The following is a 57,671-nucleotide window of genomic DNA, read 5'->3' as shown; positions in this document are numbered from 1 at the left end:
GGCCATCCGCGGCTTCCCGGTATTGGTAACTGCCATCATCGCGTTCGGCATCAACTCCGGCGCCTATGTGTCGGAGAACATCCGCGCCGGCATCCTGTCGGTGGACGTGGGCCAGACCGAGGCCGGCCGTTCCCTAGGCCTGTCTTCCGGGGCCACCATGTGGTACATCGTCATCCCCCAGGCTATCAAGAACGTAATTCCTTCCATCGGCAATGAACTGATTGCCCTGATCAAGGAAACCTCCATTGTCAGCATGATTGGTATGTACGACCTGACTGCCGCCGCCAAAAATGTGGGCAGCGGACAAAATTTGGCCAATTACCTGGCTCCCATGACGGTAGCGGCCCTGTTCTATCTGGCCATTGTATATCTTCTCACCTTTATCATCAAAAAAATTGAGAGGAGGCTGCGCCAAAGTGATCGACGTTAAAAACCTTACCAAGTCCTTTGGAAGCCACTTGGTGCTGGACAACATCTCCGAGCACATTTCCCCCGGAGAAAAGGTCGTTATCATTGGCCCCTCCGGCTCTGGTAAGTCCACCTTCCTGCGTTGTCTGAACCTGCTGGAGACCCCCTCTTCCGGTTCTATTACCTTTGAGGGCACGGAAATTACCTCTCCCAAGGTTGATATTGACTCCGTCCGCCGCCAGATGGGCATGGTGTTCCAGCACTTCAACCTCTTCCCCAATATGACCATCCGCAAAAACATCACCCTGGCCCCTGTACTGACCAAGCGCATGAGCCAGGAAGAGGCGGATGAGACCGCCATCACTCTGCTTAAGCGGGTAGGCCTTGCAGACAAGGCGGATTCCTACCCCGCCCAGCTCTCCGGCGGTCAGAAACAGCGGATCGCCATTGTCCGCGCCCTGGCCATGAAGCCCAAGGTCATGCTCTTTGACGAGCCCACCTCCGCCCTGGACCCCGAGATGGTGGGTGAGGTTCTGGAAGTTATGAAGCAGCTGGCCGAGGAGGGCATGACCATGGTGGTGGTCACCCACGAGATGGGCTTTGCCCGGGAGGTGGGCAGCCGGGTCCTGTTTATGGACGGCGGCCACATTCTGGAGCAGAATGAGCCCCATGCCTTCTTTTCCAATCCCAAAGAGGCCCGCACCAAGGAGTTCTTGTCCAAGGTGCTGTGATTCCCTGAACAAACAGTTGTCCCCCGGACCGCCAACGTCCGGGGGCTTTGTTTTTCTCTCATTCCACAATCGTTCGCTTCGCATGAAAAAGGACCGGCCCCAGAAGGGCCGGTCCTCTCTTCTCCTGCAAATACTTCAGCCGGAGCGCCGGAACATCAATAGTTCTCAGCCTTAAGCTGGAAGTAGTCTCTGGGGTGGGCGCACACAGGGCACACCTCGGGGGCCTGCTTGCCTACATGGATGTGGCCGCAGTTGCTGCACTGCCAAATCATGTCGCCGTCCCGGGAGAACACAATGCCGCCCTCCACATTGGCCAGCAGCTTGCGATAGCGCTCCTCGTGCTCCTTCTCGATCTTGGCCACTTCCTCGAACAGGAAAGCGATGTGGTCAAAGCCCTCCTCCTTGGCCTCCTTGGCCATGGTGGAGTACATATCGGTCCACTCGTAGTTCTCACCCTCGGCAGCGGCCTTCAGGTTTTCAGCAGTGGTGCCGATGCCGTTCAGAAGCTTGAACCAAATCTCAGCGTGCTCCTTCTCGTTGGCGGCAGTCTCCTCAAAAATCTTGGAGATCTGAACATAGCCGTCCTTCTTGGCCTTGGAGGCAAAGTAGGTGTACTTGTTGCGGGCCTGGGACTCGCCGGCAAACGCGGTCCACAGATTGGCTTCCGTCTTGCTTCCCTTCAACTCAGGCATAATCAATTTCCTCCTCATGTAAATAAATAGGAATTATTATTATTATTATTAACTGTGCCTAAAGAATAACATAGCTTACCGACTTTGTCAATCATTTTTTCCTCTCTAACAGGAAATTTTTTTGCTATCATACGGCGCTGTGCTTTTCATTTATCGCACTTCTTCCACCTCTGCGGCCGACTTTCGCCAATGTTTTTTCTTCACGGCGCCGAGCTCAAGCACACCTTAATTTCAAATCCGCCTGTCCCGGATCGTTCCAGGACCTTTGCTCTGGTCTCCAAATCGTTGAAATGCCACCACTCCGAGGCCAAGGGAGTCAGCCCTGCTCCGGCGCAGTAGCGCTGCAAGCCCAAAGCTGGTTCGTTCATCCCTTCCGCCAGCTGGGCGGATTTCCAGGCTGTGGCCGAGTTAACTGCCACCGGTGCGGTAAAGGTAGCCGCTGCCATGCTCAGCTCGTGCATCTGGGTGGGCATTTCATAAAGGGAGTAGTCTGTTATTCTCAGATAGGAATAGCTCCCGCACTGCTGTACCTCCGTGTCCCACACCTTGCCCAGACTTACGTCGATGGCAAATCCCTTCTGATGGTTGGAGTAGCCATTGGAAATAAACCAGGTCTGGCTCCAGGGCGGGTCACTTACCCCCTCCTTCACCACAGGGTCCCGCTCCGCCATCTTGCTCACCGCATCCCGCACCGCTTTCTGGGTGCTGTACGGCCGGTAGCCCTCATAGAGCACCAGTGTATTGCCCTCCTCCAGAGCGGCCCGCTGGGCCTGAGCGATTTTCAGCGCCATGGAGTAGAGCACCGGCATCATGTACTCCTCCCGTCCCAGCCGCTCATTGTAGCGCTTCCCGGTATAGAAGGCATTGCCAGTAATACCGGAAATGCTTTTACCGCTGGTGCGATAGAGCGAGCTGAAGCTGTTGGTGGCATGGTACACCATGGAGGGAATGACATCGGGCAGATTGATCATACAGTAGCGGTGCTCCACCCAGCCCGTTCCCTGCTCACATCGAACCCGCCACCAGTCCTTCTGCTCCTCCAGAATGGTGAAGGGCGTGCCCGGCTTCAGCACCGCCATGGCCCCCGCAAAGGGATCCGGTTCGGGTTCGGGTTCCGGCTCTGGCTGAACGGGCTCCGGCTGTTCTCCCCCGGCCTGGTCCACAGCATCCGGTGCATCCGAGGGCTCCTGATCTGCTGTTTCGCTTTCCGACGAGCCCTGTTCTGTTTGATCCTCTGTGGATCCCGTCTCCTCCCGGGCAGGAGACTGCTCTGCCGGTTCCCCGCCGTTGGAGTGATCCTGCTCCGTTTGGCCTGTACCACCTTCCGCCGGCTGTGCGGTATCTTCGCCCTTCTCTTCTTTCACAGCAGCCGGCTCCGGCTCCGGTTTTGGCATCTGATCCGGCCGGATCTCCCATAGTCCCAGTTCTACGGAAGTATATCCCGTGGCTCCCCGTACCGGCAGCTCCAGTCCGCCGTGATTCTCCGGACGAAACTCAGTTTCCAGCCTGTGATCGTTCTCCCACTCCAGCGTGTGGGCCGGAACCTGTGGTTCTTCCGGCTCCAGCGGGAGCTCATCCTCCCCGGGAACGTCGGGCATGGGCTCCGGCGGAACCAAACTGCTGGCCGATGCATGGCTGGAAGATACCTCCTCCCCTTGGCCGCCTGGTCCACAGGCGCTCAGGGAACACAACAGGGCTCCTGCCAGAAGCAGGGCCGTCAGATTTCGCATCATTGGTCTACCTCCGTTTCTCAGCAGCGGTGGACACTCCTCTATTGCCCTTCATTATATCCTGCCCCATTTTTTTCGGCAAGCAATTTCTTTCCCGCTTAAGCCCTTGACTTTTGGGGCTAATTGCGCTTTCATTAAAGCAGTAAAGTTTTTGTAAAGGAGATGGATCTTGTGAAATCCGCTTCCACTAAACGCAGGTTCGCATCGGTTCTTTTGGCTTTGCTGCTCCTCCTGAGCCTTGTCCCCGTCTCCGCCTCCCAACCGGACAAGCCGGAGATCTACGCAGAAAGCGCCATTGTCATCGACTATGACACCGGCGAAACCATTTATGCCAAGGATACCGACTCCCTCCGTGTTCCAGCCTCTATGACCAAAATCATGACCGCCTACATCATTTTTGAGGAGCTGGAAGCGGGCACCTTTACTCTGGACACCATGGTGCCCATCAGCGCGGAAAATGCCCGCAAGTCCCGTGACTCCAGCTACCCGGCCATGGTGCCCCTCCCCTCCGGAGGCGAGGTCAGCGTGGAAACCCTGCTCAAGCTCATCCTGATCCCCTCCGCCAGCGCCAGCTGTATTGTGATGGCGGAGTTTATCTCCGGCAGCGAAGAGGCCTTTGTGGCCCGGATGAACCAGACCGCTCAGCGTCTGGGCATGGTAGGTGAGTACGAAAACTGTCACGGAGCATTCCCCCACTATCTCACTGCCCGCTCGGTGGCCATCCTGATCCGGGAGTTCATTGACCGGTTCCCCCAGATTCTGGAGTACACCTCCCTCCCCTCTGTGGAGTTTAACGGCAAGACTTACCCCAACACCAACAAGCTGCTCACCGATCACTATTATGAGGGCTGCGACGGCTTCAAAACCGGCACCATCCCGGAGGCCGGCTACTGCCTGTCCGCCACCGCGGTCCGGGACGGCCGCCGGATCATTGCAGTGGTCATGAAGTCCAACAACGACACTCACCGCCACACGGATACCGCCACCATTCTGGACTACGGCTTCCAGTGGCTGGATGAGAACTCCTTCTATTTTGATGATATTGCGGACCACTGGGCCCGCGCCAACATTGAACGGCTGGCCGAAACCGGCATTGCCCTTCACACGCGGGGTGGAAAATTCCGGCCCTACGAGCCCATCACCCGCGGTGAATTTACCGCCATGCTGGTCTCCGCTCTGGGGCCCCGGGGCGCTCTGGACGCCCTGCCCGAGGGGACAACGCCCCAATTCACCGACCTGGATGACTACTGGGCTCAGGCCGAAATCCTCCGGGCCGCCTCCCCGGGGCTGGTGGCCGGCACAGGATACGGTGCCTTCTCCCCCGACTCCGCCATCAGCCGGGAACAGGCCATGGTGATTCTCAACAACGCTCTCCGTCCCCCTCAGGCACAGGGTCCCACCTTCCCGGACAGTGCAAGTGTCTCCCCCTGGGCACAGCAAGGGGTCAATAACATCACCGCCCTGGGGCTCTTCTCCGGCGGCAGCGACGGTCTCCTCCATCCCGGCGGACAGCTCACCCGCGGGGAAGCGGCCACGGTTTTCTGTCAGATTCTGGATCGTCTGTAAGTGATAAAATACAAAACGAGGCGTCTCCCATGGGAGACGCCTCGTTTTTTGTTTCTTCTTATGGCAGGTATATTTACTTTACACACGCTTCCACACCGCGCCGCCGGGCACGTCGGTCACCTCAATGCCCTGCTGCTTCAGCTCGTCACGGATGCGGTCGGCCTCAGCAAAGTTCTTGGCCTTCTTGGCCTCGCCTCTGGCCAGCACCAGGGCGTCGATGGCGGCATCGCCCTCGCCGGTGACGGTGTAGCCACCGGCGGACTGAGCGGTCTTGGCCTTGGCCTGCTCCTCACGGAGCTTGTCCGCCTTGTCCAGCAGGGACAGGGACAGGACCTGGTCAAAGCTGTCCAGAATGGCCAGCTTGGTGGCCCCGTTGGTCTTGGCCTTCAGGGCATCATAGAGAGCGGTGACGCCCATGGAGGTGTTCAGGTCGTTGCCCACCTGCTGGGTGAACTTGGCCTTGTACTCCTCCAGCACGGCCTGGTCCACCTCCCCGTCCTGGGGATTCAGCGCGGCGATCTTGGCGATCAGCTTCTGATAGGCGCCCGCAGCGTTGTCCAGGTTCTCCCAGGAGAAGACCAGACCCTTGCGGTAGTGGCTCTGCAGGCAGAAAAAGCGGTAGGCCAGAGGATCGTAGCCCTTCTCCTCCAGCAGGGAGACGGTGAGGAACTCGCCCTTGGACTTGGACATCTTGCCGGAGGTGGTGTTCAGGTGATGGACATGGAACCACTGCTTGCACCAGGGGTGGCCCAGGAAGGACTCCGACTGGGCAATCTCATTGGTGTGGTGGGGGAAGGCATTGTCAATGCCGCCGCAGTGGAGGTCCAGGTACTCGCCGTTGTACTTCAGGGAGATGCCGGAGCACTCGATGTGCCAGCCGGGATAGCCCACGCCCCAGGGGGAATCCCACTTCAGGGCCTGGTCCTCAAACTTGGACTTGGTGAACCAGAGGACGAAGTCGTTCTTGTTGCGCTTGTTGGTGTCCTCCTCCACGCCCTCCCGGACGCCCACGGCCAGATCCTCCTCGTCGTGGTCATTGAAGACATAGTACCGGTCCAGCTTGGAGGAGTCGAAGTACACGTTTCCTCCGGCCACATAGGCGTAGCCCTTGTCCAGCAGGCCAGTGACGATCTTGATATACTCGTCGATGCAGCCGGTGGCGGGCTGGACGGTATCGGGACGGCGGATGTTCAGCTTGCGGCAGTCGGCAAAAAAGGCGTCGGTATAGAACTGGGCGATCTCCATCACCGTCTTGTGCTCCCGCTTGGCGCCCTTGAGCATCTTATCCTCGCCGGTGTCCGCGTCGGAAGCCAGGTGGCCCACGTCGGTGATGTTCATGACCCGGTTGACGTCATAGCCATCGTAGCGCAGGAACTTCTCCAGCACGTCCTCCATGATGTAAGAGCGGAGGTTGCCGATGTGGGCAAAGTGGTACACCGTGGGGCCGCAGGTGTACATCTCCACATGGCCGGGGGTGTGGGTCTGGAACTCTTCTTTTTTATGGGTTGCGGAATTATAAAGCAGCATAGTGTTCTTCTCCCTTATTTGAACATGTTATTCTTCGGTTTGTACAGGACGCTCTGAGGCGGACAGCCCTTTTCCGGCCATAAACTGCTCATCCAGCAGGCGCTCCACCAGCTCCAGCCGGGCAGACAGGGCGGAAAGCTTTTCCAAAGTGGGGTTCTCCACACTGGTCTGGTCCACGTCGTCGGCGTAGTGGGTGGTGCGGCCGGCAATGCGGACAATCTGGGCGGGAATTCCTACGGCGGTGGCATCGGGGGGCACCCCGGTGAGCACCACAGCGTTGGCGGCAATGCGGGCGTTGTCCCCCACCTTAAAGGGGCCCAGCACCTTGGCCCCGCAGCTCAGCAGCACGTTGTTCCCAATGGTGGGGTGACGCTTGCCGTGGTCCTTGCCCGTGCCGCCCAGGGTGACGCCGTGATAGATGAGGCAGTCATCCCCCACCTCGGCGGTCTCGCCGATGACGATGCCCATGCCATGGTCAATGACCAGGCGGCGGCCGATCTTGGCTCCGGGGTGAATTTCAATTCCCGTCCAAAAGCGGCTCCATTGGGAGACGAAACGGGCCAGAAACTTGCAGTGGTGACAGTATAGCCAGTGGGCCAGCCGGTGATACAGCACGGCGTGGACACCCTGGTACAGCAAAAAGATTTCCAGCTTGGAGCGGGCCGCCGGATCCCGGCGCTGGTAGGCCCCCAAAAGCTCGCTGAGTGATTTGAACATGGCTCCTCCTTTTTCCGGTCAGACTGGGTTGACAAGGCCCTGCACCGGTCCAAAGGGTACAAAAAAGCCTCCCATGCCCGGCACAGGCATAAGAGGCGACAAAATCGCGGTTCCACTCTCATTTTTCACTCATCCGGCCAATATCGGGGCCGAACCGGGCGGCATTACCCGCCGCGCTCCCGGACGCACTTCACATCCCGCCGCCGCAGGCCCCCTTTCAGCCGGTGAAGGGCCCTCTCTGTTCTTTGCCGTGGATGCTACTCTTCCGTTCCTCGCGCTTACAGGACATTATATTATCATCCCCCGGCCCGGGTGTCAAGACCAAGCCCTCTTTTCCCCTCTTTTTGCCCGAATCCGCCCTTGTCAACCTGAGGTTGACAAACTTCCAGCTTCTTTTTCTTGTGTTTGGGCCCTATCTTTGGTATCTTGGAGACAGAAAAAGGAAGCTGACATGCTTGATTGAGGAGGCTGCCCATGGAATTATATGAGCGTATTTCTCTGGCCCGGAAGAAGGCCGGACTGTCCCAGGAGCAACTGGGTGAAAAGCTGGGCGTATCCCGCCAGGCGGTGAGCAAATGGGAGAGCGGCCAGACCAACCCGGATGTGGCCTACATCACCGAGATGTGCCGGTTGTTCGGCGTCTCCGCCGACTGGCTGCTGCTGGGGGAGGAACACGCCGACGAGCGGCCCCCGGCCCTGTGCCCCAGCTGCGGTGGGATCATCACCCCTATGGATAAATTCTGTCCTGGCTGCGGATTTCATTTACTTGGGGCATCGGAATGCGGCTACACCCTTCTACTCACCCCCTGCGAGTGGGTCCGTCCCGTGGACGAACTGAAGAAGCTCTCCCGCACCGGCTACTTTGATGAGGATTCTCCCCTGGCACACCCCCTCAACACCTGGGAGGCAGAGGCTTTGACGGACGAGGCCCCCATCATCCTGGGCCAAGGGCTCTCGCCCCACCAGGTGGACAAAATTCTGGAGGCGATCGCCGGCCCCTATGAAGGCTACTTCTTCTTCTATCCTGACGTGGCAGGGGACACACCGGAGGAACTGTTGCGGCAGACCTCCCTCTCCCACCGCCAGCTGAAGCTGACCTCGGACCGAAAGCCCCTCTCCTTCTGGGGCATGGTGGGGGCCGTGGTGGTGGGAATCATCCTTACGGTCCTGCTGTTATCCATCCTATGAGGCGGCGGATCCTGTGTGCGGACCTGCTGCTGTGTACAGGAGCCGCCGGCTTTTACATGGTGAACCGCTTCTGGCTGCGCCATGTGACCGCCGGTTTTGTCCGGTGGTTTCTGGTGTGCTACGCCAACGACCTCTTTGCCGGACTTTTCCTGGCCGCCTGGGCGGATGCTCTGCTGCGGCTGGGCCGTCTGCCCGCCATTCGCTCCTGGAAGCAAACGGTCCCCCTGCTGTTGGCCTGCGGCTTTGTGTGGGAGGTTCTGGCTCCCCTGTGGAAGGCAGGAGCTGTCTTTGACCCCTTCGATTTTTTGGCCTATCAGGTGGGCGCGCTGGGCTATCTGCTGGCCCGCCGGTGCTTCTCCAGAACATAAAAAAGCCTCTCTTCCCTACGGAAGAGAGGCTCTTTATGTATGCAGCCTTAAGCCGCTTTCTTGGGCCGATAGCAGAACCAAAGCACAGCACCCAGCGCCGCACCGCCCAGAATATTTCCGATGGTGACGGGCACAAGGTTCTTCACCACAAAGTTGCCCCAGGTGAGAGCAGACAGGTCTACCCCCATCTCGGCGGCCAGCTGAGCATAAGCGGGCACCGTCTTGGCCAGCAGGCCGGCGGGGATATAGTACATGTTGGCCACACAGTGCTCAAAGCCGCAGATCACAAAGTAGCACACCGGCAGGAACGCGCCCAGAATCCGGCTGGCATTGTCCTTGCCCGACATGGCCAGTATAACGCCCAGACACACCAAGAGGTTACAGAAGAAGCCCAGCACCAAAGCATTCTGGAAGGGCAGGGCACATTTGCCTGCGGCCAGCTTCATGGTAAAGACCGCCAGCTGTCCGCCAGAGTAGTTCATCTGACCAAAGAAGGCACAGCCCGCAGCCACCAGCAGAGAGCCCACGAAGTTGGCCAGGTAGACAATCACCCAGTTGCGCAGCATGCCCATGACAGAACAGCGCCGGTCCAGAACCGAGATGGTAATGAGGCTGTTGCCGGTAAAGAGCTCAGTTCCGGTCATAACGATCATGCCCAGGCCAAAGGGGAACAGAAGTCCGCAGATGGTGCGGGCCGTCCAGGTATCGGCAATGCCATAGATAGCGGTGTTGGTAGCGGCGCTGCCCAGCGCGATAATAGCGCCGGCCAGAATACCCAGCAGAATCAGCACGATCGCGGGCTTTTTGGTCTTGTCCGCCCCTGCCGCAGCATACATGGAGGTTACCTCAACGGGGGAATAATAATTGTTCTGATTCATACGATCCTTCCTCTTTCTTCCACACGATTGTTCCGCTCAGACGTCCCAGTCCTTGCGGTCAAAGCGGCTATAGTATTCCTTGGTCAAGTCAATGAAGGTACGGGCAGCCGGGGACAGGAATCCATTCTTTTTATAAACCACCGCCATGGGACAGGTGAGCGGCGGGTCACCAATGGTAAAGCAGGCCAGGCGATCCAGATAAGGCGTACGGGAAATGCCGCTCTCCTGCAGGAAGGCAAAGCCCATATTTTCGGCCACCAGATTGATGGCTGTGGTGTTATTGGTGGTAATGAGAATGTTCTGAGGCTCCACATTGTGGACGGAAAAGGTATTGCGCAGCAGCTTGCTCAGCCGCCAGTCCGGCGGCAGCATGATGATTCGCTCATGCTCCAAAAGCCGCAGGTCCGGGAAGGGCTGGGGGTCCTCATAGCTGCTTTGACTGTCCCGCACCAGGGGGTGCAGCCGGCTTCCGATCAAAAACACATGCTCCCGCATCACCAGCTCATAGGTCAGATCCTGCAGATCCCCGGGGATGTGCATGATGCAGAAGTCGGTGATGCTGCCCGCCGCCAGATCCGCCAGATCGGGCACCGGAGCCTCGTGGAGCACCACCTGCACATCCGGATATTCCTTGGTAAACCGGGGCAGCACATCAGGGAGCAGCGTAGACCCCCGCCAGGGGGACACACCAATGTGGAGCATGGGCCGCTTCTTATTCTGAAGGTCCCGCAGGTCGCTGACCAGCTGCCGGTCCAGATAGTCCTGCCGCTCCAGATAGGCGTAAAACAGCTCCCCCGCCGGGGTGAGGCGCAAAGGCGTATGGGAGCGGTCCAGCAGTACCACACCCAGATTGGACTCCAGCTTGGCCAGGTACTGGCTGAGGTAGGGCTGGGAGAGATAGAGGTGCTCTGCTGCCCGGGAAATGCTTCTTTCCTTGACAATGGTAAGGAAATATTCCGGGTTCTTCACAAACATGGCCAGCACCTCCATAACCAATTGCTTATAATGATTATATCATAGTTCTCTGGCTAAAAACAGTGTCTCGTTGCCGTCCTCCCCCACTTTTTCTTTACAAAACAAACTGTTTCTTCTGATTTTTGGAACATTCGGCAAGCCGTCTCTCTCCCATTTCCCCATTCTTTTTTCTTCCTCGCCAAAATTCGACAAATTCTGCGCGTGTGCTGTGCTATGCTTGGTGGAAAGGGGGCGTGATCAGCATGGGTGCCACAGAAAATCTGGCCAGAAATCTGCGTACACTTCGGGCCATGCAGGGCTGCTCGCTGGTCCACTTCGCCAAGCGGCTCAACATTTCCAAATCCACCCTACAGGAAATTGAGCACGGCCATCCGCCCCATCTGGACACCGTGGAGTGCATTGCCCGCAATCTGGATATTCCCGTCTCGGTGCTGCTCTCCGACACGTTCTCTCCGGAGCAGAGTCATCAGACGTTTCAGCTGCTGTTGAAGCTGGACTGGTATTCCTCCTGGGCGCCCCAGGACCGGGAGGAGCTGCTCTCCCTTTGCAGTGAAATTGTCCGTCTGCTGAACAAATACCCCTCGGAGCACTCCCCGCTTCCTACCTTTATCCCTTAAATCCAACGCATTCCTATTGCCATTAAAAACGGAGCACCCGCGTGATGCGGATGCTCCGTTTTTCTCTGTATGTCAGCCCAAATAGGCTTTCTTGACCTGCTCATTCGCCAGCAGTTCCCGTCCGGTACCGGAGAGCGTCAGCTTTCCGGTTTCCAGCACATAGGCCACATCGGCAATGCGCAGAGCCATATTGGCGTTCTGCTCAATAAGCAGAACGGTCACACCCTGGCGATTGATCTCCCGGATGATGTCGAAGATGCCCTTCACCACCAGAGGAGCCAGACCCAACGAGGGCTCATCCATCATGATGATCTTGGGTCGGGACATCAGCGCACGGCCTACGGCCAGCATCTGCTGCTCGCCGCCGGACAGTGTGCCGGCTGCCTGCCAGGAGCGCTCCTTCAGGCGGGGAAACAGCTCATAGACCCAGTTCAGGTCGTCCTCAATGCTGTCCCGGCGGAGGTATGCGCCGATTTTCAGGTTTTCCAGCACCGTCAGATCGGGAAATACCCGACGTCCCTCCGGCACCAGCGTAATGCCCTTGGACACGATCCGGTCCGGGGAAAGCCCGGTAATGTCCTCCCCCTGCAGGTGAATCCGGCCGTGGGCAGGCTTCACCAAACCGGCAATGGTGCGCAGGGTGGTAGACTTGCCCGCACCGTTGGCTCCAATCAGGGTGACAATCTTTCGCTCGGGCACCTCAAAGGTAATTCCCTTTACGGCCTCGATGCCGCCGTAGCTGACTTTTAAATCATCAATCTTCAGCATCGTCTGCCACCCCCAAATACGCCTCGATTACCCGAGGATTGTTCTGCACTTCCTCCGGCGTGCCCTGTGCAATGAGCTTGCCGAAATCCAGCACATAGATGCGCTCCGAAATCTGCATGACCAGATCCATATGGTGCTCGATCATCAAAATGGTCAGATCAAATTCATCCCGGATGCGCTTGATGAAGTCGGTCAGTTCCTGGGTCTCCTGAGGGTTCATGCCCGCCGCAGGCTCATCCAGCAGGAGGAGCTTGGGGTGGGTGGCCAGGGCACGGGCAATCTCCAGATGCCGCTGCAGGCCATAGGGCAGGGAGCCGGCCACCTCGTCCTTCAGGTGGAGCAGGTTCTGCTCCTCCAGCAGGGCCAGGGCCTCCTCCCGCATCCGCTTCTCTTCGGCGCGGTTGAGCCGGAAGGTGGCGGAAAACACGTTCTGCTTGGCCCGCATGTGCTTGGCAATGAGCACGTTGTCCAGCACCGACAGCCGGGAAAAGAGCCGGATGTTCTGGAAGGTACGGGCAATGCCCAGATGGGTGATCTTATCCGGCGTGGGATTGAGCACCTTGTCGGTGAAGGCATAGGGATCCCGGTCACGGGCCGCCTGCTTCCGCTGCTCCGCCCCGGCCTCATACTCCTTCCGCATGGCTGCCTGACGCGCCTGGTCCTGCTCGGCCTCAATGGCGCTCAGCGCCTCCGGGTCATCGGCGGTATAGCTGCCGCAGTACATGCTCCCGTTTTCGCCGGCGTAGGACTTGAGCATCTTGCCCTTGGGGTGGTTGCGGATCATGGGCCGGCCCATGAAATCCACCAGACCGTTGGTGGGCTCATACACGCCTGTGATACAGTTGAACGCCGTTGTCTTGCCGGCGCCGTTGGGGCCGATGAGGGCCACGATCTCCCCCTCATTGACCTCCAAGGAAAGGTTATTGACAGCTACCACGCCGCCAAACTGCATGGTTACATTCTCCAGGCGGAGGACATTTTCCTTGCTGCTCATTGTTTTGCCTCCTTCCTGATCTTCCCGGTCACTTTTCCAATCCAGCGGCGCAGGGTGCCGTAGATGCCGTTCCAGGAGAATTCGCTGGTGCCCATCAGGCCCCGGTTATAGAACAGCACAATCACCATCAGCAGGATGGAGAAGATGACCATACGCAGTCCGGACCGGAAAATGGGAATTTCCACACCGCCGATGGTCAGGGGGTTGTCGCACCAGCGCAGCCACTCCTTACCTGCGGTATAGACAAAGGCACCCAGCACTGTGCCGGTAATGGAGCCCAGACCGCCCAGAACCACGATCAGCAGCAGCTCGTAGGTAAGGGCAATCTTAAACTGGTTGGGGTCGATGGCAGTGAGGTGGGCCGCCAGCAGGCCGCCGCCAATGGCGGCAAAAAAGGCGCCGATGGCAAAGGACATCTGCTTATGGTGGGCCAGGTTGATACCCATAGCCTCCGCAGCCACCTCGTTTTCCCGAATGGCCTTAAAGGCCCGGCCATAGGAGGAGTTGATGAGCAGAACCACAATGGCAATGCACAGGGCCACAATACCCAGGCAGAGCCACAGGCCGTTTCCAGGCAGCCCCAGATCCTTCCACATGGAGCTGAAGGAGGGGACATTCTTCAGACCCAGGGAGCCGTTGGTAAAGGGCGCCAGCTCATTGTTGGACAGCACCACCCGGATGATCTCGGAAAAGCCCAGGGTGGCGATGGCCAGATAGTCGCTCTTCAGCCGCAGGATGGGGGCACCGATGAGATAGGCCAGACCCGCTGCCACCAGTCCGCCCAGAATGAGGGCTACCGGGAAGGGGATCTGAATCTGCTCCAGCACGGGGTTGATGGGCACGACATAGTAGATACCCGCCCGGCCTGCAGGATCCGTGGTGAGCATAGCCACCACATAGGCACCAATGGCCATAAAGCCCGCCTGGCCCAAGGAGAACAGGCCGGTAAAGCCATTGACCAGGTTCATGGACACGCCCACCAGCGCATAAATTGCGCTGAGTTTGATAATATTTGTAACGTAGGTGCTGCCAATTATCTTGAGATCCAGCAGGGTGATGACCACCGCGGCAACGGCCACCAGCGCGACAGTCAGGCCTACGTTTGTTTTCTTGCTTAATTTCATAAACGTATCACACCTTATCTGTCATTTTTTCACCCAGCAGGCCGGTGGGCCGCACCAGGAGCATGAGGATGAGCAGCACAAACGTAAAGGCATCGCTGTAACCACTGAGGGTGGGGAACATGGCTACCAGGAAAGTCTCCACAGCACCGATGATAAATCCGCCGATGCAGGCACCGGGGATGGAGCCGATGCCGCCCAGAACGGCAGCCACGAAGCACTTCAGGCCCGGCATCATGCCGCTGTACGGATAGACCATGGGGCGGGGAGAGAAGTACAAAATCGCACCCACCGCCGCCAGGACGGAGCCTACCGCAAAGGTAAAGGAGATCACGCGGTTAATCTTAATGCCCATCAGCTGCGCGGTCTCAAAATCCTTGGCAGCTGCCCGCATGGCCATACCGATCTTGGTCTTATTGACCAGGGTCATCAGGGCAACCACCAGCACGATGGTAACAATGGGGGTGATAATGCTCACCGACTGCAGCTTCACTGACCCCCACTCCATGGGGATCTGGAGAAATCCGATGCCGGGGAAGGATTTGGGCAGACCGGTAAAGAGGTAGGTTGCAAAGTTTTCCAGGAAGAAGGACACACCGATGGCCGAAATCATGATGGACATGCGGGGCGCCGAACGCAGAGGCTTATAAGCAATGCGCTCAATGACCACACCCAGCAGGGCGGTCATGGCCAGCACCAAGGGGATGGCCACATACCAGGGTAACATGAAATTCGACATGGCGAAGATGGTGAAGTAGCCCGCCATCATAAAAATATCGCCGTGAGCAAAATTGATAAGACGCAAGATGCCGTACACCATCGTATATCCAATGGCAATGAGGGCATAGGCGCTGCCGATGGACACACTGGTAACACAGCTTTGAAAGAATGTTGTCAGATCCATAAAGGGACCAGCCTCCCATATCGAGTATCTGGTGCTTGTAACACAGCGGCGAGCAGGAGACTTTTACGCCCCCTGCCCGCCAGTTATGCTCAGGATAAAGGGTGGATTACTGAACGTCAGTCACAGTCACAGTATCAGCGTAGACCAGCTTACCGCCGCTGGCAGTCTTCAGCACGGCGGAATCCTTGGCCACGTCGCCGTTCTGGTCAAAGGCGATGGGTCCGGTGACGCCGGTAAAGCTCACGCCAGTGAGAGCATCCCGGATGGCGTTGCCGTCGGTGGAGCCAGCGGCCTCGATGGCCTGGATGGCAGCCATATAGGCGTCATAGCCCAGAGCGGTAACCACGTTGACAGTGTCAGTCTCGAAGGCCTCCTTGTAGCCGTTGACGAAGTCGGCCACGTCATCGCCGCTGTCGTCAAAGAAGGTGGAGCAGATGAGACCTTCGGTGCAGCCGGCAGCGCCGCCCTCAGCGGTGTTGATCATGTCCGCGTTGTCCCAGGTGTCGGGGCCCATGAACACGGCCTCCAGGCCCAGGCTCTGGGCCTGCTGGAGAATCACGGGAGCCGCGGTGATGGAGGAAGGAGCGAAGACGCACTGGGCGCCGGAGGACTTCACGTTCTGAAGCAGAGCGCTGTAGTCAGAGTTGTTAGCAGGGAAGCTCTGGCTGGAGACGATCTCACCGCCGAACTCCACAAAGTACTCCTGGAAGAACTGGCCCAGGCCGATGGAGTAGTCGTCACCCACCTGGGTAAGGACAGCGGCCTTGGTGTAGCCCTGCTCAATGGCGTAGTAGGCAAGCACCTTGGCCTGGAAGGAATCCAGGAAGCAGACGCGGAAGTAGTAGTCATTGCCCAGGGTGACCTGAGGATTGGTGCAGGAGCAGCCAATGGCAGGAATCTCAGCTTCCTTAAAGACGGAACCGGCAGCAATGGACACCGCGGAACCATAGGAACCCAGAACAATGGAGCAGCCCTCATTCACCAGATAGCTGGCGGCGTTGGCAGCCTCAGACTTGTCGGACTTGTTATCAGAGATAACCAGCTCAACTTTGTACTCCTCATCCCCGATTTTGACGGTGGGCTTGATCTGGTTGGCATACTTGATGCCGTTCACTTCCAGCTGGCCGCCGCCGCCGTTCTCACCGGTGGTACACTCGAACACGCCGACCTTGATGACCTTCTCGCCATCGGAGCCGCCTTCGCCGGAACTGTTGCCGTTCCCACAGCCGGCCAAAATACCCAGGACCAACACGCAGGACATAGCAAGTGCAAGGATTCGTCTCATTCTTGTTTCCTCCCATGATTCTCTCGGTTTAACCGGAGTTTGTTCTCACTTTACACACATATGTCTGTGTGACAAGTTCATGGCCTATTATAGCAAAAGGTTTTCTTAAATGCAAGGCAAACATAACAGAAATGCATTTTCGCACTTTATCCTTTTTTAAAGGGGAATATCCCTGCAAATTTCGGGATTTCTTTCATTGACATCATCTCCCAGTTCCTGTATTTTTATTATTAAATGTAGTATTTTCCTCGTTTGGCTGGTATGGATGCCGTATCAAGCCATTTTGTGCCAAATATGTTGGTGGATTTTCCGCAAAATCAGGGAGGTTTTTAATTATGAGTCAAGCCAACAACAGCGGTACTTCCGTTCCCCAGAGCGAAGTTACCCGGGTCAAAGGGCTGGGATTTCTGTGGGACAAGCGTACCCCTGATAAGTTCAACGGCCGCGTCATCACCCGCAACGGCAAGATCACGGCCCAGGAATGCGCCGCCATTGCTCAGGCTGCTGAGCGATTTGGCAGCGGTGAGGTCACTCTGACCACCCGCATGACCGTGGAGATTCAGGGTGTTCCCTTTGAAAACATTGAGCCGATGCGGGAGTTTCTCCGTCAGGAGGCCGGTCTGGAGACCGGCGGAACCGGCGCCAAAGTCCGTCCTGTGGTCTCCTGTAAAGGTACTACCTGCCAGTACGGCCTCATTGACACCTACGCGCTCTCCCAAAAGATCCACGATCGATTCTATGTGGGCTACCACGATGTAAAGCTGCCCCATAAGTTTAAAATTGCCGTGGGCGGCTGCCCCAACAACTGCGTCAAGCCTGACCTGAACGACGTGGGCATCGTGGGACAGCGGTTCCCCCTGATTCGCGAGGACCTGTGCAAAGGCTGCCAGATCTGCGTGAAGGAGTGCCCCATTCACGTCATCTCCATGCAGGGTGACAAGGCCGTCATTGACAACACTCAGTGCAACCACTGCGGCCGCTGCATCAAGAAGTGCCCCTTCCAGGCCATTGAAGACCAATGCACCGGTTATCAAATTTATTTGGGAGGCCGCTGGGGCAAGCGCACTGCCATGGGGCGCCCCCTGGACACCATCGTGACCAGCGAGGAGGATGCTCTCTCCCTCATTGAAAAGTGCCTGCTCCTGTTTAAAGCCTACGGACAGCCTAAGGAGCGCTTCGCGGACACCATTACTCGACTGGGTTTTGAGAAGGTTCAGGCCATGCTCATGTCGAACGAGCTGCTCCAGCGCAAGGAGGAAGTCCTCGCAGAGGATTGATATTTCTTCATTATCCGTCCCGTTCTTTTTGCCGGAAATTATAGGTGTTTTCCTATGGTTTCCGGCATTTTTATTCTTCGAAACCGGTTACTTGCAATTGCATTTTTTCAGTCATTTTGTTTTTATTTTTTCTGTTTTAAAGGGTTCTTTTTGTCATTTTACGCTTTTTCACTCTATTCCGCTAATTCAATGTATCAATACTGCATAAATATTACTTATTTTTTCGGGATTTTTGATTGAAATTAACCAATAATCGTGCTATGATGACAGTACAAGAAAAAACCGATCGTCGGTGCAATAATAAAAGGAGATGTGAATATGAAAAATCCCAAGAATATCACCCATGTTGTTGTGGACGGTCATAGCCTCACCCTGGAGGATTTTGTGGCTGTCGCTCGTTATCATGCCACTGTTGAAATTGCTCCCAGCGCCATCGAGGCCATGAAGGAGTCCCGCGCCCTGGCTGAGAAGATCGCCAACGAGGGCCGCGTCGCTTACGGCATCACCACTGGTTTCGGCGACTTCCAGAAGGTCGCTGTGCCCGAGGAGATGAGCAACCAGCTGTCCACCAACCTGATCCTCAGCCACTGCACCGGTACCGGTGAGCCCTATGCTGACGAGGTTGTCCGCGGCATGCTGCTGCTCCGCGCCAATGCTCTGTGCGTGGGCGTGTCCGGTGTCCGTCCCATCCTGGTGGAGATGATGGCTGAGATGCTGAATAAGGGCGTCACCCCCGTCGTTCCCCAGAAGGGCTCCCTGGGCTCCTCCGGTGACCTGGCTCCTCTGGCTCACATGTCTCTGCCCCTGCTGGGCAAGGGCCTGGCCCGCTATCAGGGCGTGGAGATGTCCGGCGGTGAGGCTATGGCCAAGGCCGGCATCAAGACCCTGGAGACTCTGGTCAGCAAGGAAGGCCTGGGCCTGACCAACGGCACCTGCGCCATGACCTCCGTGGGCTCCCTGGCTCTGTACGACACCATGTGCGCTGCTCAGCTGGCCGACATCATCGGCTCCATGACCTTTGAGGGCCTCACCGGCCTGCGCAACGCCTTCGACCCCCGTATCCACGAGGTTCGTGGCCAGAAGGGCCAGATGCTGGTTGCCCGCAACATGGCCAAGCTGCTGGAGGGCTCCGAGATTCTGGACAACTGCCAGAAGGACCGCGTGCAGGACGCTTACGCTCTGCGCTGCATCCCCCAGCTCCACGGCGCCGTCCGCGACGCTCTGGACTATGTGAGCTCCATCGTGGCCAACGAGCTCAATGCCGTGACCGATAACCCCCTCATGTTCCTGGAGGACGAGGCTGTTATCTCCGGCGGTAACTTCCACGGCGAGCCCATGGCGATCCCCTTCGACACTCTGGGCATTGCCTGCTCTGAGATCGCCAACGCTTCCGAGCGCCGCACCGAGCGTATGGTCAACGCCGCTCTGTCCAACGGCCTGACCCCCTTCCTCACCACCAAGCCCGGCGTCAACTCCGGCTTCATGATCGTTCAGTATGCCGCCGCCTCCATGGTGTCCGAGAACAAGGTGCTGGCTCACCCCGCTTCCGTGGACTCCATCCCCTCCTCCGCCAACCAGGAGGATATCGTCTCCATGGGCACCACCGCCGCCCGCAAGGCCGGCTGGATTGTCCAGAACACTCTGTCCGTGCTGGCTGACGAGCTGCTCACCGCCTGCCAGGCCATCGACATCCGTCGTCAGCTGAACACCCACGGCCAGGGCATCACCCCCCTGCACGAGGCTCTCTACAAGCACGTGCGTGAGAAGGTCGCCTTCTTCGAGATCGACCGTGAGATTTGGCCCGACATCAAGGCCGTTGAGGCCATGGTGCGCAGCGGCGAGCTGCTGGAGATCGCTCACGAGATTCTGCCCGATCTGGAGTAATCTTCATCGTCTTTTCCCCTCCCCGAATTGTGCCCCGGCGGATCTTCGGATCCGTCGGGGCATAAAAAATTCCCGCTCTTAAGAGCGGGAATTTTTTATGCCTGAAAATGAGAGCGAATCGTCAAATCTGGGAGTGGCATTGCATCTCCTGTGCCTGCTGAACCACCTGTTCCAGGGTGACGCTGTCCAGATACTCATCAATCCTTCGGTTCAGCTCCGTCCACACAGGGAGCGCGGGACAGTACTCCCGCCGCGGGCAGGGCTTGGCGTCTCCCTCCACACAGGCCACAGGAGCCACAGAGCCTTCCGCTGCCCGCAGAATACCGCCCACCGTACACTGGGCAGCCGGAGAGGCTAGGCGGTATCCGCCGCCCTTGCCCCGCAGTCCGGCGACCAGCCCCGCCTTCACCAGATTTTTCACTATGGACTCCAGATACTTCTCGGAAATCTCCTGACTTTGGGCAATCTCTTTCAAGGAAATCAGCTCTCCCCCTTCTCCGGAGGCCAGTTCAATCATGACACGAAGGGCATAGCGCCCCTTTGTGGAAATCATCATGGTTTTCATCCCCTGTTCGTCTGCCCGGGTCCCCCGGACGTATTCTGCACTTGATCGAGTAACCAAAGGTGCGGACACATTCAGCCCACCTGCTCCAACGCCGCCTTCAACACTTTGGAGGCCACCGTACCGGCCACATCCGCGCCGCTGCCTCCGTTTTCCACCAGGACTACAAAGGCGTAGGGTGCCTCTTCATTCTTCAAAAAGCCGGTAAACCAGGCGTGGGGCTTTTCCTCCGGTCCCACCTCTGCCGTACCGGACTTGGCGCCCAGCTCCATGTTGGGAAAGCGCTTGGTTCCATAAGCCGTCTGCACGTTGTTCATCATCATCTCCGCCACAGTCTCCGCTGTATCCGAGGAGATGAGCGTCTTTGTCTTCCGGGTAAACTGGGGCAGAGAAGGCAGCCCCTGGCTCTCCACCTTTTGAATGAGACAGGGCACCGCCGCCTTGCCGCCGTTGGCAATGGCCCCCATGTAGATCATCAGGGCGCAGGGATTGACGCTGTCGTGGTATTGCCCCACTCCGGCCCAGGCCAGATCGGTGGTAGACACGTCATCCCCAAAGGAAAAGCTCCCCTTGGCGGTGGATATTCCGTTGATGGAGTAGGAACTGGTCAGCCCCGCCTTTTCGGCGTAGCGCTCCAGGGTGTCGCCCCCCAGCTCCACCGCCAGCTGGCCAAACACTCCGTTGCAGGAGTTGGCCAGTGCCTCCCGGATGTCCTGTTCTCCGTGGGCGGAGATACAGGTGACCACACCCTCTCCAATCTGGGTGGAGCCCTCGCAGGTCCAGGTGCGGCTCTCCAGATCCGGGATCTCCTCCAGGGCCGCCGCCAGGGTCACCGTCTTGAACACAGAGCCCGGGGTAAAGGTGGAGGACAGGAAGCGGTTTAAATAGGCTCCCTCATACTTCTCATTTTCCTCCAGATCGGAGGGAATGTTCATGGGGTCATAAGCGGGGGCGGAGACCAGGCAGAGGATCTCTCCCGTCTTATAGTTATAGACGGCTACGGTCCCCTTCTTTCCGCCCAGCGCCTGATAGGCCACCTCGTTCAGGTGGGCGTCTATGGTGAGATAGAGGTTGTTGCCTCCCTGCTCTGCCCCAAAGGCGCCAAAAATCAAATTATAGCCCGTCAGCTTCTGGGCAAAGGCACTGAGTGCTCCGGTGCTGATATTTCCATAGGGATCTCCCACCACATGGAGAGTAGAGGTCCGCCTGGCTTTGTCTCCCACATAGACCCGGTTTCCGTCCTCGTCCACGGTGGTGAGTATCTCGCCGTTTCGGTCCAGCACGGTGCCGCTCATCAAAATGCCCTGTTTGTTGTAGAGGTGACGATTAAAAGCGGAGGAGGCCCAGTGTTCCCCCCGCACAGCCCACAATCCTACAAACAGCACCAGGCCCGCCAGCAGGCAGCCCGCCAGCACCAGGCACAAAAGGGCCCGACGTTCCAGTTTTTTCATGTCCGGGCACCTCCTTTTCCCTTTCGCAAGCCGCCCTCAATGGCAAAGCTGGCCCTCTCCCTGGTGTCCGCTGCCTTCAAAAAGGCCAACAGCCCCCAGGATGCGATCATGGCGGAGCCTCCGTTGGACACAAAGGGGAAGGTAACTCCCGTGAGGGGCAGCAGGTCCATGGCGCCGAAAACGTTAAGCATCGTCTGGACCACAAACAGAGATCCCGCCGCGCAGGCCGCAATGGTGGGGAAGGCGCACCGCCCCATACGGCAGGCCCAGGTGGCAAACAGCGCCAGCACCAGGATGGACAGAACCGCCAGCAGGGCGATGATGAGGCCCCACTCCTCGCACAGCACGCCAAACACCAGATCGGTGTCCGCCGCCGCGATGTTTTTCAGCCAGCCCTCCCCCGGCCCCATGCCAACAAGGCCGCCGGAGGCCGCCGCCGACATGGCACGGGTCTGCTGATAGCCGGTGGAGGAGGCCGCCTCCCAGGCGTGCCCCCAGGAGGCAAAGCGGCGGAAAATGTAGGGTTTGAATTGAAGAATGAGCACCCCGGCAAACACCGCTCCGCCGCAGATCAGGGACAGCGTGGCAAAATCTCCTGAGCGCAGATAGGCAATGACCAGGAAGGTGGCAAAGAAAATACTCGCCGTGCCGAAGTCGCTCATTTTGGCCAGACACAGCAGGCAGGCCCCGGTCATCACCATGAAGAGCCACAGATTTCGCCGCCGGAACAGCCGCTCCAGCCCCGCCGCACCGGCAAAAATGTAAAAGATCTTGGCAATCTCCGAGGGCTGGAAGGAAAAGGGGCCCAGGATAATCCAGTTGGACGCCCCGTATTTGGTCTGGCCCAGTACCACCGTAGCCAGCAGAAGGCCGATAGCCAGTCCGGCCATGAGCCAGCGCAGCTTCTGGATCCGGGCGGTATCCCGCAGCCAGATGCCCAGGACAACCAGAAAGATCAGCCCCAGCACCAGCGCCACCAGCTGTTTTACCACCGACGCCGGCGCGGAGGACAACGTCACCGCCAAAGACAAGGTGGACAGGAAAAAGGCGATGGTCTCCAGTTCAAAGCCCCGGCTGCCCAATCCACGCATAATCAGCACATAGAGCCACATCACGGCGGTCAGCGCCAGCATCACCAGGGGATAAAGCCCCCGCTCTTCCAGATTGCCGATGAGCAGCTGCACCGCAGCCAGAATCTGAAACAGCGTCAGAAGCAGCAGCGAGGGCCACATGGACACCGGCCCCTCTGACCGGCGCCGACTGAGGAGTTTCTTCTCCTCCTCCTGGGACAGGGGCAAAAAGAGCAGCTCAATGCCGCCTACCGACAGGGTGTCTCCCATCTGTAAGGGAGCGCTTCCCTCCACGGCGGCTCCATTGACCAAGGTCCCGCCCTTGGAACCCAGGTCTGTCACCTTCCATGCCCCCGACTCCTCCCGCACCAGCACCGCGTGCTGCCGGGACACCGTGGGAAAGTCCAGGCGAATGTCGGCCAGAGGCGCCCGCCCCAGGATATTCTCCCAGTGGCAGATGGGAATGGACCCGCCGCCAGGCAGAGCCAGCTGCCCCCAGCACTCCGGGGTACGGCGCAGGCGAAGCAGCCCCCGGAATGCCCGCAGCAAAATCAGAAGGGCCAAAATCGGGAACACAAACCGGACCAGCGCCGTGTACCACCACAGGGCGGTCTGGTTCTGCTCCAAAACCTCCTCCAGCGCTGCCAGCAGCGGCTGGGGAAAAAACAGGGAATCCAGCAAGAGTGTCCTCCTTTCTCGGACAAAGGGACAGGCGGCCCCGCCGCCTTTTAGGGATATGGGTAATTTTATCACAAGTTTTTTCCCTTGGAAAGTGCCATTGGGTTTGCGCAGGCAGGAAATGGAAAAATCCGCTGCAGCCTTGAATGGCACACGGCAGATTTCTCTCCATTTCGTAACCTTGCCCAAAGGAGGACCAACCGCTCCGCTTAGGCGTACTCCAGCGCCACGAAATCATTCAAATGGGTCTGCCAAAGTTTGCGGAACACACCCAGGAATTTGCCTACACCCAGAGCCGCCAGCACAGTCCCCTCCCGGATTCCGTTGAGCTGATGGAAAAACACCAGACTCAACACCACCGCAATGGCTGTTACTGTGACATCAAAGCCAATTTTTGACCAGTGCAGGGGGATGTGGTATTTCTCAGAAATCACCTGCATCACTCCTTCTCCCGGCAGCATGGGCATCCCAGGTGTGATGTAGAAGAAAATTCCAATGGCCACACAGACAATTCCCATGGCCAGAAAACACAGCTGAATGAAATAATTTCCCGGCTCCGGCAGCACAGAGGATAAAATCCAGTTGGTGCAGTCCACAAACCAGCCAAACAGGACCGTTCCCACGATCTGAAGCAGACGGATCAGCCGAAAGGCCCTTCCCAGCAGGATGGCCTGAAGCAGAATATAGCCGCAGAAGAGTGCGCTGGTAAAGGTTCCCATGCTGACCGTGGGCACAATCTGGCTGAGCACATAGGGAATGGCACTCATGGGAGAAACTCCCAGATCGGACCAGACCGAACAGGAAACGCCCAGGGCCATAATAAACAGTCCCAAACAGTAAACCAACACACGCTTCATGAAAACCATTGTTTATCCTCCTATGTTCTCTATCTTTCCCCCTCCCTGTGTTCCGACCGTGTATTTCTCATGTTCCATCGCAGAACAGCAGCCGCCATTTTCCCAACATAAAAAATCGGAGCAGGCTCTTGCAGTGCCTGCTCCGGGAACGAATATAACTGGCTGCGTCCGCTCTGTGGCTGACGTCAAGTCTTGACGTTCTCAGCTCCATCCCAGGTTGAGACAGCGCTGCTGCAAAACAAGAGAGTGGTAATCTGAAAAAAACTCGTCGCAAGCGATTTCTCGCTTGCGACGAGTTGTCTATGGTTGCCGAAAAAGATACATCTGTCTACGTTAATTTGATGTTTTACAGTTTTATTCTGCGAAATATCATGTCGGCTATGTATACAATTGCAGAAATCCGTTGTCTATGCTATACTTTTAATATCCTGTTACCATGCATTTAGGCCATCTATTAAGGGAAGAAAGGAACATTTCATGGAGGAAAAAGTGATTCAGACGCTGAGCAAGCAGAGGGACTCTGGAACAATTGTAGAGCTGGTAGAAAATGAAGCAGGGTTTCGCTTTGTGGTAAAGCGAGTCCAGAATCTGGAAGCCCCTATCTACCGAGCCATTTTTCAGAAGGAAACACAGGCCCTGACGCGGCTGAAGGCCTGCGAGAATATTGTCCGTATCTTCCGCTCAGATATCCAGGCCGCTCCGGATGGCCGAAGTGAAGGCATCATTTCCATGGAGTATGTTCAGGGACGTCCCCTGTCCCAGATGCTAGACGTGATCCCGAATGCCTCCACCCGGTACAACCTGGTAAAGCAGCTGACCAACGCCATCCAACACGCCCATCGAAACTCCGTGATTCACCGGGATATCAATCCCTCCAACATCCTCATTACCGACTCGTTTGAGCTGAAACTGATTGATTTCGGAATCGCAAAAATCCGCGGGATGTTCCAGGACGGAACCACATATCAGTTCGCTACCCAGAATTATTCCGCGCCGGAAGTAACCGTCCACAGTGAAAATGCAACAGAGCGCAGCGATATCTATTCGCTGGGTGCTGTCATTTATTTTCTTTTCACCGGTGAAGTCCCAGTGACGGCTGCTGAAATGCCCACGGCTATCCAATCCGCTGGCGGCATCGATGTAAAGTTAAAGGAAGTCCTTTTGAAGATGTGTGCCCCTGCCCCGGCGGACCGATATGAAAACATTGATGACTGCGAACTGGCCCTGGCTCCGCTCTACCAGCGGTATTGCGGTAGCGACGAGCGGTACTTCTTCGCCGTCCCCACCAATGCGCTCGACGATCTGAAAAGACGTAACCTGGTACGGCGGGATATGCCCTATTTAGAGTTGCTGGACAGCTTCCTTCCCGCCCAGTTTGCGGGCGGCTTGATCCGTCTTCGTGCCGAGGGTCAGACCTCCATCTATTGCTTTGACGGCATCAGCATCTCAATGGAATGCGTTTTGTCGGACGATTTTTTCCAGGTGGTCTCTTTCCGCCGGCTGGATGCCTTCAAGCGGGAGCAGCACAAGCGCTTTTCCATGGAGGTTCCTGGGCATTTCCAATTTCTGTTTTCGCACAGAATCGCAAACACCCCTCTTCCCAACAATTGCAGCCAGATCCTAAGCAACCGGATTGCTGATTTCCAAGCGGATATCCACTCGCAGAAAAATATCGACCGGGAATACGACACACAGTACGGTATCTGGCGGGAATTCATCCAAGCTATGATCGCAGACGCGTCTAAGAATACTGTCCGGTTGTACTACACAAGTGTCCGCTACGAAGACGGGATGTTCCTGTTCCGGCTGGATCCGGACAGCGTGCCGGATGAGACGTTCAGCCAGGATACCCTGTTTATTTTTGAGCAGCGTGGGCGTTTCAAAAAGAAGCCAATTCTGGCAGAGGTCGGCACCTTCTGGGAATACCGGGAGGACGGCGCTGTGATGGCTATCAAGGCCGCACCCAGGAAGCCCCGGATGCCGAACAATGGTTCTATCTGTTTGGATTACCGCAAAGAGATCCAGCAGTACCGCCGCCAGGAGGCAGCACTGGAGGAATTCCGCCGATCTGAGACCGCCAACGGCGGAAATCTGAAGAGCATTTTTGTGGGTGCCGAGCAGCCCGGGTATTTCCAGCTCAAGGTTATGCCCTGCTTCTATAATGAACAGCTGGATTTTACCCAGAAGCGCGCGGTCCGGAAAGCGCTGGAGGCGGAGGATATTGCTTTGATCCAGGGGCCTCCAGGCACCGGCAAAACCAATGTCCTGGTGGAAGTAATCCGGCAGATTCTGGGGGAAAACCAACGGAATCCTGCACTGGATCAGAAAATTTTGATTGTGTCCCAATCTCATGCCGCTGTGGATAAACTGCTGGAAGACCTTGCAGCCTATCTGGAACATACGACCATCCGTATTGGTCACGAGGAAAATATTGACCCCAAGATCAATGAACGGTTCGGATTGGACCACTGCCAGACCCTATGGGTGAAGGAAAGCGTTGAGAACTGTAAAGCGTGGCTGGCCCAACGTTTATTGGAACAGCACATCCCCATGGAGCCATTCTGTAAATACGCACAAGTGTTGGAAGAGCTGAAACTTGCAAATCTGGAAGAAACAGAGCGCATACGTCTGGAACGGGTTGCCACAGACTTTGAAAACACTTACGGGAAAAGCCGCACCAATCCTTACGTACAGAGCTGCCTGATTTCCGAACAATGGATCCGACGCATCAGTGAGAGCAATGAGCTGGGAGAGTTTTATATCAAAAACGCTTCCATTATCGTAGGTACTTGCATTGGCGTCATTTCGGATCCCCGCGTCCGTGACTCGACCTTCGACTATGTGATTGTAGACGAAGCAGCAAAGGCAACTCTGCCGGAAATCATGGTTCCCTTGGTTCGGGCACGAAAGGCAATTCTAGTGGGCGACCACAAGCAACTGCCACCGGTCTTTGATCGGAATGCCCTCAAAGCCAGCTTCCAGTCTTCCCAGATCGATGAGCTTCAAAACACCGGGTTCGGGAAACTGTTTGACATCCTGCCTGACAGCTGTAAAGAGACGCTTTCCACCCAGTACCGGATGCACCCGGCGATCGGCGATCTCATCAGCTTTCTTTTTTACGATAGCAAAGTGCAAAATGGCGTTAAGGCATCTGAGCGAACTACGAACCTTCCCATGCTCAATAACTGCGCCATCACCTGGCTAACCACCTCCAATGCCGGTTCCGTCCGCTTTGAACAATCCGTCGGGCACCAACGCGGATACATCAACCATCTGGAAGTCACTGTGATCCAAAGCTGCTTGCAAAGGCTGAACCAAGAAATCTCCGCTCAAGGGGAGAAGTATTCCATCGGCATCATCACGCCATACCGGGCGCAGCTGGAGCTAATCCGGAACCGCCTCAAGCAAATCCCATTGAGCCACATTGAAGTCGATATCAACACCGTGGATGCATTCCAGGGCAGTCAGCGTGACATCATCATCTACTCCACCGTCCGAAGCAGCAATCAGCGGCGTATCGGATTCTTGAAAGAGGAAGCACGGCTGAATGTTGCCTTCTCCCGCGCGAAACGGGCCTTGATCATTGTCGGTGACGGAAAGTTTCTCCGCAATCCCCGTATCCCCGGCAACCGCTTTCCCTATGTGATCAGCTATATGCAGGAGCATCCCGAGTTTTGTCAGGAAATCGATATAAAGGAGTTTACAAATGCTATCTGAATGGCAAAAAAATGTTGATAAATACATTCCTCCGCAGCTTTCCGGCTATGATTTCATCTGTCGGGTTCCAGTCTATATTCCTGTCCAGGAAATCGGCTTGACTGTCTGGGAACGGCGTGTCCAGGTGCTCTCCTTTGTTCAAGAATGTGTCCTCACCGCCATCCGCATCGGTGCCAAATCCCTCCCCGATCTTGCCGATCAGTTTGGTCTGCCAGAAAGTATTATGCTACAAATCGTATCACAGCTGGACAGTGAGCAGCTCGCCGCTGTTTCCTGTGGCGACATTGTCCTGACTGATTTGGGGAAAAAGGTGCTGGAGAGCCAGAAGAAGGTCAAGACTTTGCGCAGCCAGCTCAGCCGCATATCGGTAAACCAGATCACCGGTGAGGTCTCGGATACGCCCCTCTTGGGCACCTACCGGGAGCCGCCGCGGGGGCAGGCATACCTTCTGGAGAAGTATCCACTCAATATGGAATTCCTGCGCAGTCAGTTCGATACGCTAGCAGTAATTTACCGAGAGAGCCGTCTGGCCAATGTGGTATTCCAGAGTACTGCTGAGAGCGCTGAGCTGTATCGGATTCTTGATATCTCCTATCACACACTGTCCTATCAGCGCGAGTTCTGCTTCGTATATCTAAATCAGGCGGATCGCTCCCTGGCCTTTCACTTCCAGTCTGGAATCCAAGCCTATGCAGATGTGCTGGCGGAACAGCTCAACTGCCGACACTTGGGCGCCTGGAACCTCTTCTCTCCGCCCAACCGTCCTTGCGCCGCCTCCCCGGAGGAGGAACAACTGCCCCACGACTTGATTGCGGCGTTCAAACTCCGTGGAGTGCAGAGTGACTGGGCAGATTTACTGGAAGCGGCCTATTACGCCGACCGCCCGCTGCTGGATGGAGAACTTCAGGATATTCTGTACCATTGCGCCGCTTTTAAGGCACCGCGCATCTTTATCCAGGCACCGTTTTTGGCAGAATTGCTCAACGATGACATCCTCCGCGCGATTTTTTCTGCGCATACAAAGGAGGTTATCGTCCGCTATAACCGGAATGATTATCAGGCCGCTTTCATATTGGGCAGGATGGGAAAACTGCGAAAAGACTGTGTACTGACCACAGTCCCTTCTGAGGACATCTCTTCCGTGAAGTTCTGCTTCGGTACCGCCTGTTTTATCCAGGGTCAATACGCGGCCAAGGAGACCGTTTACAAGCGCCGCCTTTACAAGCTGTGCGCTGAAATAACATTTAATTCTGCTCAGATTGACTCACTCTGGAATGATCTTTTAGAAATTGGGTAGAAGCTCCAAGCAAATTGTAATCTGAACAGGATGAAAGGAAGTCTGTACGTTGGGCGCGGTTTTCTTTACCGACATAACTGACAAAGCCAACTGCAAATAGATACGAAGGAATGGCAGTGCATCAGCACAGCCATTCCTTCGTACTTTTATTCTAGCGCGCGGTCTGTTCAATCTCCAAATCGCCGTATCGGAACTTGACCCGTATTGTTTCCGCATCGACTACAGTGATACGTTCAATCATCTTGCGAACGACCTCGTCGTCATAGTGAGGGAATCCATTGAGATGTTCCTCCAGATAAGTTGCGTACTCTGTCATACGTGAGTCCTCATTGATTCTGTTGGCTGCCTCCTTCTTCGCCGCATCGATCCGCGCCTGCAGGTGCTGTTTTTCTTCCAGCAGGGTCTTGAGTTGCTCCGTTATCGTTAGGTCATCCATATTGGCCAGAGCCTGATCCAACAGGGCGTTCTGTCGTGCGGTCAGGGCTTCCAGTTCATGCTCCAATTCCAACAGGTTGTTACCGTCCCCTTCCGGGGTACATACCATTCGGAGCGTCTCTGCCAGTTCATCCTGTAGGCCATCGCTTGCTTCGACTACCCGGTTAAGCACCGTGAGAATTGCGGTATGCAGCTTGTCCTCCGCCATGGAAGGCGAGTTATGGCAGTATTTTTTCCCGAATTCCAACCGGGAGACGCACCGCCAGACGATCCGTTTGACGCCGTTCCTGGCCCAGGTACACCGCTTATAGAGGGAACCACACTCCCCACAGACCAGCCGCTCACTGAGCGCATATTTGGCGGAATACTTGCCCTGTTCTGTTTTTCCGCTTTTCTGCAGAATCTTTCGCTTGCTGGTCCGCCGTGCCATCTCCTCCTGCACCCGCTGGTAGATGTCCCGCGGGATGATAGCAGGGTGGTTGTCCTTGATGTAATACTGCGGCAACTCGCCGGTATTCTTCTTGACCTTCTTGCTGATGCAGTCTGTGGTGAAGGTCTTTTGCAGCAAGGCGTCTCCCGCATACTTTTCATTGGTGAGGATGTTATGCACAATCTGATGGGACCATGCCTTGACACCCTTTGCGGTGGCGATCCCTTCCTGGGTAAGTTCTCTCTGGATCTGGCCCTCACTACAGCCCTCCAGGTACCGGCGGTAGATTCGCCGCACCACCTTGGCCTCCTCCGGTACGATCTCCGGCTTACCGTCCGCTCCTCTTTGGTAGCCCAGCATGGATCTGTAGTGGAAGTTGACCTTTCCTTCTTTCATTGCCATCCGGATGCCCAGCTGGATATTGACGCTGAGTGATTCACTCTCGGCCTGGGCAAATCCGCTGAACAGAGTGATGAGGAACTCGCTGGACTCTGTCAGCGTATTGATATTTTCCTTTTCGAAGATGACCCCGATCCCCCTGGCCTTCAGCATCCGCACCGTCTCCAGGCAGTCTACGGTGTTCCGGGCGAACCGGGAGAGAGACTTTGTGAGGATGAGGTCGATCCCGCCCCGCTTGCAGGCGGTGATCATCCGGTTGAACTCTTTTCGCTTTTTCATGCTGGTTCCGGTGATCCCCTCGTCCGCGAAGATCCCGGCCAGTTCCCAATCCGGGGACTCCTCAATTTTCTGGGTGTAGTAGGCTTTCTGGGCGGTGTAGCTGTTGATCTGCTCCTCGCTGTCGGTGCTGACCCGGCAGTAAGCCGCCACCCGCTGCCTGCCATGGGGTCTCGTCTTGTTGCCTGCTACATTGGACCGTAATGCCGGAATATGGTGGATGGTGCGTTCCAGTGATGATTGTTCCATTTTGCTGTCCTTTCTGTTCCTAATCAAAAGTGTACGGTGATTGCGTTATCTGTTCCGATTATGATATGGGAGACCATTCGTTCGAAGCGCTCCCAGTCGATTTGGTCGGGCTGCGTTTGGCTTACAGCCGTATCCACGCCATCATCACAGCAGGCATACCAGGCAGCTGCCCCTTGCAGGATGTGGGAGAGAGCCTCCTTACCGTCTCCTGGCTGTTCCAACGCCCGGTTAATGGCGTTGGCCAGGCGAACGGCCTCCGCAGAGGGCGCGTATGGCTTACATACGGGCGTTTCATGTGCCGCAAGCTGCCGTGCCGTCTGCGCAAGCAGTTCCTCCTTCCCGACAACAAATGCGTTTCTGCAGGCAGAACATTTCAGATGGACGTTTCCAGTATGCCCGATTGGCCCTCCGGTTCGGAGCAGGCGAGTCTGACAGCATCCGCTTCGCAGCTTTTGCCATAAGCCATCCGATTCCGTCCGGCGTGGAAGCTTCCCACTAGCCTTTTCCGCGATCTTATTCTGCACTTGCTGGAAGGTATCTTGGTCAATGATGGATGGGTATCCATTTTCTCCGGCATAACGAGAGTTTTCCAGCATTCGCTTGATTTTGTGCTTGTTCCACAGCGGCGATTCCTGAGAGAACGGGATGTTGTCCGCATTCATCCGGTCTGCCAGTGCCTGATAAGATAACCCGGCCAGATACGTGGTAAATACATTTTGAACCGTGAGGCGTTCCTCCTCCTGGATGACCAGATCGCCATGTATGATCTGGTAGCCATACAATATTTTCCGATTTGCCATTGCCTACGCCTCCAGTGTTTCTTGGAATTCAAACCCGCCATATAGTTGAAAGCGGATGGTACTCTTGGTATCTACAACGATTAGTTCCACCAGCTTGGTAAACAGGGCTTCGTTAAAGCTGGACAGAGTCTCTGGACCATTTCGGATGGTATTGATCGTTAGGCGAAGTGCATCCACCTGTTCATCAATATCCTCATTGCAAAGCAGCTTTCGCCTCTCCCGGCGCAGTTCTGTCAGCTTGGCGTTGAGTTCCGCCTGCTTTGTGGATAAGGCAGCCTTGTCCAGGAGACCTGCCGTGTGCAGCTTTGTGAGGTGGTAACTCTGCTCGGATGCCGTGGCGATGGCTGTGTTGACCGCCAGCATGGCCGGGTTGCCGCGATGCAGGGCATCTGACAAAGTCTCCATTTGCCTCAGCACAGGTGCCAGCACGATGCCGTCATGGGTGCGGAGCTTGCGATACATCCGGAGGAATGCCGCATGGATGCTGTCCTCGCTGATCCGTCCGTTGGGGCAGTCGGCAGCCTTTCTGTCATGCTTGCGGCACACCCAGGTAACATATCCAGCTTTTGAGATCCGCCGGACTAATGTACTGCCACAGAGCCCACAGGTCATCTTTTTTGAAAGCGGGGTACGTTCCCGCTGCAGGTCTATCCGCTGCCCCTTGCGCTGTAGAAGCGCTTGGGCTTTTTCAAATATATCCTTTGAAATGATAGCTGGATGGCTATGCTCTACATAATATTGATCCCGTTCTCCACGGTTCACTTGCTTGGTAAAGGGAAATGCGTTTGCGAATGTCTTTTGGCAGAGGGAATCACCTATATATTTCTCATTCGTCAGCATATAAGCGATGGTGGAGCTATACCATTGATGTCCTCCATCCGAAGTTAAAAGTCCTGTATTTGTCATCTGTTCTGCGATCCATTCCATGCTGGCCCCGCTAAGGTACATATCAAAAATCCACTTGACATAATGGGCTTCTTCCGGGATGATCTCCAATTCCTTGCTGTTGACGATCTTATAGCCAAAAGGAGCTTTGCAGGTGATAAATTCCCCACGCTCCATGCGGCGCTGATAGCTCATACGTTGATTTTTGGAGATGGAGATGGATTCCTCCTGGGCCAGAGAAGCGGAAACGCTCACCATCAGTTCTGAGGTGAGCGTTCCAGTGTCGATATTCTCTTTTTCAAATTTCACGGTCACGCCCAGCGAGGTAAGCTCCCGCAGGGTGGCGAGGCAGTCACGGGTGTTCCGGGCAAATCGGGAGATGGACTTGACCACGATCTTATCGATCTTGCCCTTCCGGCAGTCTGCCATCAGGCGGTTGAAGTCCTCACGCTTATCCATCCGCGTGCCGGTCAGGCCCTCGTCTGCGTAGATGTCCACCAAATCCCAGCCATCGTGGGCGTTGATCGCCTGCGTATAGGCCCGGATCTGGGCGGCGTAGGAATGGAGCTGGTCCGCAGAGTCGGAGCTGACCCGGCAATAGGCTGCTACCCGCAGGGTGTCTGGTCTAGCTGCCTTGGGTGGGATCACTTGTACTTCAGCCATTTCTCATTCGCCTCCTTCCATCTTTTTCGGCAACGAAACCATACCACACTCCTGCGGGAATAGCCAGCACTATTCCCAAACAGTTCCGGGCCGGTATCGTTCTGCGGACAGCAGTTCCCACAGGCCTGCCAATAAAAAACAGGCCGGGAGGAAATGTAGTTCCAAATGAACTTCGTTATCGTCGTATTTGCAGCTCGCCCCCCGACGATGGGGAACAGTACGGATCGGCTTCTAGCAAGAAGCCGCACGGGCTTTTACCTGGAGTCTCTACTGCTTTCAACTCCAGGGCAGCGCCGCCTGTCTTATGCGCAGGCCATGCGAGGTGTCTCATTGTGTACCCAAACAGCGTCATTGCAAAAGCGCGTGCCATAGCGCCCCATGCAGGTGGCGTTCTCGCTCGGCCCAGGGCAAATGCTCTGGGTGTCATGGCGCGCGCTGCATGACGCTCAACTGTTCAGGCGGTTCTCCGTACTGCTGGTATGAACTTGTCAAGGTGCTATGGAGCGGCGGGCGCTCCTTCAGGAAACGAAACGGGCCAGAATCTGGGTCATTTTTCCAGATCCTCGCCTTGCAGTCCAGCTGCCAAGCGTTTGAGCAAAGCCGTCTGTTTAGGCGATAGCTTTGGCCGGTCCTGAAAGTACCAGTCGATTGTTCGCCTCCATAGCCACATCATATAGATTAATGCGGACAGGCCATGTCCGGATTAAAAAATTTTTTCAAAAAATATTTTTGTGGGGCTAGACGCAAAATGTCCATCCGTCTCTCGCTAAGATCCGAATGAGCATGGGAAGAGCCGCTTGATCTCGCTGGCTCGCGCCGTTGAGCTTCTCCATCGTTTTGGTGGAGAAAAATCATCAAGCAGCACGTGAGAAGTCAGCACATCAAGCGGCGCGGAGTTACAATCTTTGGCTGTTTTGTTTTCGAAGGCTATCTATAGCTCCAAGGAAAGAACCCAACAGAAAACCAATCTCTCTGAGGGCCGCATCTTATATGCAGTATATCAATTTCTCCGAGTAAACACGGAGGAGACCAGCACCTGGCTGGTCTCCCCGTATTTTTCTGCGATTCGGAATAAAAACTCAGCGCCATACGGCGTATTTACGCAGCATCACGTTTACTGCAGCAGCTGAAGTACGCCCTGGGGCACCTGGTTGGCCTGGGCCAGCATGGCCTGGGCAGACTGGATCAGGATGTTGTTCTTGGTGTAGGACATCATTTCCTCGGCCACATCGGTGTCGCGGATGGTGGACTCAGCGTCCTGGATGTTCTCTTGCATCACGGACAGGTTGTTGATGGTATGGTCCAGACGGTTCTGGGTAGCGCCCAGAGTACCACGAACGTCGGAGACATAGTTGATGGCGTTCTCGATGGTCTTCAAAGCAGCCTTGGCACCTGCCTGAGTGCCGATGTCGATGTCGGCAATGGTGTCGGTACTGCCCTCGCCAATGCCCATCTGGTCGGTATGACAGTCGCTGATGCGCACAGCCAGCTGGTTATAGCTGTCACTGGTGTCACCGATCTGCAGCATCAGACCGCCAGCACCCTCAAAGGAAACAGCGATCTTCTCACCGCTGAAGGTCCCGCCGCCACCGGCCACCTCTGTCGGCACAACCTTGGTCCCGCTCGCATCCAGCGCACCGGTGGCAGCTGTATTGTCAGCGGTGGCATCGACAATCGCCTGGGCAATCTCCTCAGCAGTGGCGTCCTTGGCAATTTCAATTGCAGTTGTGCCTGCAGCAGCGTCTTCGGCCTTTTCCACAAAGGAATAGGTGGTGTTGCCGATGGTCATGCTGCCGCCGATCAGGTTGGCACCGGTATAGTTGCTGAAGTCGATGGTAGCAGTGGAGGCAGTGCCGGTAGCGTCTGCAGCAGTGCCAGCCACGCCCGCGGCAGAAGCGTTCGTGCCGTTGAGGTCGGTTACAGCGGTAGTGAGCGAAGTATTATCTTCCGCGGTAAAGGTAACGGTGGTGCCGGAAACAGACGCAGTAAATTTCTTGCTGCCGAGAGTAATCTCCTTGGTATTCAGCGCATTCGCAATGGCGGTGTCGTCCATATCGCCGGCAACATCAATCTCCACTTCCTGGCCGCCGATGGTAAACTTGACCTTGGAACCGGTGGAGCCATCCGTGGGAGCCTTGATGGACATACCGGCCACATCAAACTCAATTTTAGCCGCAGTAGAGGCACCGTCACCATCAGTAGCGGTCATCTCCAGGCCGCCGGTGGCAGCGGTGATAGTCGGTGCGGCCGCGCCGGTGGGGGCAGTACCAACCGTCTGCTCTACCATGGGACCAGCCAGATCGCCGTTAAGCAGCTTGATGCCGTTGAAGTTGGAGCTGTCGGCGATGCGGTTGATCTCGTCCTTCAGGTTCTTGACTTCCTTCTGCAGCTGGGCACGGTCGGTCTCGTTCTCGTAGGTACCGTTGGCGGACTGCTCAGCCAGGGAGTACATACGGTTGAGCATGTCATGGACTTCGGTCAGAGCACCCTCAGCGGTCTGCACCAGGGAAATGCCGTCCTTGGCATTCTTCTGGGCACCCTCCAGACCGGTGATCTGGGCACGCATCTTCTCGGAGATTGCCAGACCGGCTGCGTCGTCACCGGCACGGTTTATCTTGTAGCCAGAGGACAGCTTCTCCAGGTTCTTAGACAGAGCAGAGGTATTGTTGGTGTAGTTGCGGTAGGCGTTCATAGCCATGATATTATTTTGGATTCTCATTCAAATTGCTTCCTTTCAATATGAAATGATGTGGGTATTTACTGGTCGCTGCACAGATTCCTTTTGTGCAGGTTCTTGTTTTGGCGGTCCGGCACAGACACCGTGGCCTTTGGCGGTCTGTACCATTCCACACGCTTCCTATATTTCAACCGGCCCGTCGACCGAGTGAAACCACATTCAGCCCCATGCCGGGGTCATACAGAATCCGCTGTCTGCTCCCGCAAGCGACGGGGAAGCTTTTCTTCCTCCCAGAAGGTGGGGATAAGGCGATTCAGTTGAGTCCGCAGAATGTCGGCCTCCGCCGTTTCTCCCGTTTGCTCCAGCCGGTCGATACTCTGCTGGATGGCTCGCACCGCCCGCTCCCGGTCATCGTTCCAGAGATAAAGGTGATCCCGGCGGTGGCCCGGATTTCTCCGGGGCGGCGGTGTCAGGCACTCCGGTCGGGCTGCGCCCTCCCGCTCCAGCAGAGCGCCCCGCACAATGGGAACGCTGCGGTCGGCCTCTATCCGCAGGTGGGCGCGGCCACCTGCCACACGGATCAGATGTACAATGATTTGACCGTTATTGATAGACAGATATTCGTCCGGAAGCAGAGAAAGGCTGAGCATACAAAAAGACCTCCTGTGTCTGATGAGACAGCGCACTCCTTTGCGCTGGTACGATCATCTTGGATGATCATCGTCATAATGTTTGGAACGCCCTGCCGGGCTTCGGATGCGGCCCCAGAGGGGAGGCATCTTCTCGTTTCCCAACGATCTCCCGCGGATTGGAGAACGCTGAGGGAAACGGCAGCGTACTGTCCGCCGCTTCGCTCAACGCTCCCCAACGGGAAGCATGGGCCTTCTCCGGTGTTCCGGCCGGCAACATCACTTTTTGCAGGAAGGTTATGAAACTGCCTCCGCAACCTGTTTATTCTGGTAACACGCCAGCCCATGGGCTTTGATATTGACGGCGGCGTTTTTCCCTCGTTTGTGCTCCGCGCCGCACACGGGACAAACCCAGTGGCGGGCCTTGGGGGAAAGGGTTTCATTGATGGCCCCGCACACGGAGCAGACCTTGGTGGTGGGGTCGAAGCGCCCTACCTCCAGAAGCTGCTTGCCCTGCCGGTCCAGCTTGTAACGCAGCATCTCGCGGAACATTCCAAAGCCGGTGTCGTGGATGTCGCTACCGCCCAGTTCCTCGGAGATCGCCTTAAGAGAATCGTCCCGAATGCACACGGCGTCCCAGTCGTTGGCTATCCGCCGGGATTCCTTGTGCAGGAAGTCGCGTCTTTGGTTGGCGATGTGCTCGTGAAGCAGACGGTATTTCTGCACCATCTCCCGATAGTTTCTGGAGCCGGGCTGCATCCGGTTCAGCTTTTCCTGGATGGAGGATACCTTGTCCTGAGATTGTCTCAGCCAGCGGGGCGGGTCGGCGGTAATCCCGTCATCCCTTACATAGAAATGGGTGAGGGAGTATTTCAGGCCGATGGTGGTATCCGCTGTGGGTTTCACCGGCTCCGGTGCGTGGACCGGACAGGCAAAAAGCAGATAACCGTAATATTTGCCGGTCTTGGTACGCTCCACGGTAATGCGAGTAAGTTTCCAGCCGCTCCGGGGTCGCCGTGGGAATTTTGCCCGAACCAGCCCAGCCTTGGTCATGCGCACGGCATCCTGGGTGATATAAATGGTGGCACTGTTGCCCATCACCTGGTTGCAGGCAGAAAAGCTGTCCCGGTCGTCCTTTTTCCGTTTGAACTTCGGATAGCCGAATGATGCAGGGTTTCGGAAAAAGTTACGAAATGCCTGAGAGAGCTTGTTGTACTCCTGTGTCAGCGCCTGATGATCCACTTCCTTGAGAAACGGCGCTTCTGTTTTGTACTTGGCCGGGGTGGGAATAAAGTGAGCGTCTGTTTCGTAATAAAAGCGTTCGTGATCGGCCAGCATCCGGTTCCAGATATACCGACAGCAGCCAAAAGTCCTCTGAAATAACTCTTCCTGCTCCTGATTGGGATACAGGCGGATTTTGATGGTGTTGTACTGGGTTGTCCGTTTGGGGGCAGAAGGTCTGCGATTGTCATTCATTTTCATTCTATCTGCCCCTTCCCATTATTTCTCAATTAGGAAAAACGAGGTGTGTTCCAAAAGGTGTACCTTTAGTAACAGACCTATCTCTAATGAAATTTTTCTGGGAAAGGTCTTAAGTTTTCGAGAAAATAGCCGATAAAACTAGTGAATAACTCAAGGAACAAAAACGAGATTGGCAATCCAAAAAGTACACCTTTTGTCACAATTATCCTGTCTTTTTTACAATAATATGGGTTTCCCGACAGCCTACACAGAGTCATAACCACCAATAGCGCTGGTGGTTTCCACACTCAATGATAGAGGCGGCTCCTCCTGCGAACGGAGGAACCGCCTCTGTGTTTTTTGAATTATTATTGTGGATCAACGCAATCCGCAGTTTCCTTGGCGCGCCGTAAAAATGTCTGGTAGGAAATACCGAGCTGATCAGCTGCTGAGCGGGAAGAAATGTTTCCCTTCCTCCAGGCAATGGCTAGATCATAAAACTCCGCAGGCATAGTCATTTGTTTACGTCCCAAGTGTACACCACGCTTCTTCGCAGCCATAATCCCTTCGGCCTGGCGTTGGCGGATGTTTTCCCGCTCTGTCTCCGCTACGTAGCTAAGTAGTTGAAGAACGATATCGGCGATCAGTTGTCCGGTCAGATCCCTCCCCAGTCGTGTATCCAACAGCGGCATGTCCAATACCACAATGTCTACGCCCTTCTCTTTGGTCAAGATTTGCCATTGCTCCAGGATTTCTTTGTAGTTGCGTCCAAGCCGGTCGATGCTCTTCACCACCAGAACATCATTACAGTGGAGTTGTTTGAGTAACCTTTGATAATGTGGCCGTCGGAAATCCTTTCCGGATTGTTTTTCAACAATTATATTTTCATTGGGTACGCCAAATTGTTGCATCGCTGTCAGCTGGCGCGCTTCATTTTGCTCTTTTGTTGATACACGTATATACCCATATATAGCATTGTCCATGGTCTGTCCTCCGTAAAAAGTGGTATATACTTTTTATTTTGCGTCCAAATGTGCCAATGCGGCTAGGTATGATCATGCCAGAGTAATCCAACAAAAACAAATTACTCAGCAGAGTCTTCCAGTGCCTCACCGTTGCTCGGAGCGAAAACTCTGCTTACTACCTGCTGGAAGCCGCCAACTCTGTGAGGAGATGCGACTCTGAGTTCCGGCTCTGTTTCAAAAATCACAGGGGTAGGGCTTGGTTCAGTGTTACCTTTTTACCGTTTACACGGCGCTGCTTAGCTGATTCTCCTCTAATTTTTCTTGCATTACCTAACTTCATACCATTGGACTTTTCCTCTTGTTTCAGTTTTGCGGATATCTTCTTCCATCTGCTTACTTGCCGTCTGGATTTCCCGGCACAAGGCCAGCTTTTTGCGTTCTGCGCGGATCTGCCGGTTCAGATCGGCAAGCTGGTTATACACCTCCGTTTTTTCTTGCGTCAGATGCTCAGAGGGGACGCCGCGCTGTTCCAATAGGCGCACGGCTTGCATGTAGCGGGCAAACTCTTCCTCCATGCCGGACAGCCCCTTCTCATAGCATACCTTGGCCGGTGCCAGGGCCTCCACATCCGCCAGGGCGTTGTACAGCGCCTGCCGCTTCTTTTTGCGCACATTGAGGATAGTGCGCTGCTTCATCAGATTGGCCAGCGTTTCCTCTGTGCGGCTTTGATAGGCGGTCATTTCGTCAGTGGTCGAAATGTTGTTCTCTCGCAGGAAAGCAAACTGTGTCCGGTACTGCTCAAACTTCATGACTTCCTGCCGCAGGTGCGGCGTCATCCTGGGGGGATACTGTCGCTGTTCGATTTTTCCCAGCAGGTAGAGATAATGAACGTACAGGGCCAAAAAGCCCGTGTATTTGGGGTGTCTGCGGTAGGGACGAAACATAGGCCTGTCAGCAAAAGCGGCCCGTTGACCCGTCTCGATTTCCTCCAAATTGCCAAGGATGGCAGCGCGGATACCGTCCTCTGTGAAGGCTGCATTTTTTTGCCTGGATACTGGAACCGTTCCTGCCCCCGCAGGCGAAACCCCAGGCGGTTTCCGTGGCGGATCTCGTAGCCCTTGTGCTCCATGAGCAGGAAGAAGTGTCCCAGGTCATTGGCGTCCTCAATGGACTCCCGGAGATCCGCCTCCAGCATGGAGCGGAAGGTGGGTTGACCCTTGGATTGACGCAGCCACTCCACGTAGCTCATGGATTTGGAGGTCTCGCCAGAGAGGATCACGGAGAGGCCGTGCTCCCGGCACAGCCGGTCTGAGATGACACGAATCTGCTGATAATAGCTTTGTAGGGTGCTATGATATTTTTCCCCAGTATCCTGATTTACAGAATTGAAAACAGTATGGGCGTGAATATGCTTCTTATCCACGTGAACACCAATTACAGCCTCATAACCTGAGAGGTGTTCCCTTGCAAATTCTTTTGGAATCTCCAGAGCCAACTCTGGCGTGATCTCACCAGGACGAAAAGACTGGATGATATGATAGCACTGGCGACCACCCAGCTTTCCAATCTCCCGTTTGGTATCCATCATCTGGCGGTATTCTCGCCCTGGGTCACAGTTCATGTGTGCCGTGAGGACACGTTCCGCAGTTTTATCGCCATTTAGAATATACTGGATTGCCAAATCAATTCTTGAATTACCTGGGAGAATCTTTGTGATAGCCATTACTTTTTTGCCACCTGATACATGAGCTCATATACCTGATCCAGCAGAAACAGCCCATGTTGGGCATCCTCTGCTGTGGCGATACCGGCATTGACGCTGCGGGCGATCTGGTTGATGTTGTTGCCGATGTGATGGATCTCCGTGCGGAGGTCCTTAATCTCTTGGGAGGGTCTGGCCCGAATCGGCGTACCGTCGATGAGCCGAACGATATAAGCCCGTTTACACAGCCCGCAGAGTTTGGCCTGCTGGCAGAGCTGCTGATACTGCTCCGCCGTCAGTTCGATATGCAGATGGTGTTTTTCTTTGGGGAGTCCCAAGTGCGCCTCCTTTCTGCGGCTCTGCCGCAAACCTTCCGCCCGCAGGCGGCATTGGGGTCAGGGGTTTCCCCTGCAAGTGCGCAAAATGTACATTTGCGCGATGCTTGCCCAACGCCGCCCCTGGCGGCGTTGGCTCGGCCCCGCTGAAGCGGGGCCTTTTCTCATGCGGTAGGTGGATTATGATCCGGGCAGGCAGAGCCTGCCAACTCCTCGAAAAAGAAAAATCATCGCTCTGGGCCAGAGCGGCGACGCTTATTGCAGGCTGGAATGCTCAATATTCCTCTGACATGATCATCTCTACACAAGGGTGTCTATGTTAGCACCCTGAAAGTTAAAAAATCCGGGTAGGGTGTCACATTAGACACCCTACCCGGATTATAAAGTAATTATAATGTACCCAATCATGTGGACAGTTTATTGAAAAATGGCACCCTAATGATACGCTAATAAAACCTCGTTCTGTAGACAGTTAAGGTGCTAAGGCGGGAGCGCGTATCCAGCTGGACACACTCTCCCGCGTCATCAACGCTCTGGCTCTGTTGGTTTCCTTGCTGACTGCACCCTTCGTTCCGGTGTCAGCTCCAAAAGCTGCTGCACACGTTTTTGCAAGTGCCGTTCAATCGCCCGTAGCCGGTCATCGGGTAGGTTCAGTCTGGGGTGCCTTTGGAAGGTAAATCCAATCAGTTTGCGAAGCTGCCGCATCTGAACCGGCCCCATCACCTCCCGGCACACAGTTTCAAAGCTGATGCCATAGGGAGTCCCTCTGGTTCTGGCGTAGTTGTCCAACTCCTTGAAATCGTCCGGCATAGCGAAGTTGAACAGGGATAGGCCATTGTCAAAAACCGGAGCCGATCCGATCACTGCGCCGCTGTGGTTATCCCGCAGGACACCGAAGTTACCGAAGTGCCGATCCTCGTTGTAGATCACAGCGTCGAACACCAGCATGCTCTTGATATGTTCATAAGCCTCCGATCCCAGCTTCTCATAGTAGCCCAGGCAGGCTTTCAGCCCACCCTCCCGCACAATACGGCCAATGGGGATATAAGATGTGTCGATATCGGTGAACAGTTTGCAGCGGGAGGCCAGGATGCCCTTCCAATTCTCCAGCTCGTAGGACACCGCGTTCAGGCCCATGGCCTGGGCCACCTGACTGGCGTAAAACTCACTGTATGGCTCGTTTCCGGTGTTTGCCGCGCCGAAGGTTCCCCCTTTGTACAGGTAGATCCCCTTGCCCTCTATGAAACGCCATGCCTTGGGCAGCATCCCGTTGGTCGTCAGTTCCGGCGAGGTGGTAAAGGCAGCGTCACTTTGGCCGATGCCGGTGTAAGCCACCAGGGAGAGGATCTCGGAGAAGCGATTCTCGTACAGATTATACTGTGCGAAGGTTCCAGAGAAGTCTCCAGGCACCACCCAGTAGCTGTCGTTGAGGGACAGCCCCTTGCACACGTCGATGATCCCTTTGGTATCGTTGATACTCAGGCCGAAGGTTTTCAAAATTTCCGCTACATAGGCTCGATTCTTGGGGATGACCCGCTTCTGAAGCCATTTCAACACACCGGCATCGGACAGCTCCATGTCCAGGGGCAGGAGCTGCCTGTGTTCCTCATTAGTCCACAGCAGCTTGGCTTTCAGGCCCTCGATGCCCTGCTCCGCCAGGGAAAAAGACAGCAGATCCATATCATATAGGCGCAGCATGTATTTCTGCTCCATGCCATGTTCACCTCCATTTCAGACAGTCGGAGATTCCCGGAATAGTATCCAGGCATGCACAAAACGGCTTGTTTTTTATTATACCGGTGTCCTCTGCTTTCGCAAGGGAAATTGCCATATTTACCTTATCCTACTGTGGTGCCCCACAGTATCCAGACACTTTCCCTGCCTGAGACAGCACATCTTCCTGTGTACCGTCATCATCATACCAAGTGCAGGAAGCCGCGAACTTGGGAAACCAATCTGTCCGAAGCAACGCCATCAAAATGGCCCACACATTAGAGAAATCTTCTTTGTGTCCGCTGTCTGTAAAAGTCATCGGCTCATCGGCGGAGGTACAGCGCAGACCCTTTGCGACAAAGCCTCTGAGAATCGTCTGCTTCACCGCATCTACAGTATATCCGTACTGCTGGATCTGCTCCTTATCAAAAGTGAATTCGACTTTCATGCGCGCACCTCCTCCTGTTGTTTCATTATACCCGCCTCCCGGGGAGTTATCAAGGGCAATCGGCAGACAGCAGGCCGTCACGCACTCTGGGCCAGCTCCCGTGCAATCCGTTCCTTGGACAGGGCGGCGTAGGCGTCGGTAACCTCGATGCCGGTGGCGGAGTAGCCCCCCAGCACAGCAGACAATGTACTCAGCTTACTGGTGGAAGCGGCCCTTCTGGGGACAGCTGTTGCATTTGTCCCAGACAGCTGTGCCGCACCAGATCCACTCCGCCCACTGGAGCGCATCTGTGGCTGCGGGAAGCTGCCGCCAGTCGATGAACATGCACACAGGGACACCGGGTTTACAGACCTTACGGGCGTCATAAAGCCATTCGGCGGCCCAGCGGGTCCAGGATTGCTGATCCGTGGAGCCGCCCGGCCAGCGCGTCATCCTGGCAGAACCAGTCATACCACCCGGCCTCACACTGAACAGCACGATCTTTCGAGGCAAAATCCCCGACACGAAATCGCTCCTGCCACTGGCGGACACTCATTTCCGTCATAGCGTCCCCCTTTCCGGCAGGAGGCGCTCCATGAGGTCGGCAATGATCCGAAACACCTCCGCCAATTCACGGGACTCTTTCACCGTATCTTCCATCTCGTCCCTAGTCATGCGGGTGCATTTGGCCCAGATCCGGACATTTTCCTCTGTGGGGTCCAGCAGGACCGCCTTTTCATACGCCTTGCAGAAGATTCCGGCGATCTTCCCCTCACGGTCGATCTCCGCATCCTTTTCCTGGATTTCCTTTTTTGCTTTTAGGATGTCCAGCGCCTCCTGGGCGGCCTGCTCCCGCTGCTCCTCCGGCAGATCCTCCACCTGCTTGGTGATCTGGTAGCCCTGGTTGATGGACAGTTCCTTCTTGTCCAGCGCCTCCTTGACCGCTGCGGGGGCGTGCTCGTCGATCTGCATCACTTTGCCCATGGTCCGTTCGCCCAGTCCAACGGAGTCTGCCAGTTCTTTGCGGGTGTCAACAGGGACAGAACTTTCCGGCAATGTTGCCGAAAGGTCAGTTCGCGTACCCTGGTTTGCCTTGGCCCTGGCTTCGATCTCCGGCTTAAGCTTCAGGGCAATCTTGCCCAGTTCCCACTTGTCCAGGTTACGGCGGCCCTTCTGGGTATCCAGCGCCCACTGCTTGGCCTCCAGCAGATCGTCAAAGGCGAACACCAGCATCTGATAGGGCAGGCCGTGCTTGTCGCACAGGGATTTTCGGTTATGCCCGTCAATGACGACCAGATCCTCATTGACGATGATGGAGGTGTAGCACCCATTTTTCAGGAGGTCCGTCTCCAGCGCGCCGAGCTGCTCCTCGCTCAAAGGCGGGAGCAGCTCGGCCATCTCAGGCAGCACAACAGGGGTGTGCTCTGTGCTGCTGTAAATGATCCCAGTATTCTTCATCAGGCGGCCTCACACTCGCCCTGGTTCTGCTCGGCAGCGGTCGCCTCCTCTGCCCGACGGGGGGAGAGGAGCTCCACCTCCGTAGCCTTGATCAGGAAGCCCAGCTGGCGGGTGGGATCGTCAGAAAAAGTGATGGTCTCGAAATCGCCGGTGGCGGCCAGCTTGCAGCCCTTCCAGGCGTAGGCGGCGCAGAACTCGGCCAGGGGGCCGCGCACCTTGATAGAGATGAAGTCGGTAAGCCGGTTGCCCTCCTGATCCCGATAGCGGCGGTCCGAGGCGATGCGCAGGATGGCATAGGGCTTGCCCGTGGTTTCGTTCATCTTCAGCTCCACATCATTGGTCAGATTTCCGGTGACAGTGATCTTCAACATCGTTCATTTCTCCTTTTTCTGTTAGACTAGTTAGTTGTAAGAAAGCGTGGGACTCACAGCATTCGTGGGGCACAAAAGGCTTAATGACGGCTGATCCGCTTTACCTGGCAGTCCAGGGGGATCAGCAGATCCGGAAGGTCCCTGTCTCGGACAGCGGCCATTTCAACCTCTGTAAAACGAGTTTTTTCTGACGTTTGTATCATGTTTACCTCCCTTCTAGAAAAACAAAAAAGGGCCGGAGGACGCATCTGCTTGAGATGGTTCCTCCGGCCCCTTGCTTTGACTCCTTGTGTTATTGTTCGATGTCCGCTGCGTCTCTCTCCGCCTCCGTGCTGGCCTCGCTGGTGTCTGGGGTGGTACCGGCGGCTCCACTGTCCTCCGGGGCTTCCTCGGTGCTCTCAGGGGCCTCCTGTGGGGCCAGGCTGGCTTCGGCTTCCGCCAGCGCCTGCTCGATCAGGCCCAGGACGAAGTCCCGCTGGGTGAGCTTTACGCCGGTCCGAGCCGTTTCTCTGGCCAGGTGGGTCTTGATGCGCTGGAAGAGTTCCTCGGGGATCTGGAATGCCATTGTTCTGCTGCCTGTCATGTTGATTCCTCCATTCTCATCTTGCATCTTGTAGTATTCAGTGAGCAGTGCTGCGATGTACTGGCTGGTGGTCATCTCCAGGCGGTCTTTTTCTTCTGTTACCCGGTTGTGCAGGGCGATGTCGATTTGAGCGCATAGGTTTTTCTTGTCTGCCATGGTCTGCTCTCCTTTCCTCGTTTTGCAACGCAAGTATATCCAAAACCATGGCGGAAAGCTATTACCAAGACTACCAAGGAACCAAGGACAAAGCAAGCAATACCACCAACTGAAACAGCTACGTAATAAAAAGAGAGAATCCCCCGCTGGCAGTTCGATTTGAACTACCAGCGGGGGATTCTCTCGCTGTTTTCTCTTTGCTCAGAGGTTCGAATCACCCCACATCACGAAAATGGCCTTTTGCATCTCCATCTCGTCTGGTGCTCGATTTTGTCCTCTGAAACGGCTGAAACCCTTGCCGCAGCAAGGGTTTCAGGGGTTGCATCTTTTTCAGCAACCTTAGTTGGTACGGCTGAAGGGATTCGAACCCCCGACCTTTTGGTTCGTAGCCAAACACTCTATCCAACTGAGCTACAGCCGCATACTGTTTCAAGGAGCGTTCTCCCTGACAGCTCAGTTATTGTAGCACACCTAAATTCAAAATGCAAGAGGTTTTTTTATTTTTCTTATTTTTTCTTTTTTCGCCCTTCTCCGCTCCCTTCTGTCTCAGTTGCGGGGAACCATAAAACATGATATAGTGAACTGGCACCAGGATTCTTAAGTCCTTCTTAATACTTTCTCACTTGCAACTTAAAGTGTCTATGTTATGCTACCAATAAGAAATTATAAGGGACAGGGGAAGGCTGCTATGTACAACATTTTAATCTGTGATGACGACAAGGACATCGTCTCTGCTCTGGATATCTATTTGACCAGCGAGGGCTACCGCACCATTAAGGCCTACAACGGACGTGAGGCACTGAAAGCGGCGGAGCAAAATGAAATCCACCTTATTTTAATGGATATCATGATGCCCGAACTGGACGGCATTCGTACCACTGCCAAGCTCCGGGAGGACAGCAACGTCCCCATCATTCTCCTCACGGCCAAAAGCGAGGATTCCGATAAAATCCTGGGTCTGAACATCGGAGCCGATGACTACATCACCAAGCCCTTTAACCCCCTGGAGGTCATCGCCCGGGTCAAGTCCCAGCTGCGTCGGTACACCAGCTTGGGCGGCGCTGATCGGGGACCTGGTCTGCTTACCGTGGGTCCCATCTCCATGGATGACAGCGCCAAGCAGGTAACGGTGGATGGCGAGCCAGTGGCCCTCACGCCCATTGAGTATAACATTTTAAAGCTGCTCATGTCCCACCCCGGTCAGGTCTTCTCCTCCGCGCAGATCTATGAACAGGTGTGGAATGACCCGGCCTACGGCTCGGAGAACACCGTGGCCGTCCACATCCGTCATCTGCGGGAGAAAATTGAAATTAACCCCGCCGACCCCCGCTGGCTGAAGGTAGTGTGGGGACTGGGTTATAAGATGGAAAAGGGGTCGGTGTAATGGCACGCATTCAGAGCAGCCCGGTGGGCAAGCTGTTGTCCTGGGCCCTGCTTCTAGTCTTTACCTTTGCCGGAGTGCAGATGGGACTGTCCGCCGCTTCCTCCGCCATTCTGGCGGTGGGGGACTGGCAGAGCACCGCTGCCTTTTCCGTTCTGCTGCAGGAGCGACGGGATCAGTTGGCCCAGTACTTTATCGACTCGATCGATTGGGATTTCCTGCTGGCCAACGATTTTTCGTACACCCAGGATGAGATGGATCTGATGCAGCTGCAGGATGACATTCAGACCGCCGAAACCGAACTGAGCGCAGAGGCCACTGCCTTCCGCTATCAGCTTCGCACCTCGGACGGAACTGTTTTCAAATCCAATCTGGGCGAAGATGAGCGGCTCTCCCAGGTGGTGGATCAGGTCTATTATTCCATCCTCTCCCCACAAACCCTCTCTGATCTGGACGGTTCCTTTCAATGGAGCACTTCCTCCCTGGAATGGGGTTCCCTATCGCTCTATGACGTATGGGGTGGTCGGGGCACACTGGGAACATTGACCGGATCTGTTCCTGTCTACATTCTGGCTTACGGGGTCCCCTCCGTCCCACCAGAAACCATTTCCGATGAGTTTACCGCCCTGTATCAGAACTGCTCCACTGCCAGCGCCCAGTTCCTTCCCTTGATCATCGGCGCCAGTGTTTGCGGTATTCTGGCCCTGATTGCCCTGGGGTACGCCCTTTGGACCGCAGGGCACAAGGCAGGTCAGGAGGGTATTACCCTTTTCTGGCCGGAGCACGCCTTTGTGGAAATCCATCTTCTGACCACTCTGATCGTCCTCTTTTTCCTACTCTGGGGCGGCCTGCAGGCCACTGATACTTATCTGTCCCTGCTCAACGCCTACTATTCAGCAGTGTCAACCTCCACGGCAACGGAGACCAGTCTCATGACTTATGTCATTTCCCTGTTGTCCACCCTCGCCGTCGGTACTGTGTCTCTGCTGCTGCGCACCATCGCCGTACGGTGCAAAGGACATTCCTTCGTGAAAACCTCCGTGATCTGTCTGGTCATCCGGTGGCTGGTTTTGACCATCCGCGATTTCATTCTCAGTATTCCCCTGACCTGGAGAGTCATTATGGCATTTTTACTCTACTTTTTCCTCAATCTGGTGCTGTTTACCCAGGGCCAGTATAATGAACTCTTTACTGGTCTCTGGCTATGCCTCAATTTCCTGGTGTTGCTGGCTCTGTGCTGGTGGACCGTCAATTTCCGCCGTCTTCGTAAGGGAAGCCAGGCACTGGCCTCCGGCAACCTGCACCATCAGATTGAAACCCAGCGCATGCCCCGGGACCTGAAGCTCTACGCAGAAGATCTCAACAACATTTCCGTGGGCATGGCCAGCGCCGTGGACGAACAGATGAAGAGCGAGCGCTTCAAGGCCGAGCTCATTACCAACGTCTCCCACGACCTGAAAACCCCTCTCACCTCGATTATCAATTACGTCAATCTCCTGAAGGCTACCCGCCAAGATGACCCCAAGGCTCTGGAGTACATTGAGGTATTGGACCGCAAGTCTCAGCGCCTGAAAAAACTCACGGAAGACCTGGTGGAGGCCAGCAAGGCATCCACCGGTGTGCTGAGTGTCAACCGGGAAAAAATCGGCATGGCACAGCTCATCGACCAGGCTCTGGGTGAGTGGACGGAAAAACTGGAGGAGCGAAAGCTGACCGTGGTCTCCAACTTGCCCGAAGGGGAAACCTGGGTATATGCCGACGGACGGCATCTGTGGCGAGTGATCGACAACCTGCTGTCCAACTGCGCCAAGTACGCCATGGAGGGCACTCGGGTCTATCTGGATCTGACACGGGGCAAGGGACAGGTCTCTCTGTCTGTGAAAAACATTTCCCGTGAGGCATTGAACATTCCCCCGGAGCGGCTTATGGAGCGCTTTGTCCGTGGAGAGGAATCCCGGACCACCGAAGGCTCCGGTCTGGGCCTGTCCATTGCCCGCAGCCTCACCGAGCTTCAGGGAGGGACCTTCTCCCTGGCTGTGGATGGAGACCTGTTCAAAGCTACCGTCTCCCTGCCTCAGGCGAACTAATCTATCCCTGCTATAAGTGTAGCGGCGCCGCCCAAGTTGGGCGGCGCCGCACGGCTTTTCAAAGATTAGAACAGGACAGAGACCTGGAAGGACAGCAAATATCCAACGACAAAGGACAGTGCGTTGGCTGTCCAGGTATAGGCCGTCACCCGCCCCTTGGTCACGCCCTCCTGCCCGGACAGCAGGCGGTGGTACGTGATCAGCTCCTGCCCCACCACCACCAGCTCGGCCAGCAGGTACACCGGCGTCATGAAAATCATGGTTGCCCCTGCCAGCGCTCCACCGAAATAGGTGAACAGATTGACTCCCACGTTCAGGCATCCCTGGGTGGCGATATTGGTCTTCAGGATAACCTTCAGCTGCCGGCGCCTCCAGAGGCCGAAGGGCAGCGCGGCCAGCACCTCGATTCCAACGGTAAGGGCCACCCGCCCCAGAAAGGCCAAAAGCTCCTTTCCATATGGGTAGCTGTGGGACAGGGGCAGTCCGGTCTGCTCGCCCTGTGTCAATGTGAGCTCCTCCAGGGACAGAGTAAAGTAGCTGTCAAAGGCATAGCGTTTCTCCGTCTCACTGACCAGCAGGGTCTTGGTATCGGGAAACCACAGGGCCAGCTGAAATTCCGAGGGCGGATAGGAGGGCCAGATAAACTGACCGTCGGAGCAGTCATCCATATAGTCGAGAAAATAAAACCCCTCCTCGTTCTCCTGCCCCAGCCGGAAAAACTGCTCTTTGGCCTCCCACTTCTCCGCAGCATACCACTCAGGGTGGTCCAGGGAATCCACCGTTCCAAAGCGGCCGGTGGATTCCTGGGCAGAGAGGAGTGTTCCCCAGCACGTCCGGCCCTCCAGGCCTTTCAGATCCACGGTTATGGAGGGCTTGGGCGCCACATCGGCGTGAACGGGCAGGCAGAACAGGGGCAGCAGCAGACACACAAGGCAGAACTTTTTCAAACGGTTCCTTTTTTCTTTCATTCCAATTCCTCCTCACAGTATCATCAGCAAGGCAGCGAATACAATGAACTTTTTCCGCTCTTTTCCTGGTGGTCCTCTCCTTTCCCTTTTGTCGTGCATGAGTTATCATCCGCTCAGCCCTCATGGGCTCAAAACAGGCCAGACAGCAGGAAAGACAGGATGTATCCCACAAGCAGAGACAACAGATTGGCCGCCCAGGTATAGGCCGTCACCCGTTCCCTAGACATTCCCTCCCGCCCCGCCAGCAGCCTGCGGTAAAGGCACAGCTCCACTGCCACCACCATCAGTTCAGCCAGCAGATAGACCGGCAGCATAAGAATCCCGGCCATTCCGACAAGCGCCCCGCAGAAATAGGTGTAAAGATTGAGCCCCAGATTCAGAAGTCCTTGGGTAATCAGGTTGGCAATTAGAATGATGTTCAGCTGTCGGCGGCTCCGGAACCCCACTCCCCAGGCGATCAGCAGCTCGATTCCCACCGTAAGGGCAACCCGGCCCAGAAAGGCCAGAAATTCCCTTCCGTAGGGGTAGCTGTGAGCTAGGGGCAGGCCAGTCTGTTCCCCTTCCGTCAGAATGACCTCCTTCAGGGAGAAGGCAAAGTAGCTGTCAAAGGCGTAGCTCTCCTCCCGCTCACTGACCAGCAGAGTCTTAGTCTCGGGAAACCAGAGGGCAAGCTGGAATTCCGATGGCGGGCGGTAGGTCCAGCTGAACTGTCCATCGGAGCAGTCATCCACATAGTTAAGAAAGGAGAGTCCCTCCCCGTTCTCCTGCTCCAGTCGGAAAAACTGCTCCCAGGCCTCCCGCTCTCCCGACTCCAGCCCCTCGGACAGCTCCAGCGTATCCGATGCGCTATAGGGTCCAGTGGAGCGCTGGGGCGTCAGCAGAGTTCCCCAGCACGCCTGTCCCCCCACTCCCTCCAGGGTAATGGTCACTGAGGGCTTGGGACCCACATCGGCATGGACCGGCAGGCAGAACAGGGACAGCAGCAGACACACAAGGCAGAGCTTTTTCAGATGGTTTCTGCTGCCATTCATTCCAATCCCTCCTCACAACATGTTCGGCATCAAGGCACGAATGCGAGGAATTTCCCAAATTTATTATACCACCCCGCTTCCCCCGCTGCCAAGGATTGTGGTGGAAGAACCGAGGAAATGTGTCCATTTTGGCCTGTATTCTTCTCTGCGCTCTTTGTTCTGATGACCTCCTATCCTTGACCTCTCCTCTCTTTTATACTATAATGTCTCATACTCATTATAAAATTGTCGGATTCTATCCTCCAATCCATGCGCTGCGTCTGACAGTGCCGACGGCATCTGCAGCAACCGGGGTCTTTCCCTTGTCCGGCATTGATTTCCGGGAGTTTTTGCCCTGGTCACATGTTCCCAGGAGGTTTTCTTTTTATGAAGCGTTCCTTTTTCTTTTCTTCCTTTTTGTGTCTAATCGTAGGTCTGCTGGTGGGCAGTCTGCTGCCCATGCCCTGGGATAAGCCCTCTGTCCCGGCTGCTCCGGCTTTGAGCCATACTGTTTCTGTCCAATCCTCCGACGCCAATTCTGTGGGCACACAGACGCCCTCAAATACGCCTCCCTTGGACAACAGCAGCAATTTTCCTCTTCTGAATGCCGCCTGCACCGTAGTCCGGGCCCTGCGTCAGCAGGACTACAGTACAGTGGCCTCTTTTGTCCATCCTGCCAAGGGTGTCACCTTTACCCCTTACTCCACAGTAGATCCGGATTCGGACCGTGTCTTTTCCCGGGAAGAAATTATGAATCTCTCCCAGGATACCACGGTGTACACTTGGGGGACTGTGGATGGCAGAGGGACTCCCATTGAAATGACGATGGCAGACTATTTTAAGCACTACGTTTTCAACGCAGATTATACACAGGCCCCGCAAATTGGAATTGACCGCATTCTGATGCACGGCAATGCGCTGGAAAATCTGAAAGAGGCCTATCCTCAGGGCCGCTTTGTGGATTTTTGTTTCCCGGAACAGGGAGAAACCGGCGAAGGACTGGACTGGTGCTCCTTAAAACTGGTCTTTGAGAACCAGGATTCCAACTGGCTCCTGGTGGGTGTGGTCCACGGAGAGTGGACAATCTGAATCCATTTCGTTTCCCTGTGTGCCGTTTTCACTTCTGACAGGGGATATTGTGTGTTTTGTGCTTGATTCAGGAGAAAATCTTGATTTTGCTGGAAAGGGTGCTCTGAATGAAAATTGTCATTGTGGGCAATGGAAAAGTTGGATTTACACTGGCGGAACAACTGGTGCGGGAGGAACATGACGTCGTTGTTGTGGACTCCAATGAAAGCGCTCTTCACAGGGCCGCCGACACGCTGGACATTATGGGAATCCGCGGCAACGGTGTCTCTGCCTCTACCCTGCGGGAGGCCGGTGCGGATTCCGCTGATTTGCTGATTTCCGCGACCAACTCCGACGAAGTCAACATGGTCTGCTGTCTGACCGCAAAAAACCTGGGGACCAAATACACCATTGCCCGCATCCGCAACCCGGAATATGCCGCCGGCATGAATGATTTGCGGCGTATTCTTGGCATTGACATGATCATAAACCCTGAAAATGCCACTGCTGTGGAAATCTCCCGTCTGCTTCGCTTCCCCTCTGCCGCCAACATCGAAACATTCTGCCGTGGGCGTGTGGAGCTGATGGGCTTCCGACTGCTGCAGGAGGACTTTATGGTGGGCAAGCCTCTGCGCGACCTGTCCGCTCAGGTCAAAAAGCTCTCCCTCCTCTTCTGCGCAGTGGAACGGGGCGAGGAGGTCATTATTCCCAATGGTGCCTTCGTTCCCCAGGCCGGGGACAAGCTCTACCTCATCGGCCGCCCCACCAGTCTGGACCAGTTTTTCCACACCTTGGGCCGCTATACGCCCCAGGTGAAAAACGTCTTTATTGTGGGTGGCGGAAAAATCTCCATGTATCTGGCCGCCATTCTGGACAAGATGAAAATTAAAATCAAGCTGGTGGAGAAGAACGAGGAGCGCTGCCGCCTGATCAGTGAGCGGCTGCCCCACACCACCGTCCTGTGCGGTGACGGTACGGATCAGGAGCTGCTGGAATCGGAACGTCTGCCGGACTCTGATGCCTTTGTGGCCCTTACTGACCGGGATGAGGACAATCTGATCATCTCTCTGTACGCCATGCAGCAGGGAATCTCCAAAGTAATCGCCAAGTCGAATCGCCAGAATTACGCCAGTATCGCCCGGGCCATCGGCCTGGACAGCGTCATCTCCCCCAAACTGATTACCGCTCAGCAAATTCTCCAGGTGGTCCGAGGCATGGAAAATTCCCAGGGCAGCGTGATGAACGCCCTTTACCGCATTGCCGATGGCGCGGCGGAGGCCATGGAATTTACCGTCAGCCCTTCCACCCGTTATTTGGGTGTTCCCCTGAAAGATCTGCGGCTGAAGCCCGGAATCCTGCTCTCGGTCATTGTTCGGGACGGCGCAATTATTATCCCGGAGGGGTCCTCCTCTCTCCAGGCCGGAGACAATGTCATCATTATTTCCCGGGGAAGCGGTATTCTGGACCTGAATGATATTTACAAAGCGGATACCTTCGGTGCCAGCGACCTGTCCCAGCAAACGGAGGGCGCCCAATGAACTATAAGCTGGTTTTACGGGTGGTGGGCCGGGTCATGGTACTGGAAGCTGTTGCCATGCTGCTGCCCCTTGTTGTCGCTCTGCTTTATGGAGAATCACCCAGGCCCTTCATTTTTACCGCAGTCATTCTGCTGGCTGCCGGTCTTATTCTCGCTCACATTCCCTCTAAGAAGCACTTTTACACCCGGGAAGGCTTCTTTGCTGTGGGACTGATTTGGCTGCTCACCGGCTTGGCCGGCGCTCTTCCCTTCTATTTTTCCGGCGAGTTTCCTTCCTTTGTGGACTGCCTCTTTGAATCCTACTCCGGCTTTACCACTACCGGTGCCTCCATCCTCACTGACATTGAGTCCCATTCCAGAGGAATCCTGTTCTGGCGTTCCTTTACCCACTGGATGGGCGGCATGGGCGTACTGGTCCTGGCTACCGCCATCGTTCCCTCCATGGGAATCCGTTCCCATTATCTGACCCAGGCGGAAACGCCCGGTCCGGTGTTTTCCAAGCTGGTGCCCAAGCAGGCCCAGACCTCAAAGATTCTTTATCAAATCTACTGCGTGCTGACGCTGGCGGAGGTCCTGTGCTTGAAGCTGGCGGGCATGCCCCTCTATGATTGCTTTATTCACGCGTTTTCCTCCGCAGGCACCGGCGGTTTTTCCAACCGCAACATCAGCGTGGGTGCCTACGGCAGCGTTGCTATCGATCTCATTATCACCGTCTTCATTCTGCTCTTCTCGTTGAACTTCGCCCTCTTTTACCTGCTGCTTACCCGCCGGTTCCGCGAAGTTTTGAGCAGCGATGAGCTGCGCTTTTTCCTGCTGGTAGTGGCAGGTGCCACAATTTTCATTGCAGTGGACATCCTGCCTCTGTATGAAAACATCTGGCAGAGCCTGCGTTACTCCGTGTTCCAGGTGGCATCCATCATTTCTACCACCGGTTTCTCCACCGCTGACTTCGTCCAGTGGCCCCAGTTCTCGCAGGCCATTCTGATTCTGCTCATGTTCTGCGGTGCCTGCGCCGGCTCCACCGGCGGCGGCATGAAGTGCTCTCGAGTCCTGATCCTTCTCCGTTCGATCCGGAGGGAGCTTCACCGCATCTCTCATCCCCGCTCCGTAGAAGTGGTCAAACTGGAGGGAAAGGTGCTGGATGAGGATACTATCCACTCCGTAATTACCTTTGTGGGCTGCTACATTCTGATTTTGATGACCGCTACTCTGGTGATTTCCCTGGACAACTTCTCCTTCGCAACTTCCTTCAGTTCCGCCCTTACCTGCCTGAGCAATGTAGGCCCTGGTCTGGAGATCGTGGGTCCCATGGGCAATTTTGCTGCCTTTTCTCCCTTGTCAAAACTTGTCATGTCCGCCTGCATGGTGATCGGCCGACTTGAGATCATGCCCATTCTGATTTTGTTCAGCCGTCACACCTGGCAGAAGGTATGAAGACGGCACTTACTTATTTTTTGTATACTTTAACATTTTTCTTGCTTTGTTTTTTACGTCAAAATGCAAAACTCCCCCTTTTGATCCCCTTGCTTTTTTGTGTCCATATGCTAAAATAGCACTATAACATTTCCCTTGAGCAGTCATAGCTTTATTCAATGGTCTGCTTGAGGTGAAAAAGGGGAGTGCTAGACTTGGACAATATGTTTTGGATCGGACTTGCAGGTGCTGCTGCCGCACTTTTCTTTGCTTGGTTCCAGCGCCGAAAGGTTCTCGCCTTCTCCGAAGGCAACGACACCATGAAAAAGATCGCCGCCGCCATCCGGCAGGGTGCTAACGCTTACTTGAAGCACCAGTATGCCACTGTGGCCAAGGTCTTTTTCGTGGTGTTTTTAGTTTTGCTCCTTCTTGCCTGGCGTGGACTGTTGGACAACTGGTTCATCCCCTTTGCCTTCCTCACCGGCGGCATTTACTCTGCCCTGGCCGGCTTTGTTGGCATGAAGATCGCCACCTCCGCCAACGCCCGCACGGCTCAGGCGGCCAGCGAAAGCCTGAACAAGGGCCTGAACGTGGCCTTCTCCTCCGGCGCCGTCATGGGCTTCACCGTGGTGGGCCTGGGCCTGCTGGACATCTCCGTATGGTTCCACATTCTCCGCTACATTGCCCACTTTGAGGCCGCCAAGATTGCCCAGACTATGGTCATGTTCGGTATGGGTGCCTCCTTCATGGCCCTCTTCGCCCGTGTGGGCGGCGGTATCTTCACCAAGGCCGCCGATGTGGGCGCCGACCTTGTGGGTAAGGTTGAGGCCGGAATCCCTGAGGATGACCCCCGCAATCCTGCCACCATCGCCGACAATGTGGGTGACAACGTGGGCGATGTGGCCGGCATGGGCGCCGACCTGTATGAGTCCTATGTGGGTTCCATCCTGGCCACCTTTGCGCTGGGCGTAGCCGCCTACCCCGAGAAATCCTGGCAGTCCATGCTGCTGCCCATTGCTCTGGCCGTTGTGGGTATTCTGTGCTCCATCTTCGGCTCCTTCCTCATCCGCACCAAGGAGGGTGCCTCCCAGCGGGAGCTGCTGGGCACCCTGCGTAAGGGCACCTACACCGCTGCTGTGCTGGCTGCCATCATTGCCGCCCCTCTCACCTACTTCACCCTTGGTAACTGGGGCGTGTATGTGGCCATCCTGTGTGGCCTCGTCGGCGGCTGTGCCATCGGCTACTTCACGGAATACTACACCTCCGATACATATAAGCCCACTCAGGGCCTGGCCGCCGCCACTGAGACCGGCGCCGCCACCACCATCATCGGCGGTCTCTCTCTGGGCATGCTGTCCACCATTGCCCCCATCCTCATTGTGGGCGCGGGCGTTATCATTTCCTTCCTGGCTGCCGGCGGTTCCCTGAACACCGCCTCCGCCGACTACGCCGCCAACTTCTCCCAGGGCCTCTACGGCATCGGCATTGCCGCTGTGGGCATGCTGTCCACTCTGGGTATTACTCTGGCCACTGACGCCTATGGCCCCGTGGCCGACAACGCCGGCGGTATCGCCGAGATGTCCGGTCTGGGCAAGGAAGTCCGGGAACGCACCGATGCTCTGGACTCCCTGGGCAACACCACTGCCGCCACCGGCAAGGGCTTTGCCATCGGCTCCGCTGCCCTCACCGCTCTGGCCCTGCTGGTCTCCTATGTGGACATTGTCAGCGCCAAGCTGGAGGAAACTGGCGGCGCCATCGACCTGAGCCTCACCAATCCTGCCGTGCTGGTGGGTCTGTTCATCGGCGCTATGCTTACTTTCGTCTTTGCCGCATTCACCATGAGCGCGGTGCAGCGTGCCGCCCAGTCCATCGTAGTGGAGGTCCGCCGCCAGTTCAAGGAGATTGCCGGTATTATGGATGGCACCGCTGATCCCGACTACGCCTCCTGCGTGGGCCTGTGCACCAAGGGCGCTCTTCGTGAAATGGTGAAGCCCTCCCTGCTGGCCATTATCGTTCCCATCCTCACCGGCCTCATTCTCTCTGTGGAGGGAGTGGTTGGCCTGCTGGGCGGCGTATCCGTGACCGGCTTCGCCATGGCCGTGTTCATGTCCAACGCCGGCGGTGCCTGGGACAACGCCAAGAAGTACATCGAGGCCGGCCACCACGGCGGCAAGGGCGGTGAGCAGCACAAGGCTGCCGTCATCGGCGACACCGTGGGCGACCCCTTTAAGGATACCTCCGGCCCCTCTCTGAACATCCTCATCAAGCTGGTGTCCACCGTATCCATTGTGTTCTCCGGCCTGATTGTGAACTTCCATCTGCTGTAAATCC

General features: G+C 55.9%; 48 protein-coding genes, 1 tRNA gene and 1 pseudogene (1 of these 50 running past the window's edge). 16 read left to right on the top strand and 34 right to left on the bottom strand.

From position 1 onward, the window contains the following. Both DWX58_RS02485 and DWX58_RS02480 read left to right on the top strand, forming a co-directional pair. On the top strand, positions 1–430 hold the 3' portion of the coding sequence (locus tag DWX58_RS02485; RefSeq protein ID WP_118641411.1) for an amino acid ABC transporter permease. The gene continues 266 nt to the left of window position 1, outside the view; 430 of the gene's 696 nt are visible here — the last part of the coding sequence; its start codon lies beyond the left edge, outside the window; the stop codon is at positions 428–430. Continuing rightward, positions 417–1,139: an amino acid ABC transporter ATP-binding protein gene (locus DWX58_RS02480; protein WP_118641410.1), complete on the top strand. Its 723-nt coding sequence runs from the start codon at positions 417–419 to the stop codon at positions 1,137–1,139. The genes DWX58_RS02485 and DWX58_RS02480 overlap by 14 nt, the downstream gene beginning before the upstream one ends. Before the next feature lie 155 nt (positions 1,140–1,294). Here the strand turns inward: DWX58_RS02480 and rbr are convergent, their stop codons facing one another. Both rbr and DWX58_RS02470 read right to left on the bottom strand, forming a co-directional pair. Then, the gene (gene rbr / locus DWX58_RS02475; protein ID WP_118641409.1) at positions 1,295–1,831 is read right to left on the bottom strand and encodes a rubrerythrin; all 537 of its coding nucleotides are present in this window, start codon (positions 1,829–1,831) and stop codon (positions 1,295–1,297) included. 200 nt (positions 1,832–2,031) lie between these two features. Continuing rightward, a complete protein-coding gene (locus DWX58_RS02470) occupies positions 2,032–3,564 on the bottom strand; it encodes a M15 family metallopeptidase (protein ID WP_118641408.1) in 1,533 nt (510 codons plus the stop codon). A 210-nt stretch (positions 3,565–3,774) separates the two neighbouring features. Here DWX58_RS02470 and DWX58_RS02465 point away from each other — a divergent pair, with 210 nt between their 5' ends. Next, the gene (locus DWX58_RS02465) at positions 3,775–5,127 is read left to right on the top strand and encodes an S-layer homology domain-containing protein (RefSeq protein WP_199648639.1); all 1,353 of its coding nucleotides are present in this window, start codon (positions 3,775–3,777) and stop codon (positions 5,125–5,127) included. Between the two features lie 78 nt (positions 5,128–5,205). Here the strand turns inward: DWX58_RS02465 and cysS are convergent, their stop codons facing one another. Then, positions 5,206–6,654 (bottom strand): cysteine--tRNA ligase, encoded by a 1,449-nt coding sequence (cysS, locus tag DWX58_RS02460; RefSeq protein WP_118641406.1) that lies wholly within the window; start codon positions 6,652–6,654, stop codon positions 5,206–5,208. Between the two features lie 27 nt (positions 6,655–6,681). Further along, a complete protein-coding gene (gene epsC / locus DWX58_RS02455; protein ID WP_118641405.1) occupies positions 6,682–7,371 on the bottom strand; it encodes a serine O-acetyltransferase EpsC in 690 nt (229 codons plus the stop codon). 474 nt (positions 7,372–7,845) lie between these two features. Between epsC and DWX58_RS02450 the strand changes: the two genes are divergently transcribed. Then, positions 7,846–8,559 carry a helix-turn-helix domain-containing protein gene (locus tag DWX58_RS02450; RefSeq protein ID WP_118641404.1) on the top strand — a complete coding sequence of 238 codons (714 nt, stop codon included), beginning with the start codon at positions 7,846–7,848 and terminating at the stop codon, positions 8,557–8,559. Next, positions 8,556–8,927 (top strand): hypothetical protein, encoded by a 372-nt coding sequence (locus DWX58_RS02445; RefSeq protein ID WP_118641403.1) that lies wholly within the window; start codon positions 8,556–8,558, stop codon positions 8,925–8,927. The genes DWX58_RS02450 and DWX58_RS02445 overlap by 4 nt, the downstream gene beginning before the upstream one ends. Positions 8,928–8,974: 47 nt before the next feature. Here the strand turns inward: DWX58_RS02445 and DWX58_RS02440 are convergent, their stop codons facing one another. Both DWX58_RS02440 and DWX58_RS02435 read right to left on the bottom strand, forming a co-directional pair. After that, positions 8,975–9,805: a formate/nitrite transporter family protein gene (locus DWX58_RS02440; RefSeq protein WP_199648637.1), complete on the bottom strand. Its 831-nt coding sequence runs from the start codon at positions 9,803–9,805 to the stop codon at positions 8,975–8,977. A 36-nt stretch (positions 9,806–9,841) separates the two neighbouring features. After that, the gene (locus DWX58_RS02435; protein ID WP_118641402.1) at positions 9,842–10,795 is read right to left on the bottom strand and encodes a LysR family transcriptional regulator; all 954 of its coding nucleotides are present in this window, start codon (positions 10,793–10,795) and stop codon (positions 9,842–9,844) included. 227 nt (positions 10,796–11,022) lie between these two features. Between DWX58_RS02435 and DWX58_RS02430 the strand changes: the two genes are divergently transcribed. Continuing rightward, positions 11,023–11,397 (top strand): helix-turn-helix transcriptional regulator, encoded by a 375-nt coding sequence (locus tag DWX58_RS02430; RefSeq protein WP_118641401.1) that lies wholly within the window; start codon positions 11,023–11,025, stop codon positions 11,395–11,397. Positions 11,398–11,469: 72 nt separating this feature from the next. On the opposite strand, the gene DWX58_RS02425 is transcribed toward DWX58_RS02430, so the two are convergent. The 5 genes from DWX58_RS02425 to DWX58_RS02405 all read right to left on the bottom strand — a co-directional run bounded on the left by DWX58_RS02425 (position 11,470) and on the right by DWX58_RS02405 (position 16,469). Next, complete coding sequence (locus DWX58_RS02425; RefSeq protein ID WP_118641400.1) at positions 11,470–12,165, bottom strand: ABC transporter ATP-binding protein; 696 nt, start codon at positions 12,163–12,165, stop codon at positions 11,470–11,472. Next, positions 12,152–13,159: an ABC transporter ATP-binding protein gene (locus DWX58_RS02420; RefSeq protein ID WP_243093221.1), complete on the bottom strand. Its 1,008-nt coding sequence runs from the start codon at positions 13,157–13,159 to the stop codon at positions 12,152–12,154. Before DWX58_RS02420 ends, DWX58_RS02425 begins: the two co-directional genes overlap by 14 nt. Further along, on the bottom strand, positions 13,156–14,283 hold the full coding sequence (locus tag DWX58_RS02415; protein WP_118641399.1) for a branched-chain amino acid ABC transporter permease: 1,128 nt from the start codon (positions 14,281–14,283) through the stop codon (positions 13,156–13,158). The genes DWX58_RS02420 and DWX58_RS02415 overlap by 4 nt, the downstream gene beginning before the upstream one ends. Before the next feature lie 7 nt (positions 14,284–14,290). Next, positions 14,291–15,184 carry a branched-chain amino acid ABC transporter permease gene (locus DWX58_RS02410; RefSeq protein WP_118641398.1) on the bottom strand — a complete coding sequence of 298 codons (894 nt, stop codon included), beginning with the start codon at positions 15,182–15,184 and terminating at the stop codon, positions 14,291–14,293. Between the two features lie 106 nt (positions 15,185–15,290). Continuing rightward, positions 15,291–16,469, bottom strand: coding sequence for an ABC transporter substrate-binding protein (locus DWX58_RS02405; RefSeq protein WP_118641397.1), 1,179 nt, complete (start codon positions 16,467–16,469; stop codon positions 15,291–15,293). 335 nt (positions 16,470–16,804) lie between these two features. On the opposite strand from DWX58_RS02405, the gene DWX58_RS02400 reads away from it, so the two are divergent. Together DWX58_RS02400 and hutH are read left to right on the top strand one after the other, a co-directional pair. Continuing rightward, positions 16,805–17,746: a 4Fe-4S binding protein gene (locus tag DWX58_RS02400; protein ID WP_118641396.1), complete on the top strand. Its 942-nt coding sequence runs from the start codon at positions 16,805–16,807 to the stop codon at positions 17,744–17,746. Between the two features lie 318 nt (positions 17,747–18,064). Continuing rightward, positions 18,065–19,630, top strand: coding sequence for a histidine ammonia-lyase (gene hutH / locus DWX58_RS02395; RefSeq protein ID WP_118641395.1), 1,566 nt, complete (start codon positions 18,065–18,067; stop codon positions 19,628–19,630). Between the two features lie 121 nt (positions 19,631–19,751). Here the strand turns inward: hutH and DWX58_RS02390 are convergent, their stop codons facing one another. The 4 genes from DWX58_RS02390 to DWX58_RS02375 form a co-directional block, all read right to left on the bottom strand. Beyond that, positions 19,752–20,186: an Rrf2 family transcriptional regulator gene (locus DWX58_RS02390; protein ID WP_118641394.1), complete on the bottom strand. Its 435-nt coding sequence runs from the start codon at positions 20,184–20,186 to the stop codon at positions 19,752–19,754. 80 nt (positions 20,187–20,266) lie between these two features. Continuing rightward, positions 20,267–21,643, bottom strand: a complete 1,377-nt coding sequence (locus DWX58_RS02385) for a penicillin-binding transpeptidase domain-containing protein (RefSeq protein WP_118641393.1) — start codon at positions 21,641–21,643, stop codon at positions 20,267–20,269. After that, entirely contained in the window at positions 21,640–23,394 is a 1,755-nt protein-coding gene (locus tag DWX58_RS02380; RefSeq protein ID WP_347559142.1) for an FtsW/RodA/SpoVE family cell cycle protein, read from the bottom strand. The genes DWX58_RS02385 and DWX58_RS02380 overlap by 4 nt, the downstream gene beginning before the upstream one ends. A gap of 206 nt (positions 23,395–23,600) precedes the next feature. Beyond that, complete coding sequence (locus tag DWX58_RS02375; RefSeq protein WP_118641392.1) at positions 23,601–24,257, bottom strand: DUF6198 family protein; 657 nt, start codon at positions 24,255–24,257, stop codon at positions 23,601–23,603. Between the two features lie 468 nt (positions 24,258–24,725). Between DWX58_RS02375 and DWX58_RS02370 the strand changes: the two genes are divergently transcribed. Both DWX58_RS02370 and DWX58_RS02365 read left to right on the top strand, forming a co-directional pair. Beyond that, entirely contained in the window at positions 24,726–27,965 is a 3,240-nt protein-coding gene (locus DWX58_RS02370; protein WP_118641391.1) for a serine/threonine-protein kinase, read from the top strand. Next, positions 27,955–29,262, top strand: coding sequence for a hypothetical protein (locus DWX58_RS02365; RefSeq protein ID WP_118641390.1), 1,308 nt, complete (start codon positions 27,955–27,957; stop codon positions 29,260–29,262). The genes DWX58_RS02370 and DWX58_RS02365 overlap by 11 nt, the downstream gene beginning before the upstream one ends. A gap of 151 nt (positions 29,263–29,413) precedes the next feature. Here DWX58_RS02365 and DWX58_RS02360 read toward each other — a convergent pair whose 3' ends face one another. From DWX58_RS02360 to DWX58_RS02275, 17 genes and pseudogenes are all read right to left on the bottom strand, one after another. Continuing rightward, on the bottom strand, positions 29,414–31,051 hold the full coding sequence (locus DWX58_RS02360) for a recombinase family protein (protein ID WP_243093220.1): 1,638 nt from the start codon (positions 31,049–31,051) through the stop codon (positions 29,414–29,416). 23 nt (positions 31,052–31,074) lie between these two features. Then, on the bottom strand, positions 31,075–31,851 hold the full coding sequence (locus tag DWX58_RS02355) for a recombinase family protein (RefSeq protein ID WP_118641388.1): 777 nt from the start codon (positions 31,849–31,851) through the stop codon (positions 31,075–31,077). A 3-nt stretch (positions 31,852–31,854) separates the two neighbouring features. Further along, the gene (locus DWX58_RS02350; protein WP_118641387.1) at positions 31,855–33,399 is read right to left on the bottom strand and encodes a recombinase family protein; all 1,545 of its coding nucleotides are present in this window, start codon (positions 33,397–33,399) and stop codon (positions 31,855–31,857) included. Between the two features lie 1,114 nt (positions 33,400–34,513). Further along, the gene (locus tag DWX58_RS02345) at positions 34,514–36,118 is read right to left on the bottom strand and encodes a flagellin (RefSeq protein ID WP_118641386.1); all 1,605 of its coding nucleotides are present in this window, start codon (positions 36,116–36,118) and stop codon (positions 34,514–34,516) included. Positions 36,119–36,312: 194 nt separating this feature from the next. Continuing rightward, positions 36,313–36,726, bottom strand: coding sequence for a carbon storage regulator (locus DWX58_RS02340; protein ID WP_118641385.1), 414 nt, complete (start codon positions 36,724–36,726; stop codon positions 36,313–36,315). A gap of 276 nt (positions 36,727–37,002) precedes the next feature. Then, the gene (locus DWX58_RS02335) at positions 37,003–38,187 is read right to left on the bottom strand and encodes a transposase (protein WP_243093219.1); all 1,185 of its coding nucleotides are present in this window, start codon (positions 38,185–38,187) and stop codon (positions 37,003–37,005) included. A 347-nt stretch (positions 38,188–38,534) separates the two neighbouring features. Next, a complete protein-coding gene (locus DWX58_RS02330) occupies positions 38,535–39,149 on the bottom strand; it encodes a recombinase family protein (RefSeq protein ID WP_118641384.1) in 615 nt (204 codons plus the stop codon). A gap of 308 nt (positions 39,150–39,457) precedes the next feature. After that, complete coding sequence (locus DWX58_RS15505; protein WP_243093218.1) at positions 39,458–39,967, bottom strand: hypothetical protein; 510 nt, start codon at positions 39,965–39,967, stop codon at positions 39,458–39,460. Then, the gene (locus DWX58_RS15500) at positions 39,964–40,854 is read right to left on the bottom strand and encodes a relaxase/mobilization nuclease domain-containing protein (protein WP_243093217.1); all 891 of its coding nucleotides are present in this window, start codon (positions 40,852–40,854) and stop codon (positions 39,964–39,966) included. The genes DWX58_RS15505 and DWX58_RS15500 overlap by 4 nt, the downstream gene beginning before the upstream one ends. Further along, positions 40,854–41,171 carry a plasmid mobilization relaxosome protein MobC gene (gene mobC, locus DWX58_RS02320; RefSeq protein WP_118641383.1) on the bottom strand — a complete coding sequence of 106 codons (318 nt, stop codon included), beginning with the start codon at positions 41,169–41,171 and terminating at the stop codon, positions 40,854–40,856. The genes DWX58_RS15500 and mobC overlap by 1 nt, the downstream gene beginning before the upstream one ends. Positions 41,172–41,693: 522 nt before the next feature. Next, entirely contained in the window at positions 41,694–42,881 is a 1,188-nt protein-coding gene (locus DWX58_RS02315; RefSeq protein WP_020989459.1) for a hypothetical protein, read from the bottom strand. Between the two features lie 130 nt (positions 42,882–43,011). After that, the gene (locus DWX58_RS02310; RefSeq protein WP_008979952.1) at positions 43,012–43,329 is read right to left on the bottom strand and encodes a hypothetical protein; all 318 of its coding nucleotides are present in this window, start codon (positions 43,327–43,329) and stop codon (positions 43,012–43,014) included. Between the two features lie 77 nt (positions 43,330–43,406). Then, positions 43,407–43,734 (bottom strand): annotated as a pseudogene (locus tag DWX58_RS02305) (DNA methyltransferase); the annotation flags it as partial. A 135-nt stretch (positions 43,735–43,869) separates the two neighbouring features. Then, a complete protein-coding gene (locus tag DWX58_RS02295; RefSeq protein ID WP_118641381.1) occupies positions 43,870–44,766 on the bottom strand; it encodes a hypothetical protein in 897 nt (298 codons plus the stop codon). After that, positions 44,766–45,137 carry a single-stranded DNA-binding protein gene (locus DWX58_RS02290; RefSeq protein ID WP_118641380.1) on the bottom strand — a complete coding sequence of 124 codons (372 nt, stop codon included), beginning with the start codon at positions 45,135–45,137 and terminating at the stop codon, positions 44,766–44,768. Before DWX58_RS02290 ends, DWX58_RS02295 begins: the two co-directional genes overlap by 1 nt. A 292-nt stretch (positions 45,138–45,429) precedes the next feature. Then, positions 45,430–45,876, bottom strand: coding sequence for a translation initiation factor 2 (locus tag DWX58_RS02280; protein ID WP_118641379.1), 447 nt, complete (start codon positions 45,874–45,876; stop codon positions 45,430–45,432). Positions 45,877–46,220: 344 nt separating this feature from the next. Continuing rightward, a tRNA-Arg gene (locus DWX58_RS02275) sits at positions 46,221–46,297 on the bottom strand. Positions 46,298–46,564: 267 nt separating this feature from the next. Here DWX58_RS02275 and DWX58_RS02270 point away from each other — a divergent pair. Next, a complete protein-coding gene (locus tag DWX58_RS02270) occupies positions 46,565–47,260 on the top strand; it encodes a response regulator transcription factor (protein WP_118641378.1) in 696 nt (231 codons plus the stop codon). Further along, positions 47,260–49,344 (top strand): histidine kinase dimerization/phospho-acceptor domain-containing protein, encoded by a 2,085-nt coding sequence (locus DWX58_RS02265; RefSeq protein WP_118641377.1) that lies wholly within the window; start codon positions 47,260–47,262, stop codon positions 49,342–49,344. Before DWX58_RS02270 ends, DWX58_RS02265 begins: the two co-directional genes overlap by 1 nt. 65 nt (positions 49,345–49,409) lie before the next feature. Here DWX58_RS02265 and DWX58_RS02260 read toward each other — a convergent pair whose 3' ends face one another. Next, positions 49,410–50,312: a hypothetical protein gene (locus DWX58_RS02260; protein WP_118641376.1), complete on the bottom strand. Its 903-nt coding sequence runs from the start codon at positions 50,310–50,312 to the stop codon at positions 49,410–49,412. 128 nt (positions 50,313–50,440) lie between these two features. Then, complete coding sequence (locus tag DWX58_RS02255) at positions 50,441–51,343, bottom strand: hypothetical protein (RefSeq protein WP_118641375.1); 903 nt, start codon at positions 51,341–51,343, stop codon at positions 50,441–50,443. Positions 51,344–51,709: 366 nt separating this feature from the next. On the opposite strand from DWX58_RS02255, the gene DWX58_RS02250 reads away from it, so the two are divergent. The 4 genes from DWX58_RS02250 (at position 51,710) to DWX58_RS02235 (ending at position 57,667) form a co-directional block, all read left to right on the top strand. Beyond that, positions 51,710–52,411 carry a hypothetical protein gene (locus DWX58_RS02250; RefSeq protein WP_118641374.1) on the top strand — a complete coding sequence of 234 codons (702 nt, stop codon included), beginning with the start codon at positions 51,710–51,712 and terminating at the stop codon, positions 52,409–52,411. A 107-nt stretch (positions 52,412–52,518) separates the two neighbouring features. After that, the gene (gene trkA / locus DWX58_RS02245; RefSeq protein ID WP_118641373.1) at positions 52,519–53,928 is read left to right on the top strand and encodes a Trk system potassium transporter TrkA; all 1,410 of its coding nucleotides are present in this window, start codon (positions 52,519–52,521) and stop codon (positions 53,926–53,928) included. After that, the gene (locus tag DWX58_RS02240) at positions 53,925–55,361 is read left to right on the top strand and encodes a TrkH family potassium uptake protein (protein WP_118641372.1); all 1,437 of its coding nucleotides are present in this window, start codon (positions 53,925–53,927) and stop codon (positions 55,359–55,361) included. The genes trkA and DWX58_RS02240 overlap by 4 nt, the downstream gene beginning before the upstream one ends. A gap of 203 nt (positions 55,362–55,564) precedes the next feature. After that, entirely contained in the window at positions 55,565–57,667 is a 2,103-nt protein-coding gene (locus tag DWX58_RS02235; protein WP_347559144.1) for a sodium-translocating pyrophosphatase, read from the top strand. Positions 57,668–57,671: the final 4 nt, after the last annotated feature.

It is taken from the genome of Pseudoflavonifractor sp. AF19-9AC, assembly GCF_003478995.1.
In the GTDB taxonomy this organism is placed as follows: domain Bacteria; phylum Bacillota; class Clostridia; order Oscillospirales; family Oscillospiraceae; genus Lawsonibacter.
Note: the sequence above shows the minus strand (reverse complement) of the source record. Positions and strands in the feature narration are given on the sequence as shown.

Excerpts from the sequence above, each read along its gene's own strand:
- rbr (WP_118641409.1), bottom strand. The coding sequence starts at position 1,831 with ATGCCTGAGTTGAAGGGAAGCAAGACGGAAGCCAATCTGTGGACCGCG.
- DWX58_RS02470 (WP_118641408.1), bottom strand. The coding sequence starts at position 3,564 with ATGATGCGAAATCTGACGGCCCTGCTTCTGGCAGGAGCCCTGTTGTGT.
- cysS (WP_118641406.1), bottom strand. The coding sequence starts at position 6,654 with ATGCTGCTTTATAATTCCGCAACCCATAAAAAAGAAGAGTTCCAGACC.
- epsC (WP_118641405.1), bottom strand. The coding sequence starts at position 7,371 with ATGTTCAAATCACTCAGCGAGCTTTTGGGGGCCTACCAGCGCCGGGAT.
- DWX58_RS02450 (WP_118641404.1), top strand. The coding sequence starts at position 7,846 with ATGGAATTATATGAGCGTATTTCTCTGGCCCGGAAGAAGGCCGGACTG.
- DWX58_RS02445 (WP_118641403.1), top strand. The coding sequence starts at position 8,556 with ATGAGGCGGCGGATCCTGTGTGCGGACCTGCTGCTGTGTACAGGAGCC.
- DWX58_RS02440 (WP_199648637.1), bottom strand. The coding sequence starts at position 9,805 with ATGAATCAGAACAATTATTATTCCCCCGTTGAGGTAACCTCCATGTAT.
- DWX58_RS02435 (WP_118641402.1), bottom strand. The coding sequence starts at position 10,795 with ATGGAGGTGCTGGCCATGTTTGTGAAGAACCCGGAATATTTCCTTACC.
- DWX58_RS02430 (WP_118641401.1), top strand. The coding sequence starts at position 11,023 with ATGGGTGCCACAGAAAATCTGGCCAGAAATCTGCGTACACTTCGGGCC.
- DWX58_RS02425 (WP_118641400.1), bottom strand. The coding sequence starts at position 12,165 with ATGCTGAAGATTGATGATTTAAAAGTCAGCTACGGCGGCATCGAGGCC.
- DWX58_RS02420 (WP_243093221.1), bottom strand. The coding sequence starts at position 13,159 with ATGAGCAGCAAGGAAAATGTCCTCCGCCTGGAGAATGTAACCATGCAG.
- DWX58_RS02415 (WP_118641399.1), bottom strand. The coding sequence starts at position 14,283 with ATGAAATTAAGCAAGAAAACAAACGTAGGCCTGACTGTCGCGCTGGTG.
- DWX58_RS02410 (WP_118641398.1), bottom strand. The coding sequence starts at position 15,184 with ATGGATCTGACAACATTCTTTCAAAGCTGTGTTACCAGTGTGTCCATC.
- DWX58_RS02405 (WP_118641397.1), bottom strand. The coding sequence starts at position 16,469 with ATGAGACGAATCCTTGCACTTGCTATGTCCTGCGTGTTGGTCCTGGGT.
- DWX58_RS02400 (WP_118641396.1), top strand. The coding sequence starts at position 16,805 with ATGAGTCAAGCCAACAACAGCGGTACTTCCGTTCCCCAGAGCGAAGTT.
- hutH (WP_118641395.1), top strand. The coding sequence starts at position 18,065 with ATGAAAAATCCCAAGAATATCACCCATGTTGTTGTGGACGGTCATAGC.
- DWX58_RS02390 (WP_118641394.1), bottom strand. The coding sequence starts at position 20,186 with ATGATGATTTCCACAAAGGGGCGCTATGCCCTTCGTGTCATGATTGAA.
- DWX58_RS02385 (WP_118641393.1), bottom strand. The coding sequence starts at position 21,643 with ATGAAAAAACTGGAACGTCGGGCCCTTTTGTGCCTGGTGCTGGCGGGC.
- DWX58_RS02375 (WP_118641392.1), bottom strand. The coding sequence starts at position 24,257 with ATGGTTTTCATGAAGCGTGTGTTGGTTTACTGTTTGGGACTGTTTATT.
- DWX58_RS02370 (WP_118641391.1), top strand. The coding sequence starts at position 24,726 with ATGGAGGAAAAAGTGATTCAGACGCTGAGCAAGCAGAGGGACTCTGGA.
- DWX58_RS02365 (WP_118641390.1), top strand. The coding sequence starts at position 27,955 with ATGCTATCTGAATGGCAAAAAAATGTTGATAAATACATTCCTCCGCAG.
- DWX58_RS02360 (WP_243093220.1), bottom strand. The coding sequence starts at position 31,051 with ATGGAACAATCATCACTGGAACGCACCATCCACCATATTCCGGCATTA.
- DWX58_RS02355 (WP_118641388.1), bottom strand. The coding sequence starts at position 31,851 with ATGGCAAATCGGAAAATATTGTATGGCTACCAGATCATACATGGCGAT.
- DWX58_RS02350 (WP_118641387.1), bottom strand. The coding sequence starts at position 33,399 with ATGGCTGAAGTACAAGTGATCCCACCCAAGGCAGCTAGACCAGACACC.
- DWX58_RS02345 (WP_118641386.1), bottom strand. The coding sequence starts at position 36,118 with ATGAGAATCCAAAATAATATCATGGCTATGAACGCCTACCGCAACTAC.
- DWX58_RS02340 (WP_118641385.1), bottom strand. The coding sequence starts at position 36,726 with ATGCTCAGCCTTTCTCTGCTTCCGGACGAATATCTGTCTATCAATAAC.
- DWX58_RS02335 (WP_243093219.1), bottom strand. The coding sequence starts at position 38,187 with ATGAAAATGAATGACAATCGCAGACCTTCTGCCCCCAAACGGACAACC.
- DWX58_RS02330 (WP_118641384.1), bottom strand. The coding sequence starts at position 39,149 with ATGGACAATGCTATATATGGGTATATACGTGTATCAACAAAAGAGCAA.
- DWX58_RS15505 (WP_243093218.1), bottom strand. The coding sequence starts at position 39,967 with ATGACGCCGCACCTGCGGCAGGAAGTCATGAAGTTTGAGCAGTACCGG.
- DWX58_RS15500 (WP_243093217.1), bottom strand. The coding sequence starts at position 40,854 with ATGGCTATCACAAAGATTCTCCCAGGTAATTCAAGAATTGATTTGGCA.
- DWX58_RS02315 (WP_020989459.1), bottom strand. The coding sequence starts at position 42,881 with ATGGAGCAGAAATACATGCTGCGCCTATATGATATGGATCTGCTGTCT.
- DWX58_RS02310 (WP_008979952.1), bottom strand. The coding sequence starts at position 43,329 with ATGAAAGTCGAATTCACTTTTGATAAGGAGCAGATCCAGCAGTACGGA.
- DWX58_RS02295 (WP_118641381.1), bottom strand. The coding sequence starts at position 44,766 with ATGAAGAATACTGGGATCATTTACAGCAGCACAGAGCACACCCCTGTT.
- DWX58_RS02290 (WP_118641380.1), bottom strand. The coding sequence starts at position 45,137 with ATGTTGAAGATCACTGTCACCGGAAATCTGACCAATGATGTGGAGCTG.
- DWX58_RS02280 (WP_118641379.1), bottom strand. The coding sequence starts at position 45,876 with ATGGCAGACAAGAAAAACCTATGCGCTCAAATCGACATCGCCCTGCAC.
- DWX58_RS02270 (WP_118641378.1), top strand. The coding sequence starts at position 46,565 with ATGTACAACATTTTAATCTGTGATGACGACAAGGACATCGTCTCTGCT.
- DWX58_RS02265 (WP_118641377.1), top strand. The coding sequence starts at position 47,260 with ATGGCACGCATTCAGAGCAGCCCGGTGGGCAAGCTGTTGTCCTGGGCC.
- DWX58_RS02260 (WP_118641376.1), bottom strand. The coding sequence starts at position 50,312 with ATGAAAGAAAAAAGGAACCGTTTGAAAAAGTTCTGCCTTGTGTGTCTG.
- DWX58_RS02255 (WP_118641375.1), bottom strand. The coding sequence starts at position 51,343 with ATGAATGGCAGCAGAAACCATCTGAAAAAGCTCTGCCTTGTGTGTCTG.
- DWX58_RS02250 (WP_118641374.1), top strand. The coding sequence starts at position 51,710 with ATGAAGCGTTCCTTTTTCTTTTCTTCCTTTTTGTGTCTAATCGTAGGT.
- trkA (WP_118641373.1), top strand. The coding sequence starts at position 52,519 with ATGAAAATTGTCATTGTGGGCAATGGAAAAGTTGGATTTACACTGGCG.
- DWX58_RS02240 (WP_118641372.1), top strand. The coding sequence starts at position 53,925 with ATGAACTATAAGCTGGTTTTACGGGTGGTGGGCCGGGTCATGGTACTG.
- DWX58_RS02235 (WP_347559144.1), top strand. The coding sequence starts at position 55,565 with ATGTTTTGGATCGGACTTGCAGGTGCTGCTGCCGCACTTTTCTTTGCT.